Source organism: Pseudomonas aphyarum, assembly GCF_028657055.1.
Classification (GTDB): Bacteria; Pseudomonadota; Gammaproteobacteria; order Pseudomonadales; family Pseudomonadaceae; genus Aquipseudomonas; species Aquipseudomonas aphyarum.
The window spans coordinates 1-57,671 of the sequence record NZ_JAMDGS010000007.1 but is presented as its reverse complement, the minus strand read 5'-3'; the positions used below and the strand labels follow the sequence as shown (position 1 = coordinate 57,671).

Below are 57,671 nucleotides of genomic sequence, written 5' to 3'. Positions count from 1 at the left end.
GTCCACCAGTTGCTCGACGCTCTTGTCACCGAGGCCTTCGATGTCCATCGCGCGACGGGAAACGAAGTGAATGATCGCCTGCTTGAGTTGCGCACCACAGGCCAGTCGGCCGACGCAGCGATACACCGCGCCTTCGCTGATGGTTTCCTTGCCCTTGCTGCGCTTGACCAGTTGCGTGCGTTCGACGTGGGAGCCGCAAACCGGGCAGCTCTCGGGAATCTGCACCGGCCGCGCGTCTTCAGGGCGACGCTCCATGACGACTTGCACCACTTGCGGGATCACGTCACCGGCGCGGCGAATGATCACCGTGTCGCCGATCATCAGACCCAGCCGGGCGACTTCGTCCATGTTGTGCAGCGTGGCATTGGCCACGGTGACGCCGGCGACCTTGACCGGTTTCAACCGCGCCACAGGGGTGACGGCGCCGGTGCGGCCGACCTGGAATTCCACATCAAGCAGCTCGGTGAGTTCTTCCATGGCCGGGAATTTGTGGGCGATGGCCCAGCGCGGTTCGCGGGCGCGGAAGCCCAGCTCACGCTGATCGGCAATGCTGTTGACCTTGAATACGACACCGTCGATTTCATAGGCCAGCGAGTTACGGCGCTCACCGATATCGCGGTAGTAATCCAGGCATTCGCCGATGCCCTTGGCCAGTTTCAATTCGTGGCTGATCGGCATGCCCCAGGCTTGCAGTTGCTTGAGGTTGCCGATGTGGGTGTCGGAAATATCGTGAGAGACCTGGCCGATGCCGTAGCAGCAGAATTCCAGCGGACGGTTGGCGGTGATCTTCGAATCCAGCTGACGCAAGCTGCCGGCGGCGGCGTTGCGCGGGTTGGCGAAGGTCTTGCCGCCGACTTCCAGTTGCGAGGCGTTGAGGCGTTCGAAACCGGCCTTGGACATGAACACTTCGCCGCGCACTTCCAGGGTCGCCGGCCAGCCCGTGCCGTGCAGCTTCAGCGGGATGTTGCGCACCGTGCGCACGTTGACGCTGATGTCTTCGCCGGTGGTGCCGTCGCCGCGCGTGGCGCCGCGCACCAGTACGCCGTCCTGATACAACAGACTGACCGCCAGGCCATCGAGTTTCGGCTCGCAGCTGTATTCCACCGCCGCGCCACCGCCGAACAGATCACCGGCCGGCAGATCCAGACCTTCGGTCACCCGGCGGTCGAACTCGCGCATGTCGGTTTCTTCGAAGGCGTTGCCGAGGCTGAGCATCGGCACTTCGTGACGCACCTGAGTGAACGCGGCCAGCGCCACGCTGCCGACGCGCTGGGTCGGCGAGTCGCTGGTGATCAGTTTCGGGTTGGCCGCTTCCAGCGCCTTGAGCTCGTGGAACAACCGGTCGTACTCGGCATCCGGAATGCTCGGCTCATCGAGGACGTGGTAACGGTAGTTGTGCTGATCGAGTTCAGCGCGCAGCTCTAGAATGCGGTCTTTGGCGGCAGTCATGGGTGTTCTCTCATAAAGCAAAAGAGCAGCCGAGGCTGCTCAATCTATTTTGCCGATTGCCCCTTTATAGCGAGGCAACCTTTTCAATCAACGCTTCTGGGTCAGGGCGCGACGTTCGAATTCAACGATGCGCTGACGGTAGTGCTCGATGGTCTGCGCGGTCAGGACGCTGCGCTGGTCATCTTTCAACTCGCCGTTCAGTTCCTGGGACAGCTTGCGGGCTGCCGCCACCATCACGTCGAAGGCCTGCTTCGGATGGCGCGGGCCTGGCAGGCCGAGGAAGAAGCTCACCGCCGGCGTGCTGAAATGGTCGATGTCGTCCAGATCGAAGATGCCCGGCTTGACCGCGTTGGCCATGGAGAACAGCACTTCACCGTTGCCAGCCATGCTTTCGTGACGGTGGAAAATATCCATCTCGCCGAAACGCAGACCGCTTTCCAGAATGTTCTGCAGCAGTGCCGGGCCCTTGAAGCCGGCCGGATCGCGGCAGATCACGCTGATCACCAGCACTTCTTCGGCTTGCGGCTGATCCTTATCGGTCACTGCCGGCGACGACTTGGCGACAGGCTCGACGAAATCATCGTCGCGGCTGCTGAAGCTCGGGCCGCCGTCCAGATCCAGATCGAGGTTCAGGTCGCCCTGGGCCGGACCGTTGCTGCCACGCTTGCCGCGCTTGGAACCGGATTCGCGAGGCTCGCGTGCTTCGCGGGCCGGCATGCTCACCGATGGCAGATCGTGCTCGTCCAGTTGCGGCTCTTTATGGGTATCCAGCACGCGGGCCGGGCCCAACAGCTCAGCGCTGGTGTCCTCGTCCGGCAGGTTGGACAGACTTCGGTCAAGACGGAATTTCAGTTTTCCCTTGCCGCCGCGCATACGGCGCCAGCCATCGAAAAGAATACCGGCTATCACAATGATGCCGATGACGATCAGCCACTCGCGCAGACCGATTTCCATGTAATCCCGTGCCTCTATAAAAAATGCTGAAAAATAAGGGGTTTACACTGTGCAAACCGCTTTAAAACGTGGCGCCAACTCTATGTTCTGACAGGCGTTTTGCCCACGTATACGAAAAATTGACATTAAACTAGCACGACCAAAGACAACTTTACACCGTCTGTCTCATTGGCTTGCGCGATTATGTCGATTGGCCAGCAAGTCGAAGCCGGTAAATATGTCCTACAGACTACAAATACCTTTTCCGACAGCGCCGGCTCAGGCATCCACCATCGCCATCGCCTCCTCGACATCCACGGCTACCAGTCGCGAACAACCCGGCTCGTGCATCGTCACCCCCATCAACTGGTCAGCCATTTCCATGGCGATCTTGTTGTGGGTGATATAGATGAACTGCACGGTCTGCGACATCTCTTTGACCAATCGTGCGTAGCGTCCAACGTTAGCGTCATCCAGTGGCGCGTCAACTTCATCGAGCATGCAGAACGGCGCCGGATTCAATTTGAAGATTGCAAAAACCAGTGCCAGTGCCGTCAGGGCTTTCTCGCCGCCGGAGAGCAAATGGATGGTGCTGTTCTTCTTCCCGGGCGGTTGCGCCATGATCGTCACCCCTGTATCGAGTAGATCTTCGCCCGTCAGTTCCAAATACGCGCGTCCACCACCGAAAACTTTCGGGAAAAGCGCCTGTAAACCGCCATTGATCTGATCAAAGGTATCTTTGAAACGGTTACGGGTTTCCTTGTCGATCTTGCGGATGACATTTTCCAGCGTCTCCAGCGCTTCGACCAGATCGGCGTCCTGGGCATCCAGATAACGTTTACGCTCGGATTGTTGCGTGTATTCATCGATCGCCGCGAGGTTGATCGCGCCCAGGCGCTGAATGCGCGCGGCGATGCGTTCAAGTTCTTCTTCGGCGGCCTTCTCGCTGGCCTCGGCAGTCAGGGTGTTGAGCACGCCGTGCAGATCGTAGCCGTCTTCCAGCAGCTGATCCTGCAGGGCCTTGCGGCGCACGGTCAGGGCTTGCCATTCCATGCGTTGCTGTTCGAGCTGGCCACGGATCAACTGCGATTGCTGCTCGGCCTGGGTCCGGCGTTTTTCCGCGTCACGCAATTCGCGGTCGGCGTCTTCCAGCGCGATCTGCGCGGTCTTGAGTTCGTCGTCGACGCTCATGCGCTTGTCGAGCAACTCTTCGAGTTTGAGGCGCAGCTCTTCCAGCGGCGCCTCGCCCTCCTCCAGATTCAGGCTGAGCTGTTCACGTTTTTCAGTCAGGCGCTCGGCCTGCATTTCCAGACGCTCAAGGGCCTGGCGGGTCGAATCATGCTGAGCACGCAGCGAGCCCAGACGTACGGCCAATTGATGGGCGTGATCCTTGTGCTGACGGGCTTCCTGGCGCACCCGATCCAACCGTTCGCGCAGGCTGTCGCGCTGGGCCAGCAGCAATTCGCGCTGCTCGGTATCGAGGGCCATGGCGTCGAGGGCGTCCTGCAACTGGATCCGCGCTTCGCCGATGTTTTCGTGTTCCAGCTCGCGCTGCTCGGCGAGCTCGACCAGTTCTTCGTCGAGACGGGTGCGACGCAGGTTCAACTGCTCGGCCTTGGCTTTACCGGCGGAAAGCTGAGCTTTCAGTTCGCCTTGCTGACGGGCTTCGTCCTGCAACAGGCGACGCAAATGTTCGCGACCGTTTTCCTGCTGACGCTGTTGCGCACGCAGGGTTTGCAGACGGGTTTCCATGGCCTCGACCGTGGCTTCGCGCTCTTCGCGTTCCGCATGCAGCGATTCGATTTCCTGGCCGCGCGCAAGCATGCCGCTTTCGGCTTCACTGGCGCGGCGTACCCGCAGGAAATGCCGGCCGACCCAGTAACCGTCGCGACTGATCAGACTCTGCCCGGCAGCCAGTTGGCCACGCAAGGTCAGCGCCTGTTCAAGGCTGTCGACCGGTTTGACCTGAGCGAGCCAGGGCGACAAATCAACCTGAGCCTCGACCTTGTCCAGCAGGCTGCCGGCCACGCGCACGCCGTCGTTGCCGGGGCTGAGCAAACGCAGATCGCCCTGGGCGAAACCGGACAGATCGAAACCGTCGAAATCATCCACCAGCACCGCTTGCAGGTCGGCGCCGAGCACGGTTTCCACCGCCAGCTCCCAACCGGCCTCGACCTTCAGGCCTTCGGCCAGACGCGGGCGCTCGGCAAGGTTGTGTTCTTTCAGCCATTCGGCAGTGCCGGTGCCCGGATCAAGCGCGGCCTGCTGCAAGGCTTCGAGGGATGCGAGTCGGCCATTGAGACGCTGCAAATCGCCCTGCGCCTGTTGTTGCGCAGTCAACGCTTGCTGCAATTCCTGGCGCAGTTGCTCGAGCTTTTCGACCTGGGCTTCTTCGCTGGTCTGCAAATCTTCAAGGGTCGCTTCGGACTCGGCGAGCTGTTCGCTGAGCTCCATGATCGCCGCGTCTTCCGGATCGGCCGACAGCAGCGCCCGTTCTTCGCCCAGACGCTTTTGCCGATCGGCCAGACGCTCCATGCTGGTTTCCAGCTGTTGGATGCGCGACTGCTGCACTTCGGCCTGACGGCGGGGTTCGGCGGCAGTCAGGTTGAAGGCGTCCCATTGCTCCTGCCAGCCGTGCATGACGGTTTCGGAATCTTCCAGCGCCGCGGCGGCTTCTTCGGCGGCGGCGTTGGTGATTTCCTGCTCGGGGGTCAGTTGATCGAGTTCTTCGCCAAGGGTCAGCAGCAAGGTGCGGTCGTGGCCCAGGTGCGATTCGGTTTCGAGGCGCGCGCGCTCGGCTTCTTTCAAATCGTCCTGCAATTGGCGCAAGCGCTGCTGGCCGTGCTGGATGCTCTGCTCGACCCGGGCGATGTCGCCGCCGACCGAATAGAAGCGCCCCTGCACCAGATTGAAGCGCTCGGACAGATCATGGTGACCGTCGCGCAGGCGCTCAATGGCGGCGTCGGCGTTGCGCTGCTCGGCGACCAGCGCTTCGAAGCTGATTTCCTGGTTGCCGATGATCGACTCGCGCTGACCGACCTGATCGTTCAGATCCTGCCAGCGCAGGGCCGACAATTGCGCCTTGAGCTGGCGTTCTTCGGCTTTGTATTCCTGATACTTCTTGGCGGCCTCGGCCTGACGGTGCAGGCGTTCGAGCTGGCGTTCGAGCTCTTCGCGCAGGTCGGTCAGACGGGCAAGGTTTTCGTGGGTGCGGCGGATGCGGTTTTCAGTCTCGCGCCGACGCTCCTTGTACTTCGAGATACCGGCGGCTTCTTCGATGAAGTTGCGCAGGTCTTCGGGCTTGGACTCGATCAGCTTGGAGATCATCCCCTGCTCGATGATCGAGTAGCTGCGCGGGCCGAGGCCAGTGCCGAGGAAGATGTCGGTGATGTCACGACGACGGCATTTGGCGCCGTTGAGGTAGTAAGTGGTCTGGCTGTCGCGGGTCACTTTGCGGCGGATCGAAATCTCCGCGTACGCCGCCCACTCGCCCAGCAGCGTGCCGTCGGAGTTGTCGAACACCAGCTCGATGCTCGCCTGGCTCACCGGTTTGCGGCTGGTCGAACCGTTGAAGATGACGTCGGTCATCGACTCGCCACGCAGGTTCTTGGCCGAGCTTTCGCCCATCACCCAGCGCACGGCGTCGATGATGTTCGACTTGCCGCAACCGTTCGGCCCGACGACTGCCGCCATGTTGCTGGGGAAGTTCACCGTGGTCGGATCGACGAAGGATTTGAACCCCGCCAGCTTGATGCACTTGAGCCGCAAGGTCAGGCAACCGTCAGGGCGGACACCACCAGATCGCAGCTGCGCTGGGCGTAAGCCGTCAGCACGATGCGGATCTGCGGCAGGTCACGGGCGAGGACGGCGGCGAGCAGGCGTTCGAACAGTTCGAGGAACTCGCTCATCTCGGCCTTGCGCTGCTCCAGCGCGAGGAAGTACGCGCGGCTCATGGCCGGTTGCAGGTTCTCGACCGTTTCCTGCAGGTACGGGTTGTTGGCGAACGGGTACGCGGCGCGCATCACGTTGAAGCTGTCGTCGACGAAAGTACGGATGTCCTGGCGCTCGTAGCTGGCGGTCAGGCGCTGCTGGATCTGCACGAACGGCGCCATGTCGGACTGGACTTGCCAGCCATTGGCCACCGAATTGCCGAGCAGGATGTACAGCTCGCTCATCAACGTGCACAGGCTCTGCACCTTGTGCGCCGTCAGTTCGGTGACGTGGGCGCCGCGGCGCGGCAGGATCGCGATCAGGTGACGGCGCTCGAGGATCAGCAAGGCTTCGCGGACCGAGCCGCGGCTGACATTCAGCGCCAGCGTGACCTTCTGTTCCTGGATACGCTCTCCCGGCTTCATTTCGCCGCGAATGATCCGTTCGGCGAGGTGGTGAGCGATTTGCTCGGCGAGGCTGTCCGGCGCCTTGAACGTCATGGTTGTCCTTCAAACTCTTCGATCTGCACAAGCGGCGCAGTGTAGCGCAATGCGCGGTCATGGCGGAGTGCCCGCACAGCGGTTTTTGGCACGAATCCCGCAAAAAAGCGCTTGATCCAATGAGGGTCAATACTGAAGAGACACGTGGTTGAGCGACAAAACGGTTTTTCCTGACCTTTAAGTCAGAAAACCATTGACCGAAAAGTCAGACCTGCTAAATTCGGCTCAAGTCGCTCAACAACAATAATGAGTCTGCGAGGCCTTCCGTGATCCAGTTTTTACTTAACCAGGAACTCCGTAGCGAGCACGCCCTGGACCCGAACCTGACTGTGCTCAACTACCTGCGCGAACACGTGGGTAAATCCGGCACCAAAGAAGGCTGCGCCAGCGGTGACTGCGGCGCGTGCACGGTGGTGGTCGGCGAGTTGCAGACGGATGACGATGGCCGCGAGCATATTCGCTATCGCAGCCTCAACTCGTGCCTGACGTTCGTTTCGTCGCTGCACGGCAAGCAGTTGATCAGTGTCGAAGACCTCAAGCACAAGGGCGAACTGCACAGCGTGCAGAAAGCCATGGTCGAGTGCCACGGTTCGCAGTGCGGTTTCTGCACCCCCGGTTTCGTGATGTCGCTGTTCGCCCTGCAAAAGAACAGCGATGCACCGGATCATGCCAAGGCCCACGAAGCGCTGGCCGGCAACCTCTGCCGCTGCACCGGTTACCGGCCGATCCTGGCCGCCGCCGAACAATCCTGCTGCGGCAAGCAACCGGACCAGTTCGACGCTCGCGAGGCGGAAACCATCTCCCGCCTCAAAGCCATTGCCCCGACATCGATCGGCGAACTCAACAGCGGCGACAAACGCTGCCTGGTGCCGCTGACCGTCGCCGACCTGGCCGATCTCTACGACGCTTATCCACAAGCCCGACTGCTGGCCGGTGGCACCGATCTGGCGCTGGAAGTCACCCAGTTCCACCGCACGCTGCCGGTGATGATCTATGTCGGCAACGTTGCCGAAATGAAGCGCATCGAGCACTTCGAAGATCGCATTGAAATCGGCGCCGCGACTGCCCTCTCCGACTGCTACGAAGCGTTGAACGCCGAGTACCCGGACTTCGGCGAACTGCTGCACCGCTTCGCCTCGCTGCAGATCCGCAACCAGGGCACCCTGGGCGGCAACATCGGCAACGCCTCGCCGATCGGTGACTCGCCGCCCCTGCTGATCGCCCTCGGCGCGCAGATCGTGCTGTGCAAGGGCGAGACCCGCCGCACGCTGGCCCTTGAGGATTACTTCATCGATTACCGGGTCACCGCGCGCCAGGAAAGCGAGTTCATCGAGAAAATCATCGTCCCTCGCGCCACGGCCGAGCAGCGTTTCCGCGCCTACAAAGTCTCCAAGCGTCTGGACGACGATATCTCTGCCGTCTGCGCCGCGTTCAACCTGCGCGTCGAAAACGGCGTGATCACCGACGCCCGCGTCGCCTTCGGCGGCATGGCCGCAATCCCGAAACGCGCCGCTCATTGCGAAGCCGTGCTGCTCGGTCAGCCGTTCAACAACGCTGTGGTCGAACGCGCCTGCACCGCGCTGGGCGAGGATTTCACCCCGCTCTCGGACTTCCGCGCCAGCAAGGAATACCGACTGCTCAGCGCGCAGAATCTGCTGCGCAAATACTTCATCGAACTGCAAACACCGCACATCGAGACTCGGGTGACCGCTTATGTCTAACCATCACGGCGTAGAGAAAACTCAAGCTGAACTGGCTGAATTGTTCGCCAAGGACCTGACCACCGGTGTCGGCCGCAGCGTCAAGCACGACAGCGCCGCCAAGCATGTGTCCGGTGAAGCGCAGTACATCGATGACCGCCTGGAATTCCCCAACCAGTTGCACGTTTACGCGCGGCTGTCGGATCGCGCCCACGCGAAAATCATCAGCATCGACACCCAGCCCTGCTACGCCTTCGAAGGCGTGCGCATCGCCATCACCCACGAAGACGTGCCGGGCCTGAAAGACATCGGCCCGCTGATGCCGGGCGATCCGCTGCTGGCCATCGATGAAGTGCAGTTCGTCGGTCAACCGGTACTGGCCGTGGCCGCGAAAGACCTGGAAACCGCACGCAAGGCCGCCATGGCCGCGATCATCGAATACGAAGATCTGGAGCCGGTGCTGGACGTGGTCGAAGCTCTGCGCAAACGCCATTTCGTGCTCGACAGCCATACCCACCAGCGCGGCGATTCGGCCAACGCCCTGGCCACGGCTGAACATCGTATTCAGGGCACGCTGCACATCGGCGGCCAGGAACACTTCTATCTGGAGACCCAGATCTCCTCGGTGATGCCGACCGAAGACGGCGGCATGATCGTCTACTGCTCGACCCAGAACCCCACCGAAGTGCAGAAACTGGTGGCCGAAGTCCTCGACGTTTCGATGAACAAGATCGTGGTCGACATGCGTCGCATGGGCGGTGGTTTCGGCGGCAAGGAAACCCAGGCCGCGAGCCCGGCCTGCCTGTGCGCAGTGATCGCGCACCTCACCGGCCAGCCGACCAAGATGCGCCTGCCGCGTGTCGAAGACATGCTGATGACCGGCAAGCGTCACCCGTTCTACGTCGAGTACGACGTCGGCTTCGACAGCACCGGGCGCCTGCACGGCATCGCGATGGATCTGGCCGGCAACTGCGGCTGCTCGCCTGACCTGTCAGCCTCGATCGTTGACCGTGCGATGTTCCACTCGGACAACTCGTACTACCTCGGCGATGCGACCATCAACGGTCACCGCTGCAAGACCAACACCGCGTCGAACACCGCGTACCGTGGTTTCGGCGGCCCGCAAGGGATGGTCGCGATCGAAGAAGTGATGGACGCCATCGCCCGTCACCTCAACCTCGATCCACTGGCCGTGCGCAAGGCCAACTACTACGGCAAGACCGAGCGCAACGTCACCCATTACTACCAGACCGTCGAGCACAACATGCTCGAAGAGATGACTGCCGAACTGGAAGAAAGCAGCCAGTACGCCGAGCGCCGCGAAGCGATCCGTCGTTACAACGCCAACAGCCCGATCCTGAAAAAAGGCCTGGCGCTGACCCCGGTGAAGTTCGGCATTTCCTTCACCGCCAGCTTCCTCAACCAGGCAGGTGCCTTGGTGCACGTCTACACCGACGGCAGCATCCACTTGAACCACGGCGGCACGGAAATGGGCCAGGGCCTGAACACCAAGGTTGCGCAGGTCGTGGCCGAAGTGTTCCAGGTGGAAATGGACCGTGTGCAGATCACCGCGACCAACACCGACAAAGTGCCGAACACCTCGCCAACCGCGGCCTCCAGCGGTGCCGACCTGAACGGTAAAGCCGCGCAGAACGCAGCAGAAATCATCAAGCAACGCCTGGTCGAATTCGCCGCGCGGCACTACAAGGTCAGCGAAGAGGACGTGGAATTCCACAACGGCCATGTGCGCGTTCGTGACCATATCCTGACCTTCGAAGCGCTGATCCAGCTGGCGTATTTCAACCAGGTGTCGCTGTCGAGCACCGGGTTCTACAAGACCCCGAAAATCTACTACGACCGCAGTCAGGCCCGTGGCCGGCCGTTTTACTACTTCGCCTTCGGCGCGGCGTGCTGCGAAGTGATCGTCGACACCCTGACCGGCGAGTACAAGATGCTGCGTACCGACATCCTCCACGACGTCGGCGCCTCGCTGAACCCGGCCATCGACATCGGTCAGGTCGAGGGGGGTTTCGTTCAGGGCATGGGTTGGCTGACCATGGAAGAGCTGGTCTGGAACAACAAAGGCAAGCTGATGACCAACGGCCCGGCCAGCTACAAGATCCCGGCCGTGGCGGACATGCCGCTGGACCTGCGGGTGAAACTGGTGGAAAACCGCAAGAACCCGGAAGACACGGTGTTCCACTCCAAGGCTGTGGGTGAGCCGCCGTTCATGCTCGGCATCGCCGCGTGGTGTGCGATCAAGGATGCGGTGGCCAGCCTCGGCGACTACAAGCATCAACCGAAGATCGACGCGCCGGCGACCCCGGAGCGGGTGTTGTGGGGTTGCGAGCAGATGCGCCAGCTCAAGGCGGTGAAAGCCGTCGAAGCTGAAACCGAACTGGCTCCGCTTTAAGGACCGAGGCGCGGCCTTCGCGGGCAAGCCCGCTCCCACAGGGTTTTGTGGTGACTACCCGATATGCGATTCACCGCAAATCCTGTGGGAGCTGGCTTGCCAGCGAAGAGGCCCGAACAGACAACGATGTTGTAGGGGTGAACTATGTACAACTGGATCGACGCCCTCGCCGACCTGCAGAACCAGGGCGAACCCTGTGTTCTGGTGACGATCATCGAAGAGCTCGGCTCGACGCCGCGCAATGCCGGCTCGAAGATGGTCGTCAGCGCCCGCCAGACGTTCGACACCATCGGTGGCGGGCATCTGGAATACAAAGCCATGCAGATCGCCCGCGAGATGCTCGCCAGCGGCAAGCAGGACACCCATCTGGAGCGCTTCAGCCTCGGCGCCAGCCTCGGCCAGTGCTGCGGCGGCGCCACGGTGCTGTTGTTCGAACCGATGGGCCAGGTGCAGGCGCAGATCGCCGTGTTCGGCGCCGGCCATGTCGGTCGCGCGCTGGTACCCTTGCTCGCCAGCCTGCCCTGCCGGGTGCGCTGGATCGATTCGCGGGAAGAAGAATTCCCCGAGCAGATTCCCCACGGCGTGCGCAAGATTGTCGCCGAGGAACCTGTGGATGAAATCGACGACCTGCCCGCCGGCAGCTACTGCATCGTCATGACCCACAACCATCAGCTGGATCTGGAACTTACCGCCGCGATCCTCAAGCGCAACGACTTCACCTGGTTCGGTCTGATCGGGTCGAAAACCAAAAGGGCCAAGTTCGAACACCGTTTGCGTGATCGTGGTTTCGACGCCAGTGTCGTGCAACGCATGCGCTGCCCGATGGGCATCGGCGAAGTCAAAGGCAAGCTGCCTGTGGAAATCGCCATCTCCATCGCCGGCGAAATCATCGCCACCTATAACGCCAATTTCGGCCAGCACACCGCCAGTGCCGAACCGATTGCCAAACTGCTGCCGGTTTCGCGCCGCAGTCAGGCCGCCACACTCAAAGCCTCAAACTGATTAGAGAACCCTCATGCCTCTGACTCGCAAAGCCTACCGCGCCGCCATCCTGCACAGCATCGCCGACCCTGCCGAGGTCGGCATCGAAGCCTCCTACGAGTATTTCGAGGACGGCCTGCTGGTGGTCGATGACGGCAAGATCAGCGCCCTCGGCCACGCCAGCGAACTGCTGCCGACCCTGCCGGCGGACATCGAGATCACGCATCACAAGGATGCGCTGATCACCCCGGGCTTCATCGACACCCACATCCACCTGCCGCAGACCGGCATGGTCGGTGCCTACGGCGAGCAACTGCTGGACTGGCTGAACACCTACACCTTCCCGTGCGAAAGCCAGTTCGCCGACAAGGCCCACGCCGATGAAGTGGCGGATATTTTCATCAAGGAACTGCTGCGCAACGGCACCACCACCGCGCTGGTGTTCGGCAGCGTGCATCCGCAATCGGTGAACTCGTTCTTTGAAGCCGCCGAGAAGCTGGACCTGCGGATGATCGCCGGCAAGGTGATGATGGACCGCAACGCGCCGGACTACCTGACCGACACCCCGGAATCGAGCTACGTCGACAGCAAGGCGCTGATCGAACGCTGGCACGGCAAAGGTCGTCTGCACTATGCGGTCACCCCGCGTTTCGCTCCGACCAGCACCCCGGAACAGCTGACCCTCGCCGGCCAGTTGCTCAGCGAATACCCGGATCTGTACATGCAGACCCACATCAGCGAAAACCTCAAGGAAGTCGAGTGGGTCAAGGAGCTGTTCCCGGAGCGCAAGGGCTACCTGGACGTCTACGACCACTATCAGTTGCTCGGCGAGCGCTCGGTGTTCGCCCACGGCGTACACCTGTGCGACGACGAATGCGCACGCCTGGCGGAGACCGGCTCGGCAGTCGCGTTCTGCCCGACCTCGAACTTCTTCCTCGGCAGCGGCCTGTTCAATCTGCCGATGGCCGAGAAGCACAAACTGAACGTCGGCCTGGGGACTGACGTCGGCGGTGGCACCAGTTTCTCGCTGCTGCAAACCCTGAACGAAGCCTACAAGGTGATGCAGCTGCAAGGTGCGCGCCTGAGCCCGTTCAAGTCGCTGTACCTCGCCACCCTCGGCGGCGCGCGGGCACTGCGTCTGGAAGACAAGATCGGCAACCTGCAACCGGGCTCCGACGCCGACTTCCTGGTGCTGGACTACAACGCTACGCCGCTGCTGAGCTACCGCTTGAAGCAGGCCAACAACATTGCCGAAACGCTGTTCGTGCTGATGACCCTGGGCGATGACCGCACTGTGGCTCAGACTTATGCAGCAGGTGCGCTGGTGCATCAACGCTGAGTTTTCCCAAGGCATAAAAAATCCCCCGGTACTTCGCAGTCCGGGGGATTTTTATTGCCTGTCGATTCGCCTCAGAGCTTGACCGCCGGCCGCCCGGGCTTCTTGGTCTGCAGCAGGTGCGAGAACACCGCATGCAGATCGTCTGACGCGCTTTCCTCGTCGAGGTTGAGCTTGCTGTCGATGTGATCCATGTGATGCATCATCAGGTCCACTGCCAGCTCGCCGTTGCGCGCTTCGATGGCGTCGATCAACTGGGTGTGCTCGTCGTACGAACAGTGCGAGCGGTTGCCGCTTTCATATTGGGCGATGATCAGCGACGTCTGCGAAACCAGGCTGCGCTGGAAGCTGATCAACGGCGCGTTCTTCGCCGCTTCGGCCAGTTTCAGGTGGAATTCGCCCGAGAGACGGATGCCGGCACCGCGATCGCCACGGGAGAAGCTGTCGCGCTCGTCGTTGACCATCTGGCGCAGTTCGGCGATCTGCTCGGCGGTGGCGTGTTGCACCGCCAGCTCGGTGATCGCGCGTTCCACCAGACGTCGGGCGAGGAACACCTGACGCGCCTCTTCGACGCTCGGGCTGGCGACGACCGCGCCACGGTTCGGCCGCAACAGCACCACGCCTTCATGGGCCAGACGCGAGAGCGCGCGGCGAATGATGGTGCGGCTGACCCCGAAAATTTCCCCCAGCGCTTCTTCGCTCAACTTTGTGCCGGGCGCCAGGCGCTGTTCGAGGATGGCCTCGAAGATATGCGCATAGACAATATCGTCCTGGGTTCCGCTGCGGCCGGCTTTGCCTGCTCGCGGTTGTTTCTTGAGGGGTTGCAACTGTTCGTTCATGGGCACTCGAGTCGGGAAGAACTGCGGCGAATTGACCGTGACTGTAATACGGCACAGTGGGTCGCTGGCAAGTATCGCGTAAAAAACAGCGCGATTGTACACAATGGAAGGTGGCAACACGACTGTACGGCTGTTTGTGGCTTTGGCTGTATTGCAACGCTCCGTTACGTTTGAGTTTAGGCTTAAACCCGAAATCCGTGGCTTGAACAAGGAAACGCCGCTGTCATGAACGAAATTACCCACACCCGACTGCGCCCGCTGGCGGACACATCGCCCTCCGCCATCGTCGCGGGGTTCATCGCGATGATGACCGGCTATACCAGCTCGCTGGTGCTGATGTTCCAGGCCGGGCAAGCGGCGGGCCTGACCAGCGGGCAGATTTCGTCGTGGATCTGGGCGATCTCCATCGGCATGGCGGTGTGCTCGATCGGCCTGTCCCTGCGTTATCGCACGCCGATCACGATTGCCTGGTCGACACCCGGCGCGGCGTTGCTGATCACCAGCCTCGGCGGCGTTACCTACGGCGAGGCCATCGGCGCCTACATCACCTGCGCGGTGCTGGTGACGATCTGCGGCCTGACCGGCAGCTTCGAACGGCTGGTGAAAAAGATCCCGGCCTCCCTCGCCGCCGCGCTGCTGGCGGGGATCTTGTTCAAGATCGGCAGCGAAATCTTCGTCGCCGCCCAACACCGCACCGGCCTGGTGCTGGGGATGTTCTTCACTTATCTCATCGTCAAACGCCTGTCGCCGCGCTATGCGGTGCTCGCTGCGCTGCTGATCGGCACCGCGCTGTCGGGGTTCATGGGTTTGCTGGACTTCAGCGGCTTTCATCTGGAAGTGGCGACGCCGGTCTGGACCACGCCGCACTTTTCCCTGGCCGCGACCATCAGCATCGGCATTCCGCTGTTTGTGGTCGCGATGACCTCGCAGAACATGCCCGGTATCGCCGTGCTGCGGGCCGACGGCTACAACGTCCCGGCCTCGCCACTGATCACCGCCACCGGCATCGCGTCCCTGCTGCTGGCACCGTTCGGTTCCCACGGCATCAACCTCGCGGCCATCAGCGCGGCGATCTGCACCGGGCCGCATGCCCATGAAGATCGCAACAAACGCTACACCGCTGCGGTGTGGTGCGGGATTTTCTACGGGATTGCCGGGGTGTTCGGCGCCACGCTGGCGGCGCTGTTTGCTGCGCTGCCCAAGGAACTGGTGCTGTCGATTGCTGCTTTGGCGCTGTTCGGTTCGATCATCAACGGCTTGAGCATCGCCATGACCGAGGTGAAGGAACGGGAAGCGGCGCTGATCACGTTCATGGTCACGGCGTCGGGGCTGACGCTGTTTTCCATCGGTTCAGCCTTCTGGGGGATTGTCGCGGGGGTGTTGACCTTGCTGATCCTCAACTGGCGCAAGGCCTGAGTAAAAAGCAGGCATAAAAAAACGGCGACCCTCAGGTCGCCGTTTTTTTCAGTATCACTTGGCCGCGTTGATCGGCTTTTCCGGATACCAAACGTCCAGCAGCGGGCTGATTTCAGTAGAAGTCAGCTCGGAGCGGGTTTTCAGCCAGGCTTCAACAGCAGCGCGCTGCTCTTCGGAGACCGAACCACGCTTCTGCAGGCAAACCAGACCGAAGTCGTCGCCGCCGACATAGCCCAGACCGTTGGCTTCCATGGCTTCTTTGATGAATGCTTCGAGGAAAGCGTCAATGGCTTCTTCGGACAGGTCTTCTTTGAAGCCCAGGTTCAGTTCGAAACCCAGCTCTTGAAATTCATCGACGCACAGTTTTTTGCGCAGACGCTGGGAACGGTTAGTCGCCATTGGAACAATCCTCTTAAGTAATAACGGCCGGCACTTTACCAGTTTAAGCCGGCGATTGCCCGACTCTCTGGGACGTGCGTGCGACCGCCTGTAAAAAAATAACGAATTGGCGCCCTTGCGAAAGGCACAAGCTGTTACACCTTGGGGCATAATGCCGACACTTTCATGACCACTGAGGGCCTTTTCATCCATGTCCTCGTCTTTTTTCCCCTCGGCTGTAGGGTTTTATTTCATATGATCAAATCGTTGCGTCCTCTGCTCCTGGCCGGTCTTCTTCTGCCGCTGGCCCTGCCCGTCTCCGCTGCCACCATCAACACCGCCCTGACCCCCAACGTCGAAAAAGCCCTCAAGGCCAGCAAGCTGCAGCCCACGGCCCTGTCGCTGGTGATGGTGCCGCTGGACGGCCCGGGCACGCCGACCGTGTACAACGCCGACGTGTCGGTCAACCCGGCCTCGACCATGAAGCTGGTCACCACTTACGCGGCGCTGGAAATGCTCGGCCCCAACCATCAGTGGAAAACCGAGTTCTACACCGACGGCGACCTGAACGGCGGGATCCTCAACGGCAACCTCTACCTCAAGGGTGGCGGCGATCCGAAGCTGAACATGGAAAAACTCTGGCTGCTGATGCGCGACCTGCGTGCCAACGGCGTGACCCAGGTCACCGGTGATCTGGTGCTCGATCGCAGCTTCTTCGTGCAGCCGCAACTGCCGGAATTCAACGATGACGGCAACGACGAGAACAAGCCGTTCCTGGTCAAGCCGGATTCGCTGCTGGTCAACCTCAAGGCCCTGCGCTTCGTGGCCCGCAACGACAATGGCCGGGTTTTGATCTCGGTCGAACCGCCGATTGCCAGCATCAACATCGAAAACACCGTCAAAGCGCTCAACTCCAAACAATGCACCGGCGGCGTGCGCTACAACCCGGTGCCGCAGGCCGATGGCAGCGTGACCGTGACCGTGGCCGGCCAGTTGGGCGAAGGCTGCAGCTCGCAGACTTACCTGTCGCTGCTCGACCACGCGACCTACACCGCCGGCGCCGTGCGGGCGATCTGGAAGGAACTGGGCGGCAGCATCCAGGGCAAGGATCGTCTGGCCCCTACCCCGAGCAGCGCCAAAGTGCTGGCCCGGGCGTTCTCGCCGGATCTGGCGGAAATCATCCGCGACATCAACAAGTACAGTAACAACACCATGGCTCAGCAGCTGTTCCTGAGCCTGGGCCAGAAATTCCGCAACGACGCCGACGGCGATGACGCCAAGGCCGCGCAACGCGTGGTCCGTCAGTGGCTGGCGAAGAAGGGCATCACCGCGCCGCACCTGGTGATGGAGAACGGCTCCGGTCTGTCGCGTTCCGAGCGAGTCAGCGCCCGGGAAATGGCCAGCATGCTGCAAGCGGCCTGGCACAGCCCATATGCTGCCGAGTACATCAGCTCGCTGCCGATTGCCGGCACCGACGGCACCATGCGCAAACGCCTGAAAACCACCGCGATGCGCGGCGAAGCCCACGTCAAGACCGGCACCCTGAACACCGTACGGGCGATTGCCGGCTTCAGCCGCGACGTCAACGGCAACACCTGGGCGGTGGTGGCGATCCTCAACGACAAGGCCCCGTTCGGCGCGTCGTCGGTGCTGGATCAGGTGCTGCTGGATCTCTACAAACAGCCGCGGACGCCGCAGACTGCTTCGGTTCTGTAAGCACACCACAAAACACTGTGGGAGCGACGGTGCGACGACTCGACTTGCTCGCGAAGGCGTCCATTCAGTCGATGACGATGTCGACTTTGATGGCCCCTTCGCGAGCAAGCTCGCTCCCACAGGGGTTCAGCGGCAAGCTGGATCAGTTCATCTGCCGCTCAACGCGATCCCGTCCGCCCTGCTTCGCCGCATACACCCCGGAATCCGCCCGCAGCAACAACGCATCCGCGCCCTCTCCCGGTCGCCAGCTGGCAATCCCGAAACTGGCCGTCACCACCCCCACCACATCTATTGGCGCACCGCGCAGGCTTTGCCATAACTCCTCGGCCAGCATGTGGGCGTGATCGCCGTCGATGTCCGGGCACAGCACCATGAACTCCTCGCCGCCCAACCGGCAGAACACATCGGTACGCCGCAGACGATGACCGATGCGCTCGCAGACCGCCTGCAACACGCGGTCGCCCGCTGCGTGACCGTACTGATCGTTGATCCGCTTGAAGTGGTCGATGTCGAGCATGATCACCGACAACTCGCCACCGCCACGCTCGACCCGGGCCATTTCGGTGGTCAGGCGCTCCTGGAAATAGCGCCGGTTGTGAATGCCGGTCAGGGCGTCGGTCACCGATAGCGCGCGCAGCTCTTCTTCGACGCGCTTCAGGTCGGAGATGTCGGAAATGTAACCGTGCCACAACACGCCGCCGCCCGGCAGTTCCTCCGGGGTCGCCTCGCCGCGAACCCAGCGCAGGCCGCGCTCGGGCAGCTGCACGCGGTATTCCTCGCGCCACGGACTGAGGTTGTCCGCCGAGGCGCGGATCGACTTGCGCACGCGGCTGACGTCCTGCGGGTGGATGCGCGTGAAAATGGCTTCGGCGTTGAGCAGCAGCACGTCCGGCTCCAGCTCGTAGATCTCGCGGATGCCGTCGCTGGCGTAGATCACACTGAAGCGCCCGTCGAACTCCATTTTGAATTGATAGATCCCGCCGGGCACATGGGCACTGAGTTTCTTCAACAGCACGTCCCGTGCGGCCAGCGCTTCGTGCACGCGCTTGCGCTCGGTGATGTCGATGCAGATCGCCAGATGTCCGACCCACAGCCCCTGCTCGTCCAGCACCGGCGTGGCCAGCATGTTCACTGGGATGTGGCTGCCATCCTTGCGCACCAGCGTCCACTCCCGCGCCTCATGCCCGCCGACTTCGCCGCCCTCCACCAGCATCGCCTGACAGGTCGGAATGGTTTTGCCATAACGAGCGCTGAGCTCCGCCGCGCGGGCCACCAGCTCCCGGGGAAAGTGCAGGTTTTCCAGGGTCATGTGGCCGACCACTTCGCTGCTCAGATAACCGAGCATCTGCTCGGCGCCAGGGTTGAAAGTGTTGATCACCCCGCGCAAGTCGGTGGCGATGATTGCCACCTGGGTCGCCGCGTTGAGCACCCCGCGCAACTGGCCGTGGGTGCCGCGCAGTTCCTGTTCGCGCTCATGCAGCTCCTGGGTGCGCAACTCGACCATGCGCAACGCGCGCTGGCGCTGACTGACCAGCACATAAAGCAGCGCGCTCAGCAGCAGACTGAGCAATCCGCCCAGCACCACCACACTGCCAACCGACGAATGGTTGGCCTGCATGAACGCTTCGCTGGGCAGGATATCCACCTGATAGTCGTGATCGGCCATGCGCACCAATCGGGTGGCGGACAGATCGCTCGGTGCCGGTTCGTTGGTCGATTCGAACAGCACTTCATGCTGATCGTTGGTGGACAGATCAAGAATGCGCACCGACAAATAGTCATGGAACGCATCCGGCAAACCGTCCGCCAGCAGCTGACGCATGCTGATGACGGCCATCACGTAGCCGAACGACTTCGGCTCGCCAGGACGCAGCACCGGCGCCACCAACAGCACGCCGCGTGCATAGGCCGGTTCGATCGCCACCAGATGCATCGGTTGCGACACCGCCAGGCCACCGATCTGGTCGGCGCGCTCCAGGGTCGTGCGGCGCAGCGGCTGGGCCAGCAAGTCGTAACCCAGCGGCGAGCCGAGCCGGCTCTGGGTCTGGCTGTACAACACCACTACGTATTCATCACGGGCCGAGGCCAGTTGCAGCTCGCCGCGGGCATTGAGTTCGCGCACGCTGAAGGTGCTCAGGCCTTCATCCCGCGCCCGCTGTTCGAAGGCTGCACGCTCGGCGCCGCTCACCCGCAAGGCGAACGAATAGGCCTGAGTGCGCAGTAATAAAGGTTGGGTGTAGCCGTCGAATTCGGCGCGAGACACCGATTCGGAGTTGGCGAAGAACCGGCGCAAGCCGTCGAGGCGTTGTTCCTGGTCCTGAAAACGTTCTTCGATGCGGCTGTAGCGCTCGTTGGCCAGCAGTTGAAAGCGTTGGCGCAACTGGCTGTGAAACTGATTGAGGGTGCCCCAGGCGAGCAGCCCCGTGAGAATCCCGCCGGCGAGCAATACCAGCAGCGCGACCAGCCAGGCCGAGACTTCTTCGCTGATAAAACCCAATATCTTCGGGCGCACGGGGTGCAACGACATAAAAGCCACTCACTACGTCAGCATCTGCGGGAAAAACCCCATCGGCCGTGTGTGAGTTATAGCTATTAGCCACTAATTTGGCTAGCTCTGAACGGATCCAAGAGCCTTTAAAAATCAAGGCTCTGTGGATCCAATTTTGCAGAGTGTCAACGAGCCGTGATTTTCCAGGCGCGGTGGATCTTGCCGTTGCGAGCGAAATCCGGGTCGATGGTGCTGGCGGTGATTTCCTCGACCGCGTAACGCTCGGCCAGGTTGTCTTCGAGCTGGAACTTGCGGAAGTTGTTGGAGAAGTACAACACCCCGCCCGCTGCCAGACGGGCCATGGCCAGGTCGATCAACTGCACCTGATCACGCTGCACGTCGAAGATGCCTTCCATGCGCTTGGAGTTGGAGAAGGTCGGCGGATCGATGAAGATCAGATCGTATTCGTCGCGGGAATTCTCCAGCCACGCCATAACATCGCCCTGCTCCAGACGGTTCTTGTCGGAGAAACCGTTGAGCGACAGGTTGCGGCGCGCCCAGTCGAGGTAGGTTTTCGACAAGTCGACGCTGGTGGTGCTGCGCGCGCCGCCCTTGGCCGCGTGCACGCTGGCGGTCGCGGTGTAGCAGAACAGGTTGAGGAAGCGCTTGCCGGCGGCCTCTTTCTGGATCCGCATGCGCATCGGCCGATGGTCGAGGAACAGCCCGGTGTCGAGGTAGTCGGTGAGGTTGACCAGCAACTTCACGCCGCCCTCGGTCACTTCATTGAACTTGCCCTGAGCCGCCTGACGCTCGTACTGCTTGGTGCCGCTCTGACGCTCGCGGCGTTTGACCACCACGCGGCTCTTGTCGATGTTCAGCGCCTGCGGGATGGCCGCCAGCGCATCGAACATGCGGATCGAGGCCTTTTCCGGGTCGATCGACTTCGGCGCGGCGTATTCCTGAACGTGCACCCAGTCGTGGTACAGATCGATGGCCATGGCGTATTCCGGCATGTCCGCATCGTAGACACGGTAGCAGTCGATGCCTTCGCGCTTGACCCACTTGCCCATCGCCTTGAGGTTCTTCTGCAGGCGGTTGGCAAACATCTGCCCGCCTTCGCTCAGGCGCGGTTGCTCGATCACTGGCGCCGGAGCCGGCGTCGGTTTGATCGGGTTGCCGTTCTTGTTGAACTTGCGCTCTTGCGGCTCGTTCGGTGCTTGATCGTATTCGGCTTGCTCGCGTTCGGCCTGACGCTGCTCCGGGGTGCGGCGCTCGCCGGTGACGAACTGATCCGGCAGGACTTTGATCAACAGCAGCTTGCACGGCAGCGCGCCGTTCCAGAACGAATACTGCTTGTGGCTGCGGATGCCCATGCGTTTGCCCAGATCCGGCGCGCCGGTGAACACCGCCGCTTCCCAGTTCAGGCAGGCCTGACGCAGACGCTCGCCAAGGTTCTGGTAGAGGTACAACAGGCTGGCTTCATCACCCAGACGCTCGCCGTACGGCGGGTTGCAGATGACCAGGCCTTTCTGGTTCTGGTCCGGACGCGGTTCGAAGGTCGCGACTTCGCCCTGATAGATCTTGATCCACTCGCTCAGGCCGGCGCGTTCGACGTTGTTGCGGCCCGGCTGGATCAGCCGTGGATCGGCTTCATAACCACGAATCCACAGCGGCGGCTTGGCCAGACCGGCAGCGGCGCGCTCGACGGCTTCTTCATGCAGTTTTTTCCACAGCGCCGGCACGTGACCCAGCCAGGCGGTGAAGCCCCACTGCTCGCGACGCAGGTTCGGCGCCATATCGGCGGCGATCATGCCGGCTTCGACCAGGAACGTGCCGACACCGCACATCGGGTCAGCCAGCGCGCCACCTTCGGCGGCAATGCGCGGCCAGCCGGAACGGATCAGGATCGCGGCTGCAAGGTTCTCTTTCAGCGGCGCAGCGCCCTGCTGCAAGCGGTAGCCGCGCTGGTGCAGGCTGTGGCCGGAAAGGTCGAGGGACAGAATCGCTTCGCCGCGATCCAGACGCAGGTGAATGCGCAGGTCCGGGTTGAGCTTGTCGATGCTTGGGCGATCGCCCTGCGGGGTGCGCAGTTTGTCGACGATGGCGTCCTTGACCTTCAGGGCGCCGAAGTGCGTGTTGTCGATGCCCGAACCGTGGCCGCTGAATTCCACGGCCAGGGTGCCGTCGGCCAGCATGTGATCCTGCCAATCGACGTCGAGTACACCGTGGTACAGGTCTTCGGCGTTTTTCATCGGGAAGCGCTTGAGCACCAGCAGCACCCGGTTGGCCAGACGCGACCAGAGGCACAAGCGATAAGCGGTTTCCATGGTCGCCATGCCACGCACGGCGGAGGTGTGTTCGCGGGCCTCTTCAAGGCCAAGCCCGACGGCTTCCTCGATGAGCAGGCCTTCAAGGCCTTTGGGGCAAGTGAGGAAGAGTTCGAAACGGTCGGACATGGTTTTTCCAGAGCCTTTGGCTAATGAACCGGCAACGCATTGCCGATCCGGTTTTCAATCAGGCGCTTTTCTACAAGAGCGCCCGCGTGGCACGAAGGTGTGCCGTTCCATCCCCGCTGCTCGGGTTAAAAGAGCTTAGATGCCGGGACAGATAAAAAAGTTGAAGCAACAAAATGACTCAAAGCAACCCTTCGTCGAATAGTACCCCAGCGTAAACGTGGGTCATTCTCACTAAAGGATTAACCTCATCATCCAGCGCGGGGCCGATCATACCGGGGTTTGGCCAATAGACACTGGATAAATACGCGGTTACTTATGGCCATAGCATCTTTTTCGTTACGTCCTTATGACAAAACGGTCATTCCATCGATGTGACTCATTGGTTAGAACTGGACACAGGTTGACGTCGCAACGGCGTCAACACCTTGGCTCGCCACGCCGGCAGCGAGCCGCCAACGGCAGAGTTTTTCTGCCAGACCTCAATTGAGGTCGACGCGACAAAAACAGTCAACAAGTGAGGGAAACACCCTATGAGAAGACTTAAGCGTGATCCGTTGGAAAGAGCATTTTTGCGCGGATATCAATATGGCGTTGGTGGCAAATCCCGTGAGCTTTGCCCATTTACTCTACCGTCGGTACGTCAAGCCTGGATCAACGGCTGGCGAGAAGGACGCGGCGACAACTGGGACGGTATGACCGGCACTGCGGGAATCCACAGACTCAACGAACTTCACGCCGTCGGCTGACACAGGGCACTTATTCCGACACGACAATCTGATTTCGCAACACCCTGATCACCATGCACGTCCTTCCCGGACGGCGGGCTACGGCCCAGGGGCTCCTTCGAGGAGCCCTTTTTTATGCCTGCCTTTTATGTCCGCCGATCAGCGCTTGGCGGCGATCGCGTCCACGGACTCGCGGATCAGTGCCGGGCCCTTATAGATGAAGCCGGAGTAGATCTGCACCAGGCTCGCGCCGGCAGCGATCTTCTCGGCAGCATGCTTGCCTTCGGTGATGCCGCCCGCCGCGATGATCGGGAGCTTGCCGCCCAGCTCGGACGCCAGCACTTTCACGGTGTGGGTGCTCTTCTCACGCACCGGCGCGCCGGACAGACCGCCCGCCTCGTCACCGTGTTCCATGCCTTCGACGCCCACGCGGCTGAGGGTGGTGTTGGTGGCAATCACCGCGTCCATCCCGGTTTCGATCAGTGCTTGCGCGACCTGCGCGGTTTCTTCGTCGGTCATGTCCGGCGCGATCTTGATCGCCAGCGGTACATGTTTGCCATGGCGCAGGGCCAGTTCGGCGCGGCGCGTGGCCAGGTCCGCCAGCAACTGCTTGAGCGAATCACCGAATTGCAGGCTGCGCAGGCCCGGGGTGTTCGGCGAGCTGACGTTGACCGTGACATAACTGGCGTGGGCGTAGACCTTGTCCAGACAGATCAGGTAGTCATCCACCGCGCGCTCGACCGGGGTGTCGAAGTTCTTGCCGATGTTGATCCCCAGCACGCCCTTGTATTTGGCCGCCGCCACCCGCGCCAGCAGGTTATCCACGCCGAGGTTGTTGAAACCCATGCGGTTGATGATCGCCTCGGCTTCCGGCAGGCGGAAAATCCGTGGTTTCGGGTTGCCCGGCTGCGGACGCGGGGTCACGGTGCCGATTTCGACAAAACCGAAACCCAGCTGGGCGAAGCCGTCGATGGCCGCACCGTTCTTGTCCAGACCGGCCGCCAGACCGACAGGGTTTGGAAACTCCAGGCCCATGACATTCACCGGCAGCGACGCCGGGGCCTTGCACAGCAAACCGTTGAGGCCCAAACGCCCGCCCGCGCCGATCAGATCCAGCGACAGATCGTGGGAGGTTTCCGGGGAAAGTTTGAACAACAGCTGACGGGCCAGGGTGTACATGGGCGGCTATGACTCGGGCGGCGAAAAGAGGCGGCGATTATAGCCGGGCATCGCCCCGCCGCGCGAGGCGCACGGGTAAATCCGTGCGCATGGCATATGCCTTGCACCTTCCCCGTTATCAGCCCGCAGGCCAATGGTGGCGTGCAGGCAAGGACAATGGCGTCGTCTCTCGGTTTTGCGCGGGCAAAGCCCGGGACGACGTTTTTTTTGAGGGTGGCTTTCATGACTCAAACCTCCGCCGGGCCGCTGGCCTGGGTAAACGGCAGCGATGCCCCGGAAAAAAGCGCGATCAACCTCGGCTTCATGGCTTTGAGCGACTGCGCCTCGCTGGTGGTCGCCGCCACTCAAGGCTTTGCTCAGCCTTACGGCTTGACCCTGAATCTCAAGCGTCAGAGTTCCTGGGCCAACCTGCGGGACAATCTGGTCAGCGGCGAACTCGATGCCGCCCACAGCCTTTACGGCCTGATCTACGCGGTGCACCTGGGCATCGGCGGTGTCGCGCCGACCGACATGGCGGTGCTGATGGGCCTGAACCAGAACGGCCAGAGCCTCAACCTGTCCCACGGTTTGCAGGGCCTGGGCGTGACCGGTCCTGAAGCGCTGCACCATCATGTGCACCAAACCCGCGCAAAACTGACCTTCGCCCAGACCTTCCCGACCGGCACCCATGCCATGTGGCTGTATTACTGGCTGGCGAGCCAGGGCATTCACCCGTTGCAGGATGTCGACAGCGTGGTGGTACCGCCGCCGCAAATGGTCGCGCACTTGCAGGCCGGACGCATCGATGGCCTCTGCGTCGGCGAGCCTTGGGCGGCCAGCGCCGTGCAGCAGGATCTCGGTTTCACGCTGGCCACCAGCCAGACCATCTGGCCCGATCACCCGGAAAAAGTCCTCGGCTGCACCCGCGCCTTCGTCGAGCAATACCCCAACACCGCCCGCGCGCTGGTGATGGCGATCCTCGAAGCCAGCCGTTTCATCGAAGAAAGCCCGGAAAACCGCCGCAGCACCGCGCAATTGCTGAGCGCCCCGGAATACCTCGACGCCCCGGTTTCTTGCATCGAACCACGCTTTCTCGGCGACTACGACGATGGCCTCGGCAATCGCTGGCAGGACCCGCACGCTTTGCGCTTTCACGGCGATGGCGCGGTGAACCTGCCGTATCTGTCGGATGGCATGTGGTTCATGACCCAGTTTCGCCGTTGGGGTTTGCTGCGCGATGACCCGGACTACCTCGCCGTCGCCCGTCAGGTGCAGCAACTGGAGATCTATCGCGACGCGGCGACTGCTGTGGGCGTCGCGGCCTGGGGCAAGGACATGCGCAGCAGCCAGTTGATCGACGGCAAAATCTGGGACGGCAGCGACCCGGCCGCCTACGCCCGAAGCTTCAAGCTCCACGCGCTGAACGACAGCGCACCCCTTCTCACCCACCGCTGACAGGAGACCGCGAACATGCTGCGCATTCTGCTGATCAACGACACCGCGAAAAAAGTCGGTCGCCTGAAAGCCGCGCTGACCGAGGCCGGTTTCGAGGTGATCGACGAATCGGGCCTGACCATCGACCTGCCGGCGCGCGTCGAAACGGTGCGTCCGGACGTGATCCTGATCGATACCGAGTCACCGAGCCGCGATGTGATGGAACAAGTGGTGCTGGTCAGCCGCGACCAGCCACGGCCGATCGTGATGTTCACCGACGAGCATGACCCCGGCGTGATGCGTCAGGCGATCAAGTCCGGGGTCAGTGCCTACATCGTCGAGGGCATTCACGCACAACGCTTGCAGCCGATTCTCGACGTGGCCATGGCCCGCTTCGAAAGCGATCAGGCCTTGCGCGCCCAGCTACAGGCCCGCGACCAGCAACTGGCCGAGCGCAAGCGCATCGAACTGGCCAAGGGTCTGTTGATGAAAATGAAGGACTGCAACGAAGAAGAGGCCTACACCCTGATGCGCCGCCAGGCCATGAGCCGCCAGCAGAAACTGATTCAGGTGGCGGAACAGATCATTGCGATGAGCGAGTTGCTTGGCTGAAAAGCCCCTCACCCTAACCCTCCCGAAACGTCGGACCGCCCGGAGGGAGAGGGAACCGACCGCAGTGTCTTGCGTCATACATCGACCTGAAAAACCCAGTCGATTATGGATTCAAAGCCGATCGTTCACGTCGGCGTATCTCTCGAATATCCCCCGATCAGTCCCCTCTCCCTCCGGGAGAGGGTTAGGGTGAGGGCGCTTTTGATTTTGACTTGGCACAAATCTCGCTAAGCAATCCCTACAGGTAACCAACGGCGGTTGCCCCACCTACGACAAAGACGTCGCTCACCTTCTTCGCCCCTTTCGGCGATCCGGGTAGCGGCGTTTTTGCGTTTTGGCCCCACAGCCCGGGGCCGGTGGTGCGGCCGTGGCGGCGCCCCACTGTGCTGGTTCTGACTCCTTCTCGAGATTCTCTACAGCTGAGGTGCGCGATGAATAAAAGCTTCTGGAAATCCGGCCACACCCCGACCCTGTTCGCGGCCTTCCTGTACTTCGACCTGAGCTTCATGGTCTGGTACCTGCTCGGCCCGCTGGCGGTGCAGATTGCCGCCGACCTGCACCTGACCACCCAACAGCGCGGCCTCGTAGTGGCCACGCCGATTCTGGCCGGCGCGGTGCTGCGTTTTGCGATGGGCATGCTCGCCGATCGCCTGTCGCCGAAAACCGCCGGGCTGATCGGCCAGGTGATCGTGATCTGCGCGCTGTTCGGTGCCTGGAAGCTGGGCATCCACAGTTATGAACAGGCCCTGCTGCTCGGCCTGTTCCTCGGCATGGCCGGCGCCTCGTTCGCCGTGGCCCTGCCGCTGGCCTCGCAGTGGTATCCGCCGGAGCATCAGGGCAAGGCGATGGGCATCGCCGGGGCCGGCAATTCCGGGACCGTGTTCGCGGCGCTGATCGCTCCGGTACTGGCGGCGGCGTTCGGCTGGAGCAATGTGTTCGGTTTCGCCCTGATCCCGCTGATCCTGACCCTGGTGCTGTTCGCCTGGCTGGCGAAAAACGCGCCGGAGCGGCCGAAAGCCAAATCCATGGCCGACTACTTCAAGGCCCTGGGCGACCGTGACAGCTGGTGGTTCATGTTTTTCTACAGCGTCACCTTCGGCGGCTTCATCGGCCTGGCCAGCGCCCTGCCCGGCTACTTCAACGATCAATACGCCCTGAGCCCGGTGACCGCCGGTTATTACACTGCGGCCTGCGTGTTCGGCGGCAGCCTGATGCGTCCACTGGGCGGCGCGCTGGCTGATCGTTTCGGTGGGATTCGCACGCTCTTGGCGATGTACACGGTCGCAGCGGTTTGTATCGCAGCGGTCGGCTTCAACCTGCCAAGTTCCTACGCGGCGCTGGCACTTTTCGTCTGCACCATGCTCGGTCTCGGCGCGGGTAACGGCGCGGTGTTCCAACTGGTGCCGCAACGTTTCCGTCGCGAAATCGGCGTGATGACCGGACTGATCGGCATGGCCGGCGGCATCGGCGGTTTCGCTCTGGCAGCAGGCATGGGCGCGATCAAACAGAGCACCGGCAGCTATCAACTGGCGCTTTGGCTGTTCGCCAGCCTTGGCGTGCTGGCGTGGTTTGGCCTGCACGGGGTCAAACGTCGCTGGAGAACCACCTGGGGTTCGGCGGCCGTGACCGCTGCCCGGGTCTGAGGCCCGAATGGCTCTGCAACTGAGCTTCGCCGAAGCCAGCGCCACCGGCCCCCGCGCGGAAAACCAGGACGCCTTGCGCCTGGTTACGCCGGCCCCGGCGCTGGCTGCCAGCAAAGGGTTTCTGTTCGCCATCGCCGACGGCGTCAGCCAATGCGCCGATGGCGGGCTGGCCGCGCGTTCGACCTTGCAGGCGTTGGCGCTGGACTACTACGCCACCCCGGAAACCTGGAGCGTGGCCCAGGCCCTCGACCGTCTGCTGCTCGCGCAAAACCGCTGGTTGCAGGCCAACGGTGGTGGCCAGCCGTTGCTGACGACGGTCAGTGCGCTGGTAATGCGTGGCCGGCGGTTTACTTTGGCGCACGTCGGTGATTGCCGGGTCTATCGCTGGCACGCCGAGACCTTGCAGCGGATCAGCGAGGATCACGTCTGGGATCAACCGGGCATGCAGCATGTGCTCAAACGGGCATTGGGGCTGGATCAGCATCTGGTGCTGGATTTTCTCGACGGCGAATTGCGTGACGGCGAATGCTTCGTGCTGCTCAGCGATGGCGTGTGGGCGGCGCTCGGCGATACCACCATCGCCGAAATTCTGCGCGATCAGCCGGATCTGAACAGTGCCGCGCAAACGTTGGTCAACGCCGCGCATCTGGCCGGCAGTCAGGACAATGCCAGCGCTTTATTGGTGCGAGTGGATGCCGTCGGCGAGGCCAGCCTTGGCGATGCGCTGATTCATTTGCAGCAGTGGCCGCTGCCCCCGCCGCTGAAACCGGATCAGGCCTTTGAAGGCTGGCAGGTTCAAGAGGTTATAAGTCGCAGCCAGCAATCGTTGCTGTATCGCGTGCTCGATGGTCAGGGCCAGGCGTGGCTGTTGAAGACGTTGCCTGCACAACTGACAGACGATGCCCAGGCCGGTCAGGCCTTGCTGGCGGAGGAATGGTTTCTCAAACGCGTCGCCGGGCGGCATTTCCCTGAAGTCCATAGCGCTGGCCAGCGTCAGCATTTGTACTACGTGATGCGTGAATATTCGGGGACAACCCTGGCGCAGGTGTTCGAACAAAGCGGCCCGCTGCCACTGGCTCAGTGGCAGGATCTGGCCGAACGCCTGTTGCGGGCGGCCGGCCTGCTGCATCGACGGCAGATCCTGCACCGCGACATCAAACCGGAAAACCTGCACCTGGGGGACGACGGCGAGTTGCGTCTGCTGGATTTCGGTCTGGCGTATTGCCCCGGTCTGTCGCAGGACGCACCGTCGACCCTGCCCGGAACCCCGAGCTACATCGCGCCGGAGGCCTTTCAGGGCGCAGTACCCAGCGCACAACAGGATCTGTATGCGGTGGGCGTGACCCTGTATTTCTTGCTTACCGGACACCTTCCCTATGGCGAGATCGAAGCCTTCCAGCGCCCGCGTTTCGGGGCGCCGGTGAGTGCCGGTCGTTATCGCCCGGATCTGCCGGAGTGGCTGACGCAGTGTCTGGAGCGCGGTGTAGCGGCCGATCCTTTGCAACGCTATGAAACCGCCGAGGAATGGTTGCTGACGCTGGAGCAAGGTGAACGCCACAGCCTGAATGTTCGCCCTCGGCCCTTGCTCGAACGTGAGCCGCTGAAGGTCTGGCGGACGTTGGCGTTGCTGGCGCTGCTGGGCAATCTGGTGCTGCTGTTTCTGTTGTTTCATGGCTGATACGGCGCTCCATTAACGGGCGTGCCGCTTCCATTCAGTGCAAAAACCACAATGAACATCTGGCCAATTCCAGCATTAACCCAGTGAATTCGCGGCCCGCCGCGACTTGGCACAACCACTGCATTAACGTTTCCAACTGACATAAAGCCCGACCTTCAACGACGAAGGCCAGGCTTCCCGAGAGAACGGGACAAGGACAAAGGCGTCCTCGCTAGGTAACTGGCGGGACGCCTTTTTTGTTTGCGCCATTTTTGTCGAGCAAGGCCTGACTGCCCACAAGAGGCAAGCCCGATGCTCCCGGAGAACCTGATGAAAAAACTCAAACTGGTGATGATCGGTAATGGCATGGCTGGGGTCCGCACCCTGGAAGAACTGCTCAAGCTGAGCAACGAACTGTACGACATCACGGTCTTCGGCGCCGAACCGCACACCAACTACAACCGCATCCTGCTGTCGCCGGTATTGGCTGGCGAACAGACCTTCGAGGAGATCGTGCTCAACGACCTCGACTGGTACCTGGAAAACAACATCAAACTGCTGCTCAACCGCAAAGTGGTGGAGATCGACCGGGTCAAACGCCGAGTGATCGCCGAGGACGGCACCGAGGCCGAATACGATCGCCTGCTGATCGCCACCGGCTCGACCCCGTTCATCCTGCCGATCCCCGGCAACACCTTGCAGGGCGTGATCGGTTACCGCGACATCGCCGACACCCAGGCCATGATCGACACCGCAAAAACCCACAAGCACGCCGTGGTGATCGGCGGCGGCCTGCTCGGCCTCGAAGCGGCCAACGGCCTGATGCTGCGCGGCATGCACGTCACCGTGGTGCACCTCGGTGAATGGCTGCTGGAGCGGCAACTGGACAAAACCAGCGGCCAGCTCCTGCAAACCGCCCTCGAATCCCGTGGCCTGCACTTCCGCCTGTGCGAACAGACCCAGGCCCTGCACGACGCCGGCAATGGTCGCGTCGGCTCGGTGCAATTCAAGAACGGCGACATCATCCCCGCCGATCTGGTGGTCATGGCCGCCGGCATCCGCCCCAATACCGAACTCGCGGAAAAGGCCGGCATCCCGTGCAATCGCGGGATTCTGGTCAACGACACCCTGCAAACCTACGACCCGCGCATCTATGCCATCGGCGAATGCGCCAGCCACCGTGGCATTGCCTACGGCCTGGTGGCACCGCTGTTCGAACAGGCCAAGGTCTGTGCCAATCACCTGGCCCAACTGGGTTTCGCCCGCTACCAGGGCTCGGTGACGTCGACCAAATTGAAAGTAACCGGCATCGACCTGTTTTCCGCCGGCGACTTCATGGGCGGCGAAGGCACCGAGACCATCACCCTCTCCGACCCGATCGGCGGGGTGTACAAAAAACTGGTGATCAAGGATGACGTGCTGGTCGGCGCCTGTCTGTACGGCGATACGGCAGATGGCGGTTGGTATTTCCGGCAGATTCGTGAGAATCACGCCATCGGCGAGATCCGCGATCATCTGATGTTTGGTGAAAACGCCCTCGGCGACGTAGGACACCAAGGCCAGGACAAAGCCATGAGCATGGCCGACAACGCCGAAGTCTGCGGCTGCAACGGCGTGTGCAAGGGCACCATCGTCAAGGCGATTCAGGAACACGGCCTGTTCAGCGTCGACGAGGTAAAGAAACACACCAAGGCGGCCAGCTCCTGCGGCTCCTGCGCCGGGCTGGTCGAGCAGATCCTGATCAACACCGTTGGCGGCGCGGCGGACGTCAAACCGAAAAGCGAAAAGGCCATCTGCGGTTGCAGCGATCTCAATCACGGCCAGATCCGCCAGGCCATTCGCGAACAGCATTTGCTGACCATCGCCGGCACCATGAGCTACCTCAACTGGCGCACTCCGAACGGCTGCGCCACCTGCCGCCCGGCCCTCAACTATTACCTGATTTCCACCTGGCCCGGCGAAGCCAAGGACGATCCGCAGTCGCGCCTAATCAACGAGCGGGCCCACGCCAACATCCAGAAGGACGGCACTTATTCGGTGGTGCCACGGATGTGGGGCGGCGTGACCAACCCGTCGGAGCTGCGGCGGATCGCCGACGTGGCGGACAAATATCAGGTGCCGATGGTCAAGGTCACCGGCGGCCAGCGCATCGACTTACTGGGGATTAAAAAGCAGGATCTGCCCGGCGTGTGGAAAGACCTCGACATGCCATCCGGCCACGCCTACGGCAAATCGATCCGTACGGTGAAAACCTGCGTCGGCAGCGAGTTCTGCCGTTTCGGCACACAGAATTCGACCCAGTTGGGCATCGACCTCGAACACGACCTGTTCAACATGTGGTCGCCGCACAAAGTGAAGCTGGCGGTCTCCGGATGCCCACGCAACTGCTCGGAAGCAGGGATCAAGGACGTAGGAATCATCGGTGTCGATTCCGGTTGGGAGATGTACATCGGTGGCAACGGCGGGATCAAGACCGAAGTCGCCGAGTTCTTCGTCAAGCTCAAGACCGCCGAGGAAGTGCGCGAATACAACGGCGCATTCCTGCAGCTGTACCGCGAAGAAGCCTTCTACCTCGAACGCACCGTGCATTACCTGCAACGGGTCGGCATGGAGCACATCAAGAAAGCCGTGCTGGAAGATCCCGAGCGCCGCAAGGCCCTGAACGAGCGCCTGCAATTCTCCCTGTCGTTCGAACAGGACCCGTGGAAAGAACGCCTCGCCCAGCCACAACTGAAAAAAGAATTCGACGTGATCCCCGTGAAAAACCTGGAGGTGCCGGCATGAACTGGCTCGATATCTGTGCCCTGGAAGAGATCAATGCCCTCGGTTCGCGGATCATCGCCGGGCCCAAAGGTGACATTGCGATCTTTCGCACAAGCGACGACGAAGTTTTCGCACTCGATGACCGCTGCCCGCACAAGGGCGGCCCGTTGTCTCAAGGCCTGATCTACGGCAAACGTGTCGCCTGCCCGCTGCACAACTGGCAGATCGACCTGCAATCCGGCGAAGCCCAGGCGCCGGACGTCGGCTGTGCTCATCATCACCCGGCCCGGGTCGAAAACGGTCGCGTGCAACTGGCCCTGCGGGACGCCGTCTGATGAACCGCCAGACGACCGCCTCGACCTGCTGCTATTGCGGGGTCGGCTGCGGCGTGCTGATCGAGCATGACGGCGAGCGCATTCTCGGCGTCAGCGGCGATCCGGCGCATCCGGCCAACTTCGGCAAACTGTGCAGCAAAGGCTCGACCCTGCACCTGACTGGCGACCTAGCGGCACGAGCGCTGCACCCGGAATTGCGCCTGGGCAAAGGCCTGGCGCGCAGTCGTTGCGACTGGGACACCGCGCTGGATCACGCCACCAACGTGTTCGCCGAAACCATCGCCGAACACGGCCCGGACAGCGTGGCGTTCTACATCTCCGGGCAGTTGCTGACCGAGGATTACTACGCCTTCAACAAACTGGCGCGGGCGCTGGTCGGCACCAATAACATCGACAGCAATTCGCGGCTGTGCATGTCTTCGGCAGTGGTCGGCTACAAGCGCAGCCTCGGCGCCGACGCACCACCGTGCAGCTACGAAGACCTGGAGTTGAGCGATTGCGTGGTGATCGTCGGCAGTAACATGGCCTACGCCCATCCGGTACTTTTTCGCCGTCTCGAAGAAGCCAAATCCCGTCGCCCGCAGATGAAAGTCGTCGTTATCGATCCAAGGCGCACCGACACCTGCGATCTGGCCGACCTACATCTGGCGATTCTGCCGGGCACCGATGTCGCGTTGTTCCATGGGATTTTGCATCTGCTGTTGTGGGAAGACTGGATTGATCGCGACTTCATCCAGGCGCATACCGAAGGTCTCGCCGAGCTGAAAAGCCTCGTGCGTGATTACACGCCAGCCATGGTGTCGCAGCTGTGCGGGATCAGTATCGAGCAATTGCAGCAATGCGCCGAATGGATCGGCACCGCGCCGAGTTTTCTGTCGCTGTGGTGCATGGGCCTGAACCAGTCCACCGCTGGCAGCGCGAAGAACAGCGCGCTGATCAATCTGCACCTGGCCACCGGGCAAATCGGCCGGCCCGGTGCAGGACCTTTCTCCCTGACCGGTCAGCCGAATGCCATGGGCGGACGGGAAACCGGCAGCCTTTCCAATCTGTTGCCAGGTCACCGTGAAGTCGCCAATCCGGAGCACCGCGCAGAAGTCGCCGCGTATTGGGGTGTGGATAAGCTGCCGGAAAATACCGGCCTCACCGCCATCGAACTGTTTGAACAAGTCCGTAGCGGCAAGATCAAGGCGCTGTGGATAGCCTGCACCAACCCCGCACAATCGATGCCGGACCAGAACGCTGTACGTGCAGCGTTGGAGGCTTGTCCGTTCGTGGTGTTGCAGGAGGCGTTTCGCACCACCGAAACCGCGACGTTTGCCGATCTGCTGTTGCCGGCGGCCAGTTGGGGTGAGAAAGAAGGCTCGGTGACCAACTCCGAGCGGCGGATTTCCCACGTCCGCCAAGCCATTGCCGCACAGGGTGAAGCGCGTCCGGACTGGGCGATCACGGTGGATTTCGCACAACGCCTGGAGAAACGTCTGCGCCCGCAACAGCCCGGCCTGTTTGCCTTCGAGCAACCGGCACAGTTGTTTGACGAGTACAAACAATTGACCCGGGGTCGAGATCTGGATTTGTCCGGGATCAGCCATGGGTTGATAGATGAACTGGGGCCACAGCAATGGCCCTTCCCCGCTGGCGCTCGCCAAGGCACAGCCCGGCTGTATGGCGACGGGATCTTTCCTACGGCGAACGGGCGCGCACAGTTCGTTGCCGATCCCTATCGCGCCGCCAAAGAACAACGCGACGCGCGCTTTCCACTGACCCTGATCACCGGTCGCCTGCGTGATCAATGGCACGGTATGAGCCGCACCGGTACGGCGGCGCAGTTGTTCGGCCATGTCAGCGAAGCGGTGTTGAGCCTGCATCCTGACGAGTTGCGCCGCCACCGCTTGCAACCGGGGGATCTGGTGAGTCTGAAAAGTCGTCGGGGCGCGGTGATTGTGGCGGTCGCCAGCGATGACAGTGTGCGTCCGGGCCAGGCGTTCTTGCCGATGCACTGGGGCGATCGTTTCCTCAAGGGCGGCGTGAACAGCCTGACCCTGCCCGCCTTCGATCCACTGTCGAAACAGCCGGAACTCAAGCACAGCGGCGTGCGGCTGGAACCGGTGAATTTGCCATGGCAACTGTTCGCACTGATCGAGGGCGATGTTCAACGGCATTTCGAGGCGCTTCGACCGCTCTGTGAGGCGTTTTCCTACGCAAGTCTCAGCCTTGTCGGACGTGAACGGCCTGCGCTGCTGATACGCGCAGCCAGCGCCGCCGCACCCGATCCGCAATTGCTGCGTGAAATCGACCAGTGCCTGGCCCTGATCGACGGGCCGGTGCTGGCTTATGACGATCCTCGCCGTGCCATCGGCAAACGGGTACGCATCGAAAACGGGCGAATCACCGCGATCCGTCTGGCCGGCGAAACCCTCGCACAGCACTGGTTGCAAGGCCTGTGGCTGGAGGGCCGTGCCGACGAACAACTGCGCCGCTGGCTGCTGGCACCGATGAGTGCGCCGCCGGGCAATGCAGGTGCGCAGGTTGTGGCGGACAAAACCTTGTGCAACTGCAAGAACGTCAGCCACAGCGCGGTCTGCGCCGGCATTCGTGAAGGTCTGGATCTACAGGGTTTGAAAAATACATTGGGATGCGGCACGCAATGCGGCTCCTGCGTCCCGGAAATCAAGCGTTTGCTGGCCGCCGAAGTGCGTCCGGTCGCCGTCATCTGAAGAGGAAAACACCATGAACGCGAAAGTCTGGCTGGTGGGCGCGGGCCCCGGTGATCCTGAATTGCTGACGCTCAAAGCAGTGCGTGCCTTGCGCGAAGCCGAGGTGGTGCTGATCGACGATCTGGTCAATGAGGCGGTACTTGAGCACTGCCCTGCTGCGCGAATCATTGCCGTCGGCAAACGCGGCGGCTGCCGTTCGACGCCCCAGGCGTTCATCCATCGGCTGATGCTGCGTTATGCCCGTCAGGGCAAATGCGTGGTGCGGCTCAAGGGCGGCGATCCGTGCATTTTCGGGCGTGGAGGTGAGGAAGCGCAGTGGTTGCGTGAGCGCGGGGTCGAGGTGGAACTGGTCAATGGCATCACCGCCGGACTGGCCGGCGCGACCCAGTGTGATATTCCGCTGACGTTACGCGGCGTGGCCCGGGGCGTGACGCTGGTCACGGCCCACACCCAGGACGACAGCCAGTTGAACTGGCGGGCGCTGGCGCAAGGCGGGACGACGCTGGTGATTTACATGGGGGTGGCGAAGCTCGGCGAGATTCGCGAGCAGCTGTTGGCTGGGGGGATGGCGGCGGAGACGCCGGTGGCGATGATCGAGAACGCTTCATTGCCAGAGCAACGCGAATGCCGCAGTGATCTGACAGCGATGGAAGACGATGCCCTTGGTTTCCAGCTCAAGAGCCCTGCGATTCTGGTTATAGGCGCCGTCGCAGCAGCGGCGACGCAGGTCGATTCGATTGGCTGGGCAGCCGATCGCCTGGCCTGACATTCTCTGGTTTCATCAAATCGCAGGCAAAGAAAAGCCCGGCCTAAGCCGGGCTTTTCTCGGAGCGGCAGCTAATTACTTAGCTTGAGCTTCAACCTGCGCTTCTACGCGACGGTTAACAGCACGGCCAGCTTCAGTTTTGTTGTCAGCAACTGGACGGGTTTCGCCGTAGCCAACAGAGTCAACGCGGGACGATTCAACACCGTACTGGTTGGTCAGAACTTGCTTAACGGCGTTTGCACGACGCTCGGACAGTTTCTGGTTGTAAGCGTCAGGACCGACGGAGTCAGTGTGACCTTCAACAGTGGTGCGAGTCGATGGGTACTGCTTCATGAAGTCAGCCAGGTTTTTGATGTCGCCGTAGCTGTTTGGCTTCACAACCGACTTGTCGAAGTCGAACTTGACGTCCAGCTCAACGCGAACAACTTCAGCAACTGCCGGGCAGCCATCAGCGTCAACAGTTACGTTGGCTGGGGTGTCTGGGCACTTGTCAACGTTGTCGCAAACGCCGTCGTTGTCGCTGTCGGAGCAGACTTCAGCTGGTGCTGGAACTGGAGCAGCAGCAGGCTTGGAGCCGCCACCGAAGTTCACACCGATACCGACGCTAGGAGCCCACTCGGTGTCGCCCTGGTCGATGTTGTATTGAGCTTCAACGCCAGCACGGGCGTAGAAGTTCTCGGTGAAGTACAGCTTGGCACCGCCGCCAACGTTGGCGAAGGTAGAACGGTTACGACCGCCAGTGCCGTTCTGACCGATGCTCTGATCGGAGAAACCAGCCGATACGTATGGACGCAGCATGTCGCCTGGGTTGTTGAAGTGGTACAGAGCGTCCAGAGCGGTGTTGGCGCCCTTGATGTTACGACCGTCGTCGGAACGCACGTTGTGCACTTCGTCGTAGCCCAGACGCAGTTCAACGTCGTCGGTCAGGAAGTAACCGATCGAGCCGCCGAACAGGTTGCCGTTGTTCTTGAAGTTACGAGCGCTGTCGAATTGTTCTTTCTTTGCGAAGCCTTCGATTTCAACTGCGCCTTGGCCTTGTGCCAGAGCGCCGAACGAAGTGGCGGCAATCAAAGAACCAATGGCCAAGCCCAAGGTGTTTTTCAGTTTCATCCGTTAAATCCCCATCTGGTGATTGTGAAGCAGTCCCGCAAACCGGGGGACAACTCGGCGGCAAGTCTATCAGAACTTGCCTACACGTAAGAGATATTTGCGCCGAACTAAGTTTCAGCAATGCCTGCAAATTTCTCACGCAATTTATCAAGAGCGCGTTTGTAACGCATTTTTGTCGCACTCAAACCCATGTGCATGATGTCTGCGATCTCCTGGAATTCCAGCTCTGCGACAAATCGTAGCACCAGAATTTCCCGATCAATCGGGTTCACATACACCAGCCAGCGATCCAGTCCGCCCTTCTCCTCGGGTTTCGGCGCCTTTTCTTCGGACGCTTCCTCGAGGGGGTCAAGACTCAGTGCGTCCATCAAGCGACGCTTTCGCCGTTCCTTCCGATACTGTGTGATGCATTCGTTGTAAGTGATGCTATATAGCCATGTCTTGAACTTCGATTTCCCCTCGAAGTTCTTCAGGCCATACAGCACCTTCAACATCACTTCCTGACAGACATCGTCTGCGTCGCGATCGTTCCCGAGATAACGCGCACAAACGTTAAATAATGTTCGCTGGTAACGCCGCATCAATTCTTCATACGCGCGCGTCACGTGAAAAAGCTCGGTATGCGAGCGCGCGACCAACTCCTCATCAGAGAGCTCGCGGGGGTCGTAGCGCGTGGATAGCGTTTGGGCTTTATTCAAAACAAGTCGTGCCGACAGTCAGGTCAATGTCCACCGCAGCCAGCGACAGCTGGCATTTTGCGGCGGCATACATTAGCAGGGTTTGCCGGGTTAGCGGCTACTCACATGCTGCTCCAGCAGGATCCGATTGGAGAGAGAGACTAGCTCACCCTCATCGGTCAGCAATGTGGTCTTAACCGTGCCGATCTCTTCGATCTGGCCTTCGACCTCGCCAATACGCACTTGTTGCCCAACCTGATACAACTCACGCACATAGATTCCCGCAAGAATCTGACCGGCAATTTCCCGGCTTCCCAAACCCATGGCCAGCGCAACCGCCAGACCAACGGTAATCAATACGATGACGATCACATGGTTCAGCAGGTCGGTCTTGACCTCCAGCTGGCTGATCGCGACCGAGATGCTGATGATGATCACCAGGCCCTGGGCAATTCGCCCAAGCCCTGAAGCGTAGTCCAGGCCTACGCCTTCTGCCGCCCCGCGAACCAGGCCATTGGCCAGTTGCGCGAGCAGGACACCCACCAGCAACACCAGCGCGGCACCGAACACTTTCGGTAAATACAGCGCGAGCATGTCAAGCGTAGCCGAAACTCGCTCAAGTCCAAGGGATTCTGCCGCAGAAACCAGAAAAATGAGCAGAACGAACCAATACACGATTTTTCCGATCAAGGTCGAGATCGGTACTTGCAGCCCCGCGCGGGACATCAATTTGGTCAGGCCGGTGCCGCCCATCAGGCGATCGAGGCCCAGTTTGGCCAGCAATTTGGACAGCAAGGTGTCCAGCAGCTTGGCCACGACAAAACCCAACAGCAGCACAACCAGTGCGCCGAACAGGTTCGGAATGAAGTTAGCGACTTTGGTCCACAACGCAGTCATTGCAGTGACGAGGCTCTGAGTCCAGAGATCAAGTTCCATATTCAATCAGCCTTATCAGCAGTGCGAGCGGTAGGTTTACGGAGACGGGAGACCGGCGCGACATGGGCCGAGCCGTTATTAAGGGCGATCATCAGCGCGGGCAGCCAGCGGCCCAGCAGGCTGAACAGATCGCCGGCGCCAACCTGGCGGTTGGCGGTTTTGAGTACGCGGCCCAGACAGGCATCGTCGTCGCGGCTGGACGGCGAGGCGTTGAGCATGTCGCGCAAAGACTGTTCAAACGGATCGTGCATACGCACCTCTCGTGATGTCTGTGAAAGACGCGGGCAAATTTGGTCGGGTCACATGGCGCATCTTCATACCCAGCGCAAACGGCGGAACAACCACCATTGCCCGAACGCCAGGGCGAGCACCGTCAGGCAGGCGATCAGGAAACCATAAGGGCTGCTCGCGAACGGAATGCCGCCGACATTGATGCCCAGCAGACCGGTAAGAAAACTCATCGGCAAAAAGATGCAGGTGATGATCCCGAAGCGATACATCGTGCGATTCATGCGCACGCTCAAACGCCGGTCTTCGGCCTCCAGCACAAGCCCCACGCGCTCTCGGGTCAATTCGAGCTCTTCGAGATAACGGGTCAGGCTGTTGTTCAATTCGTTCCAGTAATCGGCATCGTCATCGACGAACCACGGCAGTTTTATCCGCGTCAGCTGTCCGAAAATATCCCGCTGCGGTGCCAGAAAACGCTTCAGCCCGGCAGCCCGGCGACGGATGTGCAAAATGGCACCATGCTCGGGGGTATACCGTTCGTCGGCATCCAGTTTTTCTTCCTCTTCATCGACCACTTCGGAGAGGCAAGTCACCAGATCCTGCACCTTGTTGGTGAGGAATTGCGCCAGATAAAGCATCAGCTCGGACGAGGTTTTCGGCCCCTTGCCCTCGCCCAGCATCACCAGCAACTCGTCGGTGGCGCGCAATGGACGCAAGCGCAGGGAAATCACCCGCTGGGCCGAAGCGAAAATCCGCACCGACACCATGTCTTCCGGCTCGGCGCCGGGGTTGAGATTGACCCCGCGCAAAAACAGCAGCAGCTCGGAATCCGGCAGCGGCAACAGGCGTGGGCGGGTATTTTCTTCCAGCAGCAGATCGCAGGTGAACTCGTTGAGCCCACTGGATTTGCGCAGCCAGGTCTGGGTCTGCGGGTGACTGCGATCCCAGTGCAACCACAGGCTTTCATGAGCCTGCAGCTGCAGATCGTCGAGATCAGTCCGGGCTATCGAACGCGCACCGCCTTTACCGTCCAGCACCAGGGCATGCACCAGCCCCCATTGCGCGTTTTCTTCCTCGAACATCCTCACCCCTGTGGTTACCGCGATTTATTCAGGCATTTTCAGCGGACTTGGCGAGATGATCACGCCATTGTTGTCCGCATAGATGTACTGGCCGGGATGGAAAGTGACACCCGCGAAGGTCACCGGCACGTTGAGGTCGCCAAGACCGCGCTTTTCAGTCTTCTTCGGATGGCTGGCCAGCGCCTGAACGCCGAGATCGGTCTGGGCAATGACGTCCACATCACGGATGCAGCCGTAAATCACCAGCCCTTCCCAACCGTTTTTTGCGGCTTTGTCGGCGATCATGTCGCCCAGCAGTGCGCAGCGCAGAGAGCCACCGCCATCAACCACCAATACTTTGCCGTTACCCTTGAGTTCAGCTTGTTCCTTGACCAGCGAGTTGTCTTCGAAGCACTTGATGGTCACGATCTCGCCGCCGAACGAATCACGGCCACCGAAATTGCTGAACATCGGTTCCAGCACCTGAACCAGCTCCGGATAGGCGTCGCACAGGTCAGGCGTAAGGTAATGGTTCATCGAAAAACTCCTGTAACAAGGAAGACGATCAAGGATGTCGCACTCTTTTGAAACGAGTTCCGGCGGTCGCTGTTTACCTTAGCCCATGTCATGGTCGCTGAACGAACCTGAACACAAGCTGAAACGTAATAGCGAAACAGTCACTAAATATGACCAGAACCGTCCAATGCGTCATATCTTAGCCGCAAGCCGACCCGAACGAAATGCCCTTTTCAGGGCGCCTCGCTCAGACCGCTGCCGCCAGATCCGGCTTCTCGCCGAGCAATGGCGTGTGCTGATCCGCCAGCCAACGCGCCACCAGCGGCCAGACCTCAGCCTGCGCCGCCTTGCTGACCAGCATCTCGACATGCCCGAACTGATCGTTGAAACCCTGCTCACGGCCCAGGTTGATGAACTGCTTGTGCTCGGAACCAATCTGTTCGAACAGCTTCTGGCACGCCCAGGCCGGATCCTGATGATCACCCGCCGCGCTCACTGCCAGCACCGGCACCTGCACGTCGGCAAGGCCTGCCCACCAATCCTTGTCCTTGTCGCCGAAACGACCGAACAGCCCGTACCAGCGCATGCTTTCCAGCGCCAGGCCGATCGGCTCGTCCTCGGGGCCGCGCTTGAGCCGCGAGCCGGACAACTGGGCAAAACGCTTGAGAATGAAGCGCCCGCTCCACTCCACCGGTGGAATCTTCAGCGGCCAGTACGTGCGACTGACCTGGGTGCCGAAAAACGCTGCCGACGCCACCGCCGGCTCACCGAGGTATTCGCCGCCCAGCGCGGCCGCCAACGTGATGCCACCCAGCGAGTGGCCGATCCAGTGCGGAATCTGCCCGCTCTGCTCACGGACGAACGCGGCAATCGCCGGCAGATCGTAACGGGCATAGTCGGCGACGCGGTTGCGGCGGTAGTCCTCGTTGCGCTGGGACAAACCGTGACCGCGCATTTCCGGGATCCACACATCGAAGCCCAGTCGCGTCAGATACGCGCCCAGGCCCAGGCCCTTCGGCGAAAACCAGAAGCGCCGGTTGGAAAAACTGCCGTGCAGCAAGATCACCGGCACGCCGCGCGACGCCGGCTCATCCGCCATGCCGAGACGGGTCACCGCGATTTCCACGGACCAGTCAGGGCTGTTGCCCGGTTTCAAACGGTAAACGTCTTCGCTCAGATCACCGCGTCGTTCGGCGCTGATCAGGGCGACAGGAAATAGGTTGCTGCTGCTTTGCATAATGCTCTTGCACAAAAAAGGGCGGCATCCGGAGAGCTCGCCCTACTTCAATCTTAAAGCCCCGACCCGGTTCAACGGGCCGGGGCTTCATTCACGGCTTATTCCGCCGCCTGGCCTTCGGCAAGGAAGAACCAGGTTTCCAGCACGGTGTCCGGGTTCAGCGACACGCTTTCGATGCCCTGCTCCATCAGCCACTTGGCCAGGTCCGGGTGGTCCGAAGGACCCTGACCGCAGATGCCGATGTACTTGCCGGCCTTGTTGCACGCCGCAATCGCGTTGGCCAGCAGCTTCTTGACCGCCGGATTACGCTCGTCGAACAGGTGCGCGATGATCCCGGAGTCACGGTCCAGACCCAGTGTCAGCTGAGTCAGGTCGTTGGAGCCGATCGAGAAACCGTCGAAGAATTCGAGGAACTCTTCAGCCAGGATCGCGTTGGATGGCAGTTCGCACATCATGATCACGCGCAGACCGTTGTCGCCACGGGCCAGGCCGTTTTCGGCGAGCAGATCCACCACCTGGCTGGCTTCGCCGAGGGTACGCACGAACGGCACCATGATTTCGACGTTGGTCAGGCCCATCTCGTTGCGCACGCGTTTCAGCGCACGGCACTCGAGTTCGAAGCAGTCACGGAACGATTCGCTGATGTAACGCGAAGCGCCACGGAAGCCCAGCATCGGGTTCTCTTCTTCCGGCTCGTACAGCTTGCCGCCGATCAGGTTGGCGTATTCATTGGACTTGAAGTCCGACAGACGCACGATGACCTTCTTCGGTGCGAACGCAGCGGCCAGGGTGCTGATGCCTTCAACCAGTTTCTCGACATAGAAGCCGACCGGATCGTCGTAACCGGCGATGCGCTTGTCGACGCTTTCCTTGATGTCCTGCGGCAGGCCGTCGTAGTTCAACAGCGCTTTCGGGTGCACGCCGATCATGCGGTTGATGATGAATTCCAGACGGGCCAGGCCCACACCGGCGTTCGGCAGCTGCGCGAAGTCGAAGGCGCGGTCCGGGTTGCCGACGTTCATCATGATTTTGAACGGCAGCTCCGGCATGGCGTCGACGGAGTTCTTCTTGATGTCGAAGCCCAGTTCGCCTTCGAAGATGTAGCCGGTGTCGCCTTCGGCGCAGGACACGGTCACGCCCTGGCCATCCTTCAGCAGTTGGGTGGCGTTGCCGCAACCGACGACTGCAGGAATACCCAGCTCACGAGCAATGATCGCCGCGTGGCAGGTACGGCCGCCACGGTTGGTGACGATGGCGCTGGCGCGCTTCATGACCGGTTCCCAGTCCGGGTCGGTCATGTCGGAGACCAGTACGTCGCCCGGCTGGACCTTGTCCATCTCGGAGACGTCCTTGATGATCCGCACCTTGCCGGCGCCGATGCGCTGGCCGATGGCACGACCTTCCACCAGCACGGTGCCGGTTTCTTTCAGCAGGTAACGTTCCATGACGTTGGCCTGAGTGCGGCTCTTCACGGTTTCCGGACGGGCCTGCACGATGTACAGCTTGCCGTCGTCACCGTCTTTGGCCCACTCGATGTCCATCGGGCAGCCGTAGTGCTTCTCGATGATCATCGCCTGCTTGGCCAGTTCGCTGACTTCAGCGTCGGTCAGGCAGAAACGCGCGCGCTCGGCCTTGTCGACATCAACGGTTTTCACGGAACGACCGGCCTTGGCCTCGTCGCCGTAGATCATCTTGATGGCCTTGCTGCCCAGGTTGCGACGCAGGATCGCCGGACGACCGGCTGCCAGCGTGCCCTTGTGGACATAGAATTCGTCCGGGTTCACCGCGCCTTGTACGACGGTTTCGCCCAGGCCGTAGGCGCCGGTGATGAACACCACGTCACGGAAGCCGGATTCGGTATCAAGGGTGAACATCACGCCGGCGGTGCCGGTTTCCGAACGCACCATGCGCTGCACGCCGGCCGACAGGGCGACCAGTTTGTGGTCGAAGCCCTGGTGGACGCGGTAGGAAATGGCACGGTCGTTGAACAGGGAAGCGAACACTTCCTTGGCCGCGCGGATGACGTTTTCCACGCCACGGATGTTCAGGAAGGTTTCCTGCTGACCGGCGAACGATGCGTCCGGCAAGTCTTCGGCGGTGGCGGAGGAACGCACGGCCACGGCCACGTCAGGATTGCCGGCCGACAGCGCGGCGAACGCGGTGCGGATCTCGGCATTCAGTTTTTCAGGGAATTCGGCTTCCATGATCCATTGGCGGATCTGGGCGCCGGTCTTGGCCAGGGCATTGACGTCATCGACGTCCAGCGCATCGAGGGCCTTGTGGATCTGATCGTTCAGACCGCTCAGTTCCAGGAAGTCGCGATAGGCTTGCGCCGTGGTGGCGAAGCCGCCGGGGACCGAAACACCGGCACCGGCCAGGTTACTGATCATCTCGCCCAGGGATGCGTTCTTGCCCCCCACATGCTCAACATCGTGTTTGCCGAGCTTATCGAGGGAAACTACGTACTCTACCAAGGTGATCTCTCCACTAACTGTGTTGGAAAAGCTCAGAAACCGGCGGCTCGGGGGAGCGTTGGCCGGCTGTATGGCCTGGACCTGGAAAATAAGTGAGAATGCGGGCCAATGGCGGCCGGCAAATCGCGCCTATCATATCCAAGATTCGTCACTAGCTTAAGGCCCAAGGTGCAAATGAAACGATCTGCTTTCTTTATCTCCGATGGCACCGGCATCACCGCCGAAACCCTGGGTCAAAGCCTTCTGGCGCAGTTCGAAAACATTACCTTCAGCAAATTCACGCGCCCGTACATCGACAGCGTTGAAAAAGCGCGGGCCATGGTACAACAAATCAACAAAGCCGCTGAAACCGACGGTTTCCGGCCGATCATCTTCGACACCATCGTCAATCAGGACATTCGTGAGATTCTCGCAACCTCCAATGGTTTCATGATCGACATCTTCTCGACGTTCCTCGCCCCGCTCGAGCAGGAACTGACCGAGCATTCTTCCTACACCGTCGGCAAGTCCCACTCCATCGGTCACAACTCCAATTACATGGAGCGGATCGAGGCGGTGAACTTCGCCCTCGACAACGACGACGGCGCCCGCACCCACTATTACGACAAGGCCGATCTGATACTAGTGGGCGTGTCGCGTTGTGGTAAGACGCCGACGTGCCTGTACATGGCGATGCAGTTCGGCATCCGCGCGGCCAATTACCCGCTGACCGAAGACGACATGGAACGCCTGCAACTGCCGGCCGCCCTGCGCGCCCACCAGCACAAACTGTTCGGCCTGACCATCGACCCGGACCGCCTTACCGCGATCCGCAACGAACGCAAGCCCAACAGCCGTTATTCGAGCTACGCCCAGTGCGAGTTCGAGGTGCGCGAAGTAGAAAACCTGTTCCGCCGCGAGAACATCCCGAACATCAACTCCACGCATTTCTCCGTTGAAGAAATCTCCGCGAAGATCCTCGTGGAAAAAGGCGTGGAGCGGCGCTTCAAATAACCAATAAATCCATAAACCGGTTCACCGGCGTGGCTTCAAGCCGCGCCTGATCCTTGCACAGCGCCAGAATCTCCCCGCTGCGCTGCCCGGTGAACCGGGTAGCCAGGTTCGCCCTGAACTTGTCCTCCAGCAATGGAATGCCCTCAGCGCGGCGCCGGCGATGCCCGATCGGGTATTCCACCACCACGTTTTCCGTGCTCGAACCGTCCTTGAAAAACACCTGCACCGCGTTGGCAATCGAGCGTTTGTCGGCCTCCAGGTATTCGCGGGTAAAGCGCGGATCCTCGACGATGACCATTTTCTCGCGCAGCACATCGATGACCGGATGGGCCTTGTGGAAATCGTCCTCGTACTGCTCGGCCACCAGATTGCCGAACGCCAGCGGCACGGCGGTCATGTACTGCAGGCAGTGATCACGGTCGGCGGCGTTGGCCAGCGGCCCGACCTTGGAAATGATGCGGATCGCCGATTCGTGGGTGGTGATGACGATCCGGTCGATTTCATGCAGACGATTGCGCACTTGCGGGTGCAGGGTTACGGCGGCTTCGCAGGCGGTTTGCGCGTGGAACTCTGCCGGGAAGCTGATCTTGAACAGCACGTTTTCCATCACATAACTGCCGAACGGCCGCGAGAAGCTGAAGGCGCGTTTCTCTTCAGGCTTGAGCGCCAGATCGTTGTTGGTGTGGCTGAACAATACGTCGTAAAAGCCCCATTGTTTGGCACTCAAGACGCCGGGAATGCCCATTTCGCCGCGCATCGCGATATCCGCCAGCCGCACGCCCCGGCTCGATGCATCCCCTGCCGCCCAGGATTTTCGCGAACCGGCGTTCGGCGCATGCCGGTACGTGCGCAACGCCTGACCGTCGGCGAACGCATGGGACAACGCCGATAACAGCTGCTCACGGTTGGCGCCCATCAGTTTGGCGGTCACGGCAGTCGATGCGACTTTCACCAGAATGACGTGGTCGAGGCCTACGCGATTGAAGGAGTTTTCCAGCGCGATCACGCCCTGGATTTCGTGGGCCATGATCATGACTTCGAGTACATCGCGCACGGTCAGAGGCGCTTCACCATTGGCCAGACGCTTTTGCGACAGGTGATCGGCCACCGCGAGAATCCCGCCGAGGTTGTCCGACGGATGCCCCCATTCGGCGGCGAGCCAGGTGTCGTTGTAATCGAGCCAGCGCACGATGCAGCCGATGTCCCACGCGGCTTTTACCGGGTCTAGGCGATAGGAGGTGCCAGGTACTCGGGCGCCGAAGGGGACGACGGTGCCTTCGACGATGGGGCCAAGGTGCTTGGTACATTCGGGGAAACGCAAGGCCAGCAGGCCGCAGCCCAGGGTGTCCATCAGGCAGTTGCGGGCGGTGTCGAGGGCTTCGGCGGATTCGATCTTGTAGGTGAGGACGTAATCGGCGATGTCCTCCAGGACACGGTCGTAGTCGGGGCGGTTGTTCAGGTCGACGTTGGCGCTCATTGCGGTTCTCCTTGGTGGGGAATGATGAGTGGTGGGGTCTTCCTCAGGGGCTGGGTGGTTTTTTTGTCTAGAGCAGATCGTGGGTGTCTGCATTGGGGGGGTCGTCAGTTGGATTGTTGCCCTCACCCTAGCCCTCTCCCGGAGGGAGAGGGAACCGATCGGGGGATATTCAAGCGTTACGCCGACCTGAAAGTGCTTTGCCGAATCCATAATCGCCACGCTTTTTCAGGTCGATGTATCCCGCAAGACACCTCGGTCAGCTCCCTCTCCCTCCGGGAGAGGGGACCGAATGGGGGATGTTCAAGCGTTAAACCGACCTGAAAGTGCTTTGCCGAATCCATAATCGCCACGATTTTTCAGGTCGATGTCTGACGCCAGACACCTCGGTCAGCTCCCTCTCCCTCCGGGAGAGGGCTGGGGTGAGGGCTTGTTTTGAAGTTAGAACGAGTCGCCAGGTACGCGGACGTAACCTTCCATCAGGACGCGTGCACTGCGGCTCATGATCGCTTTCTTCACGATCCACTCACCGTTTTCCAAGCTGGCCTCAGCCCCGACACGCAACGTCCCGGACGGATGCCCAAAGCGCACAGCATTCCTCTCCACACCACCCGCCGCCAGATTCACCAATGTGCCCGAGATGGCTGCCGCCGTGCCAATCGCCACCGCCGCCGTCCCCATCATCGCGTGGTGCAACTTGCCCATCGACAACGCCCGCACCAGCAAATCCACATCCCCGGCGCCAATCGCCTTGCCGCTGGACGCCACGTAATCCGCAGGTTTGGCAACAAACGCCACCTTCGGTGTGTGCTGACGCTTGGCCGCTTCATCCAGACTGGAAATCAGCCCCATGCGCAGCGCGCCATAAGCACGAATGGTCTCGAACATCTGCAACGCTTTCGGATCGCTGTTGATCGCGCTCTGCAGTTCGGTGCCGGTGTAACCGATGTCTTCGGCGTTGACGAAGATCGTCGGGATCCCCGCGTTGATCATGGTCGCCTTGAACGTGCCGACGCCCGGTACTTCCAGCTCGTCGATCAGGTTGCCGGTGGGAAACATCGAGCCACCGCCGCCCTCTTCTTCCGCCGCCGGATCCATGAATTCGACCTGGACTTCGGCGGCTGGAAAGGTCACGCCGTCGAGTTCGAAATCACCGGTTTCCTGGACTTCGCCATTGGTGATCGGCACGTGGGCGATGATCGTTTTGCCGATGTTGGCCTGCCACACGCGAACCACCGCTACGCCGTTGTGCGGAATGCGGCTGGCGTCCACCAGACCGTTGCTGATGGCAAACGAGCCTACTGCCGCCGACAGGTTGCCGCAGTTGCCGCTCCAGTCCACGAACGGCTTGTCGATGGACACCTGACCGAACAGGTAATCGACGTCGTGATCGGCCTTGATGCTCTTCGACAGGATCACGGTTTTGCTGGTGCTCGACGTGGCGCCGCCCATGCCGTCGATCTGCTTGTCGTAGGGGTCGGGACTGCCGATCACTCGCAGCAATAAAGCATCGCGGGTCGGGCCGGGAATCTGCGCCGCTTCGGGCAGATCCTTGAGGCTGAAAAACACGCCTTTGCTGGTGCCGCCACGCATGTAGGTGGCGGGGATTTTGATCTGTGGTGCGTGAGCCATGAGTGCTCCTTAATGAAGGCATGGGACTTGAAGTCCCATGCCCACATCAGTTGATTTAAACGGCAACCGCCGACTCTTCGAGGAAGTCCTGAGCGAAGCGCTGCAACACGCCGCCGGCCTCGTAGATCGACACTTCTTCAGCGGTATCGAGGCGGCAGGTCACCGGCACATCGACGCGTTCACCGTTCTTGCGATGGATCACCAGCGTCAGGTCGGCGCGCGGCGTGCGCTCACCAATCACGTCGTAGGTTTCGCTGCCGTCGATGCCCAGGGTCTTGCGGTCGGTGCCCGGTTTGAACTCAAGCGGCAACACGCCCATGCCCACCAGGTTGGTGCGGTGAATGCGCTCGAAACCTTCGGCGGCAATCGCTTCCACACCCGCCAGACGCACGCCTTTGGCCGCCCAGTCACGGGACGAGCCCTGGCCGTAGTCGGCGCCGGCGATGATGATCAGCGGCTGCTTGCGTTCCATGTAGGTTTCGATGGCTTCCCACATGCGCATCACTTTGCCTTCCGGCTCCACACGGGCCAGCGAACCCTGTTTGACCTTGCTGTTTTCCACGACCATTTCGTTGAACAGTTTCGGGTTGGCAAACGTCGCGCGCTGCGCGGTCAAGTGGTCGCCACGGTGGGTCGCGTAAGAGTTGAAATCCTCTTCCGGCAGGCCCATTTTCGCCAGGTATTCGCCGGCGGCGCTGTCGAGCATGATCGCGTTCGATGGCGACAGGTGATCGGTGGTGATGTTGTCCGGCAGCACCGCCAGCGGGCGCATGCCCTTGAGCGGACGTGCCCCGGCCAGCGCGCCTTCCCAGTACGGCGGACGGCGGATGTAGGTGCTCATTTCGCGCCAGTCGTACAGCGGCGTGACTTTCGGGCCGGTGTCTTCATGGATGGCGAACATCGGGATATAGACCTGACGGAACTGCTCGGGCTTGACCGAGGATTTCACCACTGCGTCGATTTCTTCGTCGCTCGGCCAGATGTCCTTCAGGCGGATTTCCTTGCCATCGACCACGCCGAGCACGTCTTTTTCAATGTCGAAACGGATGGTGCCGGCAATCGCGTAAGCCACCACCAGCGGCGGCGAAGCGAGGAACGCCTGCTTGGCGTACGGGTGAATCCGGCCGTCGAAGTTGCGGTTACCGGACAGCACAGCGGTCGCATACAGATCGCGGTCGATGATCTCTTGTTGAATCACCGGGTCCAGCGCGCCGGACATGCCGTTGCAGGTGGTGCAGGCAAACGCGACGACGCCAAAACCGAGCTGCTCCAGCTCCGTTGTCAGCCCCGCTTCATCGAGGTACAGCGCCACGGTTTTCGAGCCCGGCGCCAGCGACGACTTGACCCACGGCTTGCGGGTCAGCCCGAGCTTGTTGGCGTTGCGCGCCAGCAGGCCGGCGGCGATCACGTTGCGCGGGTTGCTGGTGTTGGTGCAACTGGTGATGGCGGCGATGATCACCGCGCCGTCGGGCATTTGGCCGGGCACGTCTTCCCATTTCCCGGAGATGCCTTTGGCCGCCAGATCCGACACCGCCACGCGAGCGTGCGGGTTGCTCGGGCCGGCCATGTTGCGCACCACCGAAGACAGATCGAAGGTCAGGCCGCGCTCGTATTGCGCGCCTTTCAGGCTGTCGGCCCAAAGACCGATCTGCTTGGCGTATTGCTCGACGAGCTGCACTTGCTGGTCTTCGCGACCGGTGAGTTTCAGGTAATCGATGGTCTGCTGGTCGATGTAGAACATCGCCGCCGTGGCGCCGTATTCCGGGGCCATGTTGGAGATGGTCGCGCGGTCGCCGAGGGTCAGCGCGGAAGCGCCTTCGCCGAAGAACTCCAGCCACGCGCCGACCACTTTCTGTTTGCGCAGGTATTCGGTCAGCGCCAGCACCATGTCGGTGGCGGTGATGCCCGGTTGCAGCTTGCCGGTCAGTTCGACGCCGACGCTTTCCGGCAGACGCATCCACGACGCGCGGCCGAGCATCACGCTCTCGGCTTCAAGCCCACCGACACCGATGGCGATCACGCCCAGCGCATCGACGTGCGGGGTGTGGCTGTCGGTGCCGACGCAGGTGTCAGGGAACGCCACGCCGTCGCGCACCTGAATCACCGGAGACATTTTCTCCAGGTTGATCTGGTGCATGATGCCGTTGCCCGGCGGGATCACGTCGACGTTCTTGAACGCCTTTTTGGTCCAGTTGATGAAGTGGAAACGGTCTTCGTTGCGACGGTCTTCGATGGCGCGGTTCTTCTCGAACGCCTGGGCGTCAAAACCGCCCGCCTCCACTGCCAGCGAGTGATCGACGATCAGTTGCGTCGGCACCACCGGGTTGACCTGCGCTGGGTCGCCGCCCTGCTGGGCAATCGCGTCGCGCAGGCCGGCCAGATCCACCAGCGCGGTCTGGCCGAGAATGTCGTGGCACACCACGCGGGCCGGGAACCACGGGAAGTCGAGATCGCGTTTGCGCTCGATCAGTTGTTTCAGGGAATCGGTGAGCGTGGCCGGGTCGCAGCGACGCACGAGGTTTTCCGCCAGCACGCGAGAGGTGTACGGCAGGGTGTCGTAGCTGCCCGGCTGGATCGCATCGACAGCCGCGCGGACGTCGAAAAAGTCCAGCGGCGTGCCGGGCAGGTTCTTGCGAAATTCTGTGTTCATCGGTCAGGACTCGGTCACGGTAGTTTCAAAGAGGGGGCGCCTGTGCCGGCGCCCTCCCCGGTCAGCGCTGGTCGATTGGCACGAACTTGCGCTGTTCGACGCCGGTGTACTCGGCGCTTGGACGGATGATGCGGTTGTTGGCGCGCTGTTCGAACACGTGCGCCGCCCAGCCGGTCAGGCGCGAGCAGACGAAGATCGGGGTGAACAGCTTGGTCGGGATGCCCATGAAGTGGTACGCCGAGGCATGGTAGAAGTCGGCGTTGGGGAACAGTTTCTTTTGCTCCCACATGGTCTTGTCGATGGCTTCCGAAACCGCGAACAACACCTTGTCGCCCACTTCGTCGGCGAGTTTTTTCGACCAGCCCTTGATCACCTCGTTACGCGGATCGCTGTCCTTATAGATCGCGTGGCCGAAGCCCATGATCTTGTCCTTGCGCTCGAGCATGCCGAGGGTGCCTTTGATCGCCTCTTCCGGCGACGAGAAGCGCTCGATCATTTCCATCGCCGCTTCATTGGCGCCACCGTGCAGCGGGCCGCGCAGCGAACCGATGGCCGCCGTGACGCAGGAATACAGATCGGACAGGGTCGAAGCGCACACCCGAGCGGTGAAGGTCGAGGCGTTGAATTCGTGCTCCGCGTAGAGGATCAGCGACACGTTCATCACTTTGACGTGCAGTTCGCTCGGCTTCTTGTCGTGCAGCAGGTGCAGGAAGTGGCCACCGATGGACTGCTCGTCAGTCACGCAGTTGATGCGTTTGCCGTCGTGGCTGAAGCGATACCAGTAGCACATGATCGCCGGGAACGCGGCCAGCAGGCGGTCGGTCTTGTCGCGTTGCTCGGAGAAGTCTTTCTCCGGCTCGATGTTGCCGAGGAACGAGCAACCGGTGCGCATCACGTCCATCGGGTGGGCGTCGGCGGGGATGCGTTCCAGCACTTCTTTCAGCGCTTGCGGCAGGTCGCGCAGCTTGCTCAGCTTGCCTTGATAGTCGGCGAGTTGCGCTTTGGTCGGCAGCTCTCCGTAGAGCAGCAGGTACGCCACTTCTTCAAATTGTGCGTCTGCCGCCAGTTCGCGCACGTCGTAGCCGCGATAGGTCAGCCCGGCACCGGCCTGGCCCACGGTGGACAGTGCGGTTTGCCCGGCAACCTGGCCCCGGAGCCCGGCGCCACTGAGTACTTTTGCTTCGGCCATTGTTGTCTCCAATCTTGAATTTATTAGGGAGTACGGTTGCGGCTTACTTCTTCGCCGCAAACAACGCGTCGAGCTTCTGCTCGAAGGTGTGGTAATCGATGCGATCGTAGAGCTCCATGCGAGTCTGCATGGTGTCGATGACATTCTGCTGAGTGCCGTCGCGGCGGATCGCGGTGTAGACGTTTTCCGCCGCCTTGTTCATCGCACGGAACGCCGACAGCGGATACAGCACCAGCGACACGTCGGCGCCGGCCAACTGCTCGGTGGTGTACAGCGGCGTCGAGCCGAATTCGGTGATGTTGGCCAGGATCGGCGCTTTCACGCGGCTGGCGAACAGCTTGTACATCTCAAGCTCCGTGATGGCTTCCGGGAAGATCATGTCGGCGCCGGCCTCGATGCACGCAGCGGCGCGATCCAGTGCCGATTCCAGGCCTTCAACGGCCAACGCGTCGGTGCGGGCCATGATCACGAAGCTGTCGTCGGTGCGGGCATCGACGGCAGCCTTGATGCGGTCGACCATTTCCTGCTGGGTCACGATCTCTTTGTTCGGACGGTGGCCGCAGCGTTTGGCGCCGACCTGGTCTTCGATGTGAATCGCTGCTGCGCCGAACTTGATCATCGACTTGACGGTGCGGGCCACGTTGAACGCCGAGGCGCCGAAACCGGTGTCCACGTCCACCAGCAGCGGCAGGTCGCAGACGTCGGTGATGCGGCGCACGTCGGTCAGCACGTCATCCAGGCCGGTGATGCCCAGGTCCGGCACGCCGAGGGAGCCGGCAGCCACCCCGCCACCCGACAGGTAGATCGCCTTGAAACCGGCGCGCTTGGCCAGCAGCGCGTGGTTGGCGTTGATCGCCCCGACCACTTGCAGCGGATGTTCGCTGGCGACCGCATCGCGGAAACGCTGGCCTGGAGTGCTCTTGTTGGAACTCATGACTCACCTCGTTCAGTGGCTGTCTTATTGTCGGCGCCGTCCTGGTAGTGACGGGCGATGTTGCGTTTCGAGGCGCCGATGTGACGGCGCATCAACAATTCCGCGAGCTCGCCGTCACGGTCGGCGATGGCATCGAGAATCCGGTGGTGTTCGGCAAAGGCCTGGCGCGGGCGGTTGGGCGTGGTGGAAAACTGGATGCGGTACATGCGCACCAGTTGATAGAGCTCGCCGCAGAGCATTTGCGTGAGGGTGCGGTTGCCGCTGCCCTGGATGATCCGGTAGTGAAAGTCGAAATCGCCTTCCTGCTGGTAGTAGCCGACGCCGGCCTGGAACGCCGCATCACGCTCGTGGGTTTCCAGCACCCGGCGCAGTTCGTCGATTTCTTCGACGCTCATGCGTTCGGCCGCCAGACGGCAGGCCATGCCTTCGAGGGATTCGCGGATTTCGTAGAGTTCGAGCAATTCGGCGTGGCTCAGCGACACCACCCGCGCACCGACGTGCGGTACGCGCACCAGCAGGCGCTGGCCTTCCAGCCGGTGGATCGCCTCGCGCAGCGGCCCGCGGCTGATGCCGTAGGTGCGCGCCAGTTCCGGCTCGGAGATCTTGCTGCCCGGGGCGATCTCGCCTTTGACGATGGCCGCCTGGATGCGCCGGAAGACGTTTTCCGAGAGCGTCTCGGAATCATCACCGTTGATCACCGGGGGATCGAGTTGATCCAGCATATTGTCGACACCTTCAAATCCAATGCGGCAAAAACTAGCGAATCAGCCAGCTTCAGTCAAAGGATAAATGGATATTGTCGACAATCGTCTAATAAGCCTTGGTATCAGCCCCAAGGGTTATAGACCGGTCCCGGCGCTGGCGCCATAAAACCACCGTGCTAGAATGCCGCCCGCATTTGCGAGTCATTTGCACGGCTTGTCATAAAAAGCTGATAGGCACACGAAGGCGCATGGGCAGACAGGATTTCCTGATGCCATGGCCCTGAACCGAGAACGGAACGCTGCTCGCCAGGATTTATGAGACTCAAGCCCTTCCCCACATTCTTTGCACTGTTTTGCCTGCCCGGCCTCGCTGCGGCGGGGGAAAAGACCGTGTACGGCCTCAACGAATACGCTGCCCTCGACGGGATCAACCTGGAAGTGGCGGCGAAACTCGACACCGGGGCGAAAACCGCCTCCCTGAGCGCCCGCGACATCAAACGCTTCAAACGCAACGGCGAGTCCTGGGTACGTTTCTACCTGGCCATCGACGCCGCGCATTCGCACCCGATCGAACGGCCGCTGGCCCGGGTCAGCAAGATCAAGCGCCGCGCCGGCGACTACGATCCGGAAGAAGGCAAGAAGTACACCGCCCGCCCGGTGATCGAGCTGGACATCTGCATGGGTTCGGCAATGCGCAGCATCGAAGTGAACCTGACCGACCGTAGTGCGTTCCAATACCCGCTTTTGATCGGCTCCGAGGCGCTGAAACGCTTCGATGCGCTGGTCGATCCCAGTCTTAAATACGCTGCCGGCAAACCCGCCTGCGCCATCGCCGCTCATACCGCCGAGTAATTTCCATGCGTTCTCTAACCTTCCACCTGAAAGTCCTGATCACCATCCTGGTGTTGCTGGGCGTTTCGGTTACGGCCTATCAGATTTTCGTGCTCGGCATTCCAGTGACCGAAGACGCCACCGACGACCTGTGGAACATCGACGCCAAGGTCGAGTTCGTCGCCAGCACCAAGGATCCGGTCAAGATCCAGATGTTCGTGCCGCCCCTGAGCCGGGATTACGTCAGCCTCAATGAAAGCTTCATCTCCAATAACTACGGGGTGGCGGTCAACCGCGTCGACGGCAACCGCAAGGTCACCTGGTCGGCGCGCCGGGCCAAGGGCAACCAGACGCTTTATTACCGTCTGGTGCTGACCAAGCGTTACACCGCTGAAAAAACCAAGATCAAAGGCCCGACCTTCCGCGACAGCATGGCCATCGAAGGCCCGGAAAAGATCGCCGCCGAAGCCCTGCTCGCCCCGATCCGCCAGCATTCGGCCGACGTCGAAACCTTCATCGGCGAAGCGATCAAACGCGTCAACAACGTCAACGACGACAACGTGAAACTGCTGCTGGCCGGCGATCCGTCGACGCCGCACAAGGCGAAAATCGTCGAGCTGCTGCTGTCCATCGCCCACGTGCCGGTGGAAAAGGTCCACACCATCCGCCTCGTCGCCGATCAACCGCAAACTCCGGAACTGTGGCTGCGCAGCTTCAACGGCACCGACTGGCTGTACTTCAACCCGGAAACCGGCGAGCAAGGCCTGCCGACCGACCGCCTGCTGTGGTGGAGCGGTGATGAAAACCTGATCACCGTCGACGGCGGCAAAAAGGCTAACGTGACCTTCAGCCTGAACAACAGCGAGATGAACGCGATTCGTCTGGCCAAGCTGACCGACGAAAACACCGACGCCAACTTCCTCGAATACTCGCTGTACGGCCTGCCGCTGCAAACCCAGCAGACCTTCATGATCATGGTGATGATCCCGATCGGCGTGCTGGTGATCCTGATCCTGCGCAACCTGATCGGCCTGCAGACCCTCGGCACGTTCACGCCGGTGCTGATCGCCCTGGCCTTCCGCGAGACGCAGCTGGGCTTCGGCATCCTGCTGTTTACCGTGATCACCGCGCTCGGGTTATCGCTGCGCTCGTACCTGGAACATCTGAAGCTGCAAATGCTGCCGCGCCTGTCGGTGGTGCTGACCTTCGTGGTGGTGCTGATTGCGGCGATCAGTCTGTTCAGCCACAAGCTCGGTCTGGAGCGTGGTCTGTCGGTGGCGCTGTTCCCGATGGTGATTCTGACCATGACCATCGAACGCCTGTCGATCACCTGGGAAGAACGCGGCGCCAGCCATGCCATGAAAGTAGCGATCGGCACGCTGTTCGCGGCCTCCCTGGCGCACCTGATCATGACCGTTCCGGAGCTGGTGTACTTCGTGTTCACCTTCCCGGCGATCCTGTTGATCCTGGTGGGCTTCATGCTGGCCATGGGTCGCTATCGCGGTTATCGCCTGACTGAACTCGTTCGTTTCAAGGCTTTCCTGAAGAAGGCTGACGCCTGATGTTCGGTTTCTGGAAGACCTGGAAGGCCCTGGAAGCCCGGGGCATCATGGGCATCAATCGGCGCAACGCGGACTACGTGCTCAAGTACAACAAGCGCAGCCTGTACCCGATTGTCGATGACAAGATCATCACCAAGGAACGCGCGATCAAGGCCGGCATTCACGTGCCGGAACTGTATGGCGTGATTTCCACGGAGAAGGAAATCGACAAGCTCGGCGAGATCATCGGCGGGCGCAACGACTTCGTGATCAAGCCGGCCCAGGGCGCGGGCGGTGACGGCATCATCGTGGTCGCCGACCGCTTCGAGGGCCGGTATCGCACGGTGTCGGGCAAGATCATTGCCCACGAAGAGCTGGAGCATCACATTTCCAGCATCCTCACCGGCCTGTATTCGCTGGGCGGCCACCGTGATCGGGCGCTGATCGAATACCGGGTGACCCCGGACCAGATCTTCAAAAGCATCAGCTACGAAGGCGTGCCGGACATCCGCATCATCGTGCTGATGGGTTACCCGGTGATGGCGATGCTGCGGCTGCCGACCCGTCAATCCGGCGGCAAGGCCAACCTGCACCAGGGCGCCATCGGCGTCGGCGTCGACCTGGCCACCGGCCTTACTTTGCGCGGCACCTGGCTGAACAACATCATCACCAAACACCCGGACACCACCAACGCGGTGGACGGCGTGCAACTGCCCTACTGGGACGGTTTCATGAAGCTCGCCGCCGGTTGCTATGAGCTGTGTGGTTTGGGTTACATCGGCGTGGACATGGTGCTGGACCAGGAAAAAGGCCCGCTGATTTTGGAGCTGAATGCGCGGCCGGGGCTGAATATCCAGATTGCCAATGATTGTGGGCTGACGTTGCGCACCCATGCGGTGGAAGCGCATCTGGAAGAGCTGAAGGCGCGTGGGGTGACGGAGTCGGTTGAAGAGCGGGTGGCGTTTGCTCAGGAGTTGTTTGGGCATATTCCTGGTGTTGAAGGCTGAAGCTTAGAAGCTAAAAGCACCCTCACCCCAGCCCTCTCCCGGAGGGAGAGGGAGCCGACCGAGTTGAATATTCGAGTTACATCGACCTGAATGACCGAGTCGAACTCAGGACTTGAAAAGCCCCCGATCTGCTCC

General features: G+C 61.3%; 42 protein-coding genes (1 of these 42 running past the window's edge). 19 read left to right on the top strand and 23 right to left on the bottom strand.

What is annotated here, in order from left to right:
• The 4 genes from ligA to M5G18_RS10635 form a co-directional block, all read right to left on the bottom strand.
• Positions 1–1,449 carry the 5' portion of an NAD-dependent DNA ligase LigA gene (gene ligA / locus M5G18_RS10650; protein ID WP_273898385.1) on the bottom strand. 909 nt of this gene lie to the left of the window's left edge, so the window shows 1,449 of its 2,358 coding nt (coding positions 1–1,449); it begins with the start codon at positions 1,447–1,449; its stop codon lies off the left edge, out of view.
• An 87-nt stretch (positions 1,450–1,536) separates the two neighbouring features.
• Entirely contained in the window at positions 1,537–2,403 is an 867-nt protein-coding gene (gene zipA, locus M5G18_RS10645) for a cell division protein ZipA (RefSeq protein WP_273898384.1), read from the bottom strand.
• A 258-nt stretch (positions 2,404–2,661) separates the two neighbouring features.
• Positions 2,662–6,150 carry a chromosome segregation protein SMC gene (gene smc / locus M5G18_RS10640; protein ID WP_273898383.1) on the bottom strand — a complete coding sequence of 1,163 codons (3,489 nt, stop codon included), beginning with the start codon at positions 6,148–6,150 and terminating at the stop codon, positions 2,662–2,664.
• A gap of 2 nt (positions 6,151–6,152) precedes the next feature.
• Positions 6,153–6,812, bottom strand: a complete 660-nt coding sequence (locus M5G18_RS10635; RefSeq protein ID WP_042558520.1) for a GntR family transcriptional regulator — start codon at positions 6,810–6,812, stop codon at positions 6,153–6,155.
• Positions 6,813–7,078: 266 nt separating this feature from the next.
• Here M5G18_RS10635 and xdhA point away from each other — a divergent pair, with 266 nt between their 5' ends.
• The 4 genes from xdhA to guaD all read left to right on the top strand — a co-directional run bounded on the left by xdhA (position 7,079) and on the right by guaD (position 13,245).
• Positions 7,079–8,533: a xanthine dehydrogenase small subunit gene (gene xdhA, locus M5G18_RS10630; protein ID WP_007952021.1), complete on the top strand. Its 1,455-nt coding sequence runs from the start codon at positions 7,079–7,081 to the stop codon at positions 8,531–8,533.
• Positions 8,526–10,925, top strand: coding sequence for a xanthine dehydrogenase molybdopterin binding subunit (xdhB, locus tag M5G18_RS10625; RefSeq protein WP_273898382.1), 2,400 nt, complete (start codon positions 8,526–8,528; stop codon positions 10,923–10,925). The genes xdhA and xdhB overlap by 8 nt, the downstream gene beginning before the upstream one ends.
• A gap of 144 nt (positions 10,926–11,069) precedes the next feature.
• On the top strand, positions 11,070–11,927 hold the full coding sequence (gene xdhC, locus M5G18_RS10620) for a xanthine dehydrogenase accessory protein XdhC (protein WP_007952025.1): 858 nt from the start codon (positions 11,070–11,072) through the stop codon (positions 11,925–11,927).
• Between the two features lie 13 nt (positions 11,928–11,940).
• Positions 11,941–13,245 (top strand): guanine deaminase, encoded by a 1,305-nt coding sequence (gene guaD / locus M5G18_RS10615; protein WP_179692137.1) that lies wholly within the window; start codon positions 11,941–11,943, stop codon positions 13,243–13,245.
• Positions 13,246–13,316: 71 nt separating this feature from the next.
• On the opposite strand, the gene M5G18_RS10610 is transcribed toward guaD, so the two are convergent.
• Positions 13,317–14,081 (bottom strand): GntR family transcriptional regulator, encoded by a 765-nt coding sequence (locus M5G18_RS10610; RefSeq protein WP_007952027.1) that lies wholly within the window; start codon positions 14,079–14,081, stop codon positions 13,317–13,319.
• 225 nt (positions 14,082–14,306) lie between these two features.
• On the opposite strand from M5G18_RS10610, the gene M5G18_RS10605 reads away from it, so the two are divergent.
• Positions 14,307–15,497: a benzoate/H(+) symporter BenE family transporter gene (locus M5G18_RS10605; protein WP_039770013.1), complete on the top strand. Its 1,191-nt coding sequence runs from the start codon at positions 14,307–14,309 to the stop codon at positions 15,495–15,497.
• Positions 15,498–15,551: 54 nt separating this feature from the next.
• Here the strand turns inward: M5G18_RS10605 and M5G18_RS10600 are convergent, their stop codons facing one another.
• Positions 15,552–15,896, bottom strand: a complete 345-nt coding sequence (locus M5G18_RS10600) for a YggL family protein (RefSeq protein ID WP_007952029.1) — start codon at positions 15,894–15,896, stop codon at positions 15,552–15,554.
• A gap of 234 nt (positions 15,897–16,130) precedes the next feature.
• Here M5G18_RS10600 and dacB point away from each other — a divergent pair, with 234 nt between their 5' ends.
• Entirely contained in the window at positions 16,131–17,591 is a 1,461-nt protein-coding gene (dacB, locus tag M5G18_RS10595) for a D-alanyl-D-alanine carboxypeptidase/D-alanyl-D-alanine endopeptidase (protein WP_007952030.1), read from the top strand.
• Positions 17,592–17,733: 142 nt separating this feature from the next.
• On the opposite strand, the gene M5G18_RS10590 is transcribed toward dacB, so the two are convergent.
• Together M5G18_RS10590 and rlmKL are read right to left on the bottom strand one after the other, a co-directional pair.
• On the bottom strand, positions 17,734–20,118 hold the full coding sequence (locus M5G18_RS10590; protein WP_273898381.1) for a sensor domain-containing diguanylate cyclase: 2,385 nt from the start codon (positions 20,116–20,118) through the stop codon (positions 17,734–17,736).
• Positions 20,119–20,264: 146 nt separating this feature from the next.
• Complete coding sequence (rlmKL, locus tag M5G18_RS10585; protein ID WP_273898380.1) at positions 20,265–22,535, bottom strand: bifunctional 23S rRNA (guanine(2069)-N(7))-methyltransferase RlmK/23S rRNA (guanine(2445)-N(2))-methyltransferase RlmL; 2,271 nt, start codon at positions 22,533–22,535, stop codon at positions 20,265–20,267.
• 530 nt (positions 22,536–23,065) lie between these two features.
• On the opposite strand from rlmKL, the gene rmf reads away from it, so the two are divergent.
• On the top strand, positions 23,066–23,281 hold the full coding sequence (gene rmf / locus M5G18_RS10580) for a ribosome modulation factor (protein WP_003223300.1): 216 nt from the start codon (positions 23,066–23,068) through the stop codon (positions 23,279–23,281).
• Positions 23,282–23,419: 138 nt separating this feature from the next.
• On the opposite strand, the gene M5G18_RS10575 is transcribed toward rmf, so the two are convergent.
• On the bottom strand, positions 23,420–24,439 hold the full coding sequence (locus M5G18_RS10575; RefSeq protein ID WP_007952033.1) for a quinone-dependent dihydroorotate dehydrogenase: 1,020 nt from the start codon (positions 24,437–24,439) through the stop codon (positions 23,420–23,422).
• A 222-nt stretch (positions 24,440–24,661) separates the two neighbouring features.
• On the opposite strand from M5G18_RS10575, the gene M5G18_RS10570 reads away from it, so the two are divergent.
• From M5G18_RS10570 to cobA, 8 genes are all read left to right on the top strand, one after another.
• Positions 24,662–25,873: a CmpA/NrtA family ABC transporter substrate-binding protein gene (locus M5G18_RS10570; protein ID WP_273898379.1), complete on the top strand. Its 1,212-nt coding sequence runs from the start codon at positions 24,662–24,664 to the stop codon at positions 25,871–25,873.
• A gap of 15 nt (positions 25,874–25,888) precedes the next feature.
• Entirely contained in the window at positions 25,889–26,464 is a 576-nt protein-coding gene (locus M5G18_RS10565) for an ANTAR domain-containing response regulator (RefSeq protein WP_007916390.1), read from the top strand.
• Positions 26,465–26,895: 431 nt separating this feature from the next.
• Positions 26,896–28,107, top strand: coding sequence for a nitrate/nitrite transporter (locus M5G18_RS10560; RefSeq protein ID WP_273898378.1), 1,212 nt, complete (start codon positions 26,896–26,898; stop codon positions 28,105–28,107).
• A 7-nt stretch (positions 28,108–28,114) separates the two neighbouring features.
• Entirely contained in the window at positions 28,115–29,785 is a 1,671-nt protein-coding gene (locus tag M5G18_RS10555) for a bifunctional protein-serine/threonine kinase/phosphatase (protein ID WP_273898377.1), read from the top strand.
• Between the two features lie 309 nt (positions 29,786–30,094).
• Positions 30,095–32,548 carry a nitrite reductase large subunit NirB gene (nirB, locus tag M5G18_RS10550; RefSeq protein ID WP_045121673.1) on the top strand — a complete coding sequence of 818 codons (2,454 nt, stop codon included), beginning with the start codon at positions 30,095–30,097 and terminating at the stop codon, positions 32,546–32,548.
• Positions 32,545–32,862 carry a nitrite reductase small subunit NirD gene (nirD, locus tag M5G18_RS10545; RefSeq protein WP_007951992.1) on the top strand — a complete coding sequence of 106 codons (318 nt, stop codon included), beginning with the start codon at positions 32,545–32,547 and terminating at the stop codon, positions 32,860–32,862. The genes nirB and nirD overlap by 4 nt, the downstream gene beginning before the upstream one ends.
• Complete coding sequence (locus tag M5G18_RS10540; protein ID WP_273898376.1) at positions 32,862–35,576, top strand: nitrate reductase; 2,715 nt, start codon at positions 32,862–32,864, stop codon at positions 35,574–35,576. The genes nirD and M5G18_RS10540 overlap by 1 nt, the downstream gene beginning before the upstream one ends.
• 13 nt (positions 35,577–35,589) lie before the next feature.
• On the top strand, positions 35,590–36,342 hold the full coding sequence (gene cobA, locus M5G18_RS10535) for a uroporphyrinogen-III C-methyltransferase (RefSeq protein WP_273898375.1): 753 nt from the start codon (positions 35,590–35,592) through the stop codon (positions 36,340–36,342).
• A gap of 75 nt (positions 36,343–36,417) precedes the next feature.
• On the opposite strand, the gene M5G18_RS10530 is transcribed toward cobA, so the two are convergent.
• The 8 genes from M5G18_RS10530 to ppsA form a co-directional block, all read right to left on the bottom strand.
• The gene (locus tag M5G18_RS10530) at positions 36,418–37,452 is read right to left on the bottom strand and encodes an OmpA family protein (RefSeq protein WP_207985518.1); all 1,035 of its coding nucleotides are present in this window, start codon (positions 37,450–37,452) and stop codon (positions 36,418–36,420) included.
• A 107-nt stretch (positions 37,453–37,559) separates the two neighbouring features.
• Positions 37,560–38,150: an RNA polymerase sigma factor SigX gene (gene sigX / locus M5G18_RS10525; RefSeq protein ID WP_011333251.1), complete on the bottom strand. Its 591-nt coding sequence runs from the start codon at positions 38,148–38,150 to the stop codon at positions 37,560–37,562.
• A gap of 90 nt (positions 38,151–38,240) precedes the next feature.
• The gene (locus M5G18_RS10520) at positions 38,241–39,065 is read right to left on the bottom strand and encodes a mechanosensitive ion channel family protein (RefSeq protein ID WP_007951987.1); all 825 of its coding nucleotides are present in this window, start codon (positions 39,063–39,065) and stop codon (positions 38,241–38,243) included.
• A 2-nt stretch (positions 39,066–39,067) separates the two neighbouring features.
• The gene (locus M5G18_RS10515; RefSeq protein WP_007951986.1) at positions 39,068–39,316 is read right to left on the bottom strand and encodes a hypothetical protein; all 249 of its coding nucleotides are present in this window, start codon (positions 39,314–39,316) and stop codon (positions 39,068–39,070) included.
• 63 nt (positions 39,317–39,379) lie between these two features.
• Positions 39,380–40,375, bottom strand: a complete 996-nt coding sequence (locus M5G18_RS10510) for a zinc transporter ZntB (protein ID WP_007951985.1) — start codon at positions 40,373–40,375, stop codon at positions 39,380–39,382.
• Between the two features lie 24 nt (positions 40,376–40,399).
• Complete coding sequence (rraA, locus tag M5G18_RS10505) at positions 40,400–40,891, bottom strand: ribonuclease E activity regulator RraA (protein WP_273898374.1); 492 nt, start codon at positions 40,889–40,891, stop codon at positions 40,400–40,402.
• A 226-nt stretch (positions 40,892–41,117) separates the two neighbouring features.
• A complete protein-coding gene (locus M5G18_RS10500) occupies positions 41,118–42,107 on the bottom strand; it encodes an alpha/beta fold hydrolase (RefSeq protein WP_007951983.1) in 990 nt (329 codons plus the stop codon).
• A gap of 98 nt (positions 42,108–42,205) precedes the next feature.
• A complete protein-coding gene (gene ppsA, locus M5G18_RS10495; RefSeq protein ID WP_258713127.1) occupies positions 42,206–44,581 on the bottom strand; it encodes a phosphoenolpyruvate synthase in 2,376 nt (791 codons plus the stop codon).
• 174 nt (positions 44,582–44,755) lie between these two features.
• Here ppsA and ppsR point away from each other — a divergent pair, with 174 nt between their 5' ends.
• On the top strand, positions 44,756–45,574 hold the full coding sequence (ppsR, locus tag M5G18_RS10490; protein WP_007951980.1) for a posphoenolpyruvate synthetase regulatory kinase/phosphorylase PpsR: 819 nt from the start codon (positions 44,756–44,758) through the stop codon (positions 45,572–45,574).
• On the opposite strand, the gene prpD is transcribed toward ppsR, so the two are convergent.
• From prpD to M5G18_RS10460, 6 genes are all read right to left on the bottom strand, one after another.
• Positions 45,567–47,051 carry a 2-methylcitrate dehydratase gene (gene prpD / locus M5G18_RS10485; protein WP_273898372.1) on the bottom strand — a complete coding sequence of 495 codons (1,485 nt, stop codon included), beginning with the start codon at positions 47,049–47,051 and terminating at the stop codon, positions 45,567–45,569. The two genes, ppsR and prpD, sit on opposite strands and share 8 nt — an antisense overlap.
• Positions 47,052–47,489: 438 nt before the next feature.
• Positions 47,490–48,680 (bottom strand): 2-methylaconitate cis-trans isomerase PrpF, encoded by a 1,191-nt coding sequence (prpF, locus tag M5G18_RS10480; protein WP_273900351.1) that lies wholly within the window; start codon positions 48,678–48,680, stop codon positions 47,490–47,492.
• 55 nt (positions 48,681–48,735) lie between these two features.
• Entirely contained in the window at positions 48,736–51,330 is a 2,595-nt protein-coding gene (acnD, locus tag M5G18_RS10475) for a Fe/S-dependent 2-methylisocitrate dehydratase AcnD (protein WP_273900350.1), read from the bottom strand.
• Between the two features lie 61 nt (positions 51,331–51,391).
• The gene (prpC, locus tag M5G18_RS10470) at positions 51,392–52,519 is read right to left on the bottom strand and encodes a bifunctional 2-methylcitrate synthase/citrate synthase (protein WP_102686934.1); all 1,128 of its coding nucleotides are present in this window, start codon (positions 52,517–52,519) and stop codon (positions 51,392–51,394) included.
• 43 nt (positions 52,520–52,562) lie between these two features.
• Entirely contained in the window at positions 52,563–53,453 is an 891-nt protein-coding gene (gene prpB / locus M5G18_RS10465) for a methylisocitrate lyase (RefSeq protein WP_007951973.1), read from the bottom strand.
• Positions 53,450–54,172 (bottom strand): GntR family transcriptional regulator, encoded by a 723-nt coding sequence (locus M5G18_RS10460; protein WP_173892848.1) that lies wholly within the window; start codon positions 54,170–54,172, stop codon positions 53,450–53,452. The genes prpB and M5G18_RS10460 overlap by 4 nt, the downstream gene beginning before the upstream one ends.
• A 300-nt stretch (positions 54,173–54,472) precedes the next feature.
• Here M5G18_RS10460 and rloA point away from each other — a divergent pair, with 300 nt between their 5' ends.
• Genes rloA through M5G18_RS10445 form a run of 3 tightly spaced genes read left to right on the top strand, consistent with a single transcriptional unit; the run spans position 54,473 to position 57,536 of the window.
• The gene (rloA, locus tag M5G18_RS10455) at positions 54,473–55,009 is read left to right on the top strand and encodes a retropepsin-like aspartic peptidase RloA (RefSeq protein WP_011333239.1); all 537 of its coding nucleotides are present in this window, start codon (positions 54,473–54,475) and stop codon (positions 55,007–55,009) included.
• 5 nt (positions 55,010–55,014) lie between these two features.
• On the top strand, positions 55,015–56,550 hold the full coding sequence (gene rloB, locus M5G18_RS10450; protein WP_007951967.1) for an osmotic stress tolerance membrane protein RloB: 1,536 nt from the start codon (positions 55,015–55,017) through the stop codon (positions 56,548–56,550).
• Positions 56,550–57,536, top strand: coding sequence for an alpha-L-glutamate ligase-like protein (locus M5G18_RS10445; RefSeq protein ID WP_273900349.1), 987 nt, complete (start codon positions 56,550–56,552; stop codon positions 57,534–57,536). The genes rloB and M5G18_RS10445 overlap by 1 nt, the downstream gene beginning before the upstream one ends.
• Positions 57,537–57,671 lie beyond the last annotated feature (135 nt).

Coding starts and splice junctions, on each gene's coding strand:
- prpF (WP_273900351.1), bottom strand. CDS start 48,680: ATGGCTCACGCACCACAGATCAAAATCCCCGCCACCTACATGCGTGGC.
- xdhB (WP_273898382.1), top strand. CDS start 8,526: ATGTCTAACCATCACGGCGTAGAGAAAACTCAAGCTGAACTGGCTGAA.
- M5G18_RS10445 (WP_273900349.1), top strand. CDS start 56,550: ATGTTCGGTTTCTGGAAGACCTGGAAGGCCCTGGAAGCCCGGGGCATC.
- prpC (WP_102686934.1), bottom strand. CDS start 52,519: ATGGCCGAAGCAAAAGTACTCAGTGGCGCCGGGCTCCGGGGCCAGGTT.
- M5G18_RS10605 (WP_039770013.1), top strand. CDS start 14,307: ATGAACGAAATTACCCACACCCGACTGCGCCCGCTGGCGGACACATCG.
- rmf (WP_003223300.1), top strand. CDS start 23,066: ATGAGAAGACTTAAGCGTGATCCGTTGGAAAGAGCATTTTTGCGCGGA.
- cobA (WP_273898375.1), top strand. CDS start 35,590: ATGAACGCGAAAGTCTGGCTGGTGGGCGCGGGCCCCGGTGATCCTGAA.
- M5G18_RS10590 (WP_273898381.1), bottom strand. CDS start 20,118: ATGTCGTTGCACCCCGTGCGCCCGAAGATATTGGGTTTTATCAGCGAA.
- M5G18_RS10515 (WP_007951986.1), bottom strand. CDS start 39,316: ATGCACGATCCGTTTGAACAGTCTTTGCGCGACATGCTCAACGCCTCG.
- M5G18_RS10530 (WP_207985518.1), bottom strand. CDS start 37,452: ATGAAACTGAAAAACACCTTGGGCTTGGCCATTGGTTCTTTGATTGCC.
- xdhC (WP_007952025.1), top strand. CDS start 11,070: ATGTACAACTGGATCGACGCCCTCGCCGACCTGCAGAACCAGGGCGAA.
- acnD (WP_273900350.1), bottom strand. CDS start 51,330: ATGAACACAGAATTTCGCAAGAACCTGCCCGGCACGCCGCTGGACTTT.
- prpD (WP_273898372.1), bottom strand. CDS start 47,051: ATGAGCGCCAACGTCGACCTGAACAACCGCCCCGACTACGACCGTGTC.
- M5G18_RS10635 (WP_042558520.1), bottom strand. CDS start 6,812: ATGACGTTCAAGGCGCCGGACAGCCTCGCCGAGCAAATCGCTCACCAC.
- M5G18_RS10540 (WP_273898376.1), top strand. CDS start 32,862: ATGAACCGCCAGACGACCGCCTCGACCTGCTGCTATTGCGGGGTCGGC.
- rlmKL (WP_273898380.1), bottom strand. CDS start 22,535: ATGTCCGACCGTTTCGAACTCTTCCTCACTTGCCCCAAAGGCCTTGAA.
- M5G18_RS10555 (WP_273898377.1), top strand. CDS start 28,115: ATGGCTCTGCAACTGAGCTTCGCCGAAGCCAGCGCCACCGGCCCCCGC.
- prpB (WP_007951973.1), bottom strand. CDS start 53,453: ATGAGTTCCAACAAGAGCACTCCAGGCCAGCGTTTCCGCGATGCGGTC.
- M5G18_RS10600 (WP_007952029.1), bottom strand. CDS start 15,896: ATGGCGACTAACCGTTCCCAGCGTCTGCGCAAAAAACTGTGCGTCGAT.
- rloA (WP_011333239.1), top strand. CDS start 54,473: ATGAGACTCAAGCCCTTCCCCACATTCTTTGCACTGTTTTGCCTGCCC.
- rloB (WP_007951967.1), top strand. CDS start 55,015: ATGCGTTCTCTAACCTTCCACCTGAAAGTCCTGATCACCATCCTGGTG.
- M5G18_RS10565 (WP_007916390.1), top strand. CDS start 25,889: ATGCTGCGCATTCTGCTGATCAACGACACCGCGAAAAAAGTCGGTCGC.
- M5G18_RS10500 (WP_007951983.1), bottom strand. CDS start 42,107: ATGCAAAGCAGCAGCAACCTATTTCCTGTCGCCCTGATCAGCGCCGAA.
- M5G18_RS10575 (WP_007952033.1), bottom strand. CDS start 24,439: ATGTACACCCTGGCCCGTCAGCTGTTGTTCAAACTTTCCCCGGAAACC.
- M5G18_RS10560 (WP_273898378.1), top strand. CDS start 26,896: ATGAATAAAAGCTTCTGGAAATCCGGCCACACCCCGACCCTGTTCGCG.
- nirB (WP_045121673.1), top strand. CDS start 30,095: ATGAAAAAACTCAAACTGGTGATGATCGGTAATGGCATGGCTGGGGTC.
- rraA (WP_273898374.1), bottom strand. CDS start 40,891: ATGAACCATTACCTTACGCCTGACCTGTGCGACGCCTATCCGGAGCTG.
- M5G18_RS10510 (WP_007951985.1), bottom strand. CDS start 40,375: ATGTTCGAGGAAGAAAACGCGCAATGGGGGCTGGTGCATGCCCTGGTG.
- M5G18_RS10520 (WP_007951987.1), bottom strand. CDS start 39,065: ATGGAACTTGATCTCTGGACTCAGAGCCTCGTCACTGCAATGACTGCG.
- nirD (WP_007951992.1), top strand. CDS start 32,545: ATGAACTGGCTCGATATCTGTGCCCTGGAAGAGATCAATGCCCTCGGT.
- M5G18_RS10570 (WP_273898379.1), top strand. CDS start 24,662: ATGACTCAAACCTCCGCCGGGCCGCTGGCCTGGGTAAACGGCAGCGAT.
- guaD (WP_179692137.1), top strand. CDS start 11,941: ATGCCTCTGACTCGCAAAGCCTACCGCGCCGCCATCCTGCACAGCATC.
- M5G18_RS10610 (WP_007952027.1), bottom strand. CDS start 14,081: ATGAACGAACAGTTGCAACCCCTCAAGAAACAACCGCGAGCAGGCAAA.
- ppsR (WP_007951980.1), top strand. CDS start 44,756: ATGAAACGATCTGCTTTCTTTATCTCCGATGGCACCGGCATCACCGCC.
- zipA (WP_273898384.1), bottom strand. CDS start 2,403: ATGGAAATCGGTCTGCGCGAGTGGCTGATCGTCATCGGCATCATTGTG.
- dacB (WP_007952030.1), top strand. CDS start 16,131: ATGATCAAATCGTTGCGTCCTCTGCTCCTGGCCGGTCTTCTTCTGCCG.